Source organism: Paracoccus sp. (in: a-proteobacteria) (assembly GCF_030538495.1).
Classification (GTDB): domain Bacteria; phylum Pseudomonadota; class Alphaproteobacteria; order Rhodobacterales; family Rhodobacteraceae; genus Paracoccus.
Genome location: NZ_JAUNTW010000009.1, coordinates 1 through 57398, shown reverse-complemented (window position 1 = coordinate 57398; position 57398 = coordinate 1). Strand labels below are relative to the sequence as shown.

54 protein-coding genes (1 of these 54 running past the window's edge) are annotated in these 57398 nt (G+C 63.5%); 19 read left to right on the top strand and 35 right to left on the bottom strand.

Going from position 1 to position 57398, the window contains the following annotated elements:
- Positions 1-80 carry the 5' portion of an invasion associated locus B family protein gene (locus tag Q4G20_RS10055; RefSeq protein WP_303343311.1) on the bottom strand. Its footprint begins 442 nt before the window's first position, so only the first 80 of its 522 coding nucleotides appear in the window; it begins with the start codon at positions 78-80; its stop codon lies beyond the left edge, outside the window.
- A gap of 294 nt (positions 81-374) precedes the next feature.
- On the opposite strand from Q4G20_RS10055, the gene Q4G20_RS10050 reads away from it, so the two are divergent.
- Together Q4G20_RS10050 and Q4G20_RS10045 are read left to right on the top strand one after the other, a co-directional pair.
- Positions 375-2126 (top strand): type I secretion system permease/ATPase, encoded by a 1752-nt coding sequence (locus tag Q4G20_RS10050; protein ID WP_303343310.1) that lies wholly within the window; start codon positions 375-377, stop codon positions 2124-2126.
- A gap of 65 nt (positions 2127-2191) precedes the next feature.
- Positions 2192-3499: an HlyD family type I secretion periplasmic adaptor subunit gene (locus Q4G20_RS10045; protein ID WP_303343419.1), complete on the top strand. Its 1308-nt coding sequence runs from the start codon at positions 2192-2194 to the stop codon at positions 3497-3499.
- 37 nt (positions 3500-3536) lie between these two features.
- On the opposite strand, the gene dgoD is transcribed toward Q4G20_RS10045, so the two are convergent.
- Genes dgoD through Q4G20_RS10025 form a run of 4 tightly spaced genes read right to left on the bottom strand, consistent with a single transcriptional unit; the run spans position 3537 to position 7378 of the window.
- Entirely contained in the window at positions 3537-4685 is a 1149-nt protein-coding gene (gene dgoD / locus Q4G20_RS10040) for a galactonate dehydratase (RefSeq protein WP_303343309.1), read from the bottom strand.
- Positions 4682-5650, bottom strand: coding sequence for an aldose epimerase family protein (locus Q4G20_RS10035; protein ID WP_303343308.1), 969 nt, complete (start codon positions 5648-5650; stop codon positions 4682-4684). The genes dgoD and Q4G20_RS10035 overlap by 4 nt, the downstream gene beginning before the upstream one ends.
- Positions 5643-6572 (bottom strand): Gfo/Idh/MocA family protein, encoded by a 930-nt coding sequence (locus Q4G20_RS10030; RefSeq protein ID WP_303343307.1) that lies wholly within the window; start codon positions 6570-6572, stop codon positions 5643-5645. Before Q4G20_RS10030 ends, Q4G20_RS10035 begins: the two co-directional genes overlap by 8 nt.
- Entirely contained in the window at positions 6569-7378 is an 810-nt protein-coding gene (locus Q4G20_RS10025; RefSeq protein ID WP_303343306.1) for an IclR family transcriptional regulator, read from the bottom strand. The genes Q4G20_RS10030 and Q4G20_RS10025 overlap by 4 nt, the downstream gene beginning before the upstream one ends.
- 103 nt (positions 7379-7481) lie before the next feature.
- Between Q4G20_RS10025 and Q4G20_RS10020 the strand changes: the two genes are divergently transcribed.
- From Q4G20_RS10020 to Q4G20_RS10010, 3 genes are read left to right on the top strand one after another with little or no spacing between them, the layout of a single operon-like run.
- Positions 7482-8369 carry a 2-dehydro-3-deoxygalactonokinase gene (locus Q4G20_RS10020; protein WP_303343305.1) on the top strand — a complete coding sequence of 296 codons (888 nt, stop codon included), beginning with the start codon at positions 7482-7484 and terminating at the stop codon, positions 8367-8369.
- A complete protein-coding gene (locus Q4G20_RS10015; RefSeq protein ID WP_303343304.1) occupies positions 8366-8965 on the top strand; it encodes a 2-dehydro-3-deoxy-6-phosphogalactonate aldolase in 600 nt (199 codons plus the stop codon). Before Q4G20_RS10020 ends, Q4G20_RS10015 begins: the two co-directional genes overlap by 4 nt.
- Complete coding sequence (locus tag Q4G20_RS10010; protein ID WP_303343303.1) at positions 8947-9810, top strand: SMP-30/gluconolactonase/LRE family protein; 864 nt, start codon at positions 8947-8949, stop codon at positions 9808-9810. The genes Q4G20_RS10015 and Q4G20_RS10010 overlap by 19 nt, the downstream gene beginning before the upstream one ends.
- Here Q4G20_RS10010 and Q4G20_RS10005 read toward each other — a convergent pair.
- The 5 genes from Q4G20_RS10005 to Q4G20_RS09985 form a co-directional block, all read right to left on the bottom strand.
- Positions 9807-11429, bottom strand: coding sequence for a hypothetical protein (locus tag Q4G20_RS10005; RefSeq protein ID WP_303343302.1), 1623 nt, complete (start codon positions 11427-11429; stop codon positions 9807-9809). The genes Q4G20_RS10010 and Q4G20_RS10005 overlap by 4 nt on opposite strands.
- Positions 11426-12244, bottom strand: coding sequence for an alpha/beta fold hydrolase (locus tag Q4G20_RS10000; protein WP_303343301.1), 819 nt, complete (start codon positions 12242-12244; stop codon positions 11426-11428). The genes Q4G20_RS10005 and Q4G20_RS10000 overlap by 4 nt, the downstream gene beginning before the upstream one ends.
- A gap of 12 nt (positions 12245-12256) precedes the next feature.
- Positions 12257-13981 (bottom strand): alpha/beta hydrolase, encoded by a 1725-nt coding sequence (locus Q4G20_RS09995; protein WP_303343300.1) that lies wholly within the window; start codon positions 13979-13981, stop codon positions 12257-12259.
- A gap of 108 nt (positions 13982-14089) precedes the next feature.
- The gene (locus Q4G20_RS09990) at positions 14090-15076 is read right to left on the bottom strand and encodes a P1 family peptidase (RefSeq protein ID WP_303343299.1); all 987 of its coding nucleotides are present in this window, start codon (positions 15074-15076) and stop codon (positions 14090-14092) included.
- Positions 15073-16719, bottom strand: a complete 1647-nt coding sequence (locus tag Q4G20_RS09985) for a thiamine pyrophosphate-binding protein (protein WP_303343298.1) — start codon at positions 16717-16719, stop codon at positions 15073-15075. The genes Q4G20_RS09990 and Q4G20_RS09985 overlap by 4 nt, the downstream gene beginning before the upstream one ends.
- 79 nt (positions 16720-16798) lie before the next feature.
- Here Q4G20_RS09985 and Q4G20_RS09980 point away from each other — a divergent pair, with 79 nt between their 5' ends.
- The 6 genes from Q4G20_RS09980 (at position 16799) to Q4G20_RS09955 (ending at position 22482) form a co-directional block, all read left to right on the top strand.
- Positions 16799-17251 carry a low molecular weight protein-tyrosine-phosphatase gene (locus Q4G20_RS09980; RefSeq protein WP_303343297.1) on the top strand — a complete coding sequence of 151 codons (453 nt, stop codon included), beginning with the start codon at positions 16799-16801 and terminating at the stop codon, positions 17249-17251.
- Positions 17252-17285: 34 nt separating this feature from the next.
- Positions 17286-17756: an SsrA-binding protein SmpB gene (gene smpB, locus Q4G20_RS09975; protein ID WP_303343296.1), complete on the top strand. Its 471-nt coding sequence runs from the start codon at positions 17286-17288 to the stop codon at positions 17754-17756.
- 67 nt (positions 17757-17823) lie between these two features.
- Complete coding sequence (locus Q4G20_RS09970) at positions 17824-19020, top strand: multidrug effflux MFS transporter (RefSeq protein WP_303343295.1); 1197 nt, start codon at positions 17824-17826, stop codon at positions 19018-19020.
- Positions 19021-19158: 138 nt separating this feature from the next.
- Positions 19159-20556, top strand: coding sequence for a short-chain fatty acyl-CoA regulator family protein (locus Q4G20_RS09965; RefSeq protein ID WP_303343294.1), 1398 nt, complete (start codon positions 19159-19161; stop codon positions 20554-20556).
- Positions 20557-20738: 182 nt separating this feature from the next.
- Positions 20739-22016 (top strand): DUF5930 domain-containing protein, encoded by a 1278-nt coding sequence (locus Q4G20_RS09960; protein ID WP_368660789.1) that lies wholly within the window; start codon positions 20739-20741, stop codon positions 22014-22016.
- Complete coding sequence (locus Q4G20_RS09955; RefSeq protein ID WP_303343292.1) at positions 22006-22482, top strand: polymer-forming cytoskeletal protein; 477 nt, start codon at positions 22006-22008, stop codon at positions 22480-22482. The genes Q4G20_RS09960 and Q4G20_RS09955 overlap by 11 nt, the downstream gene beginning before the upstream one ends.
- 66 nt (positions 22483-22548) lie before the next feature.
- Here the strand turns inward: Q4G20_RS09955 and Q4G20_RS09950 are convergent, their stop codons facing one another.
- From Q4G20_RS09950 to Q4G20_RS09935, 4 genes are all read right to left on the bottom strand, one after another.
- Entirely contained in the window at positions 22549-23349 is an 801-nt protein-coding gene (locus Q4G20_RS09950; RefSeq protein ID WP_303343291.1) for a DUF2189 domain-containing protein, read from the bottom strand.
- Between the two features lie 63 nt (positions 23350-23412).
- Positions 23413-23904 carry a pantetheine-phosphate adenylyltransferase gene (gene coaD, locus Q4G20_RS09945; protein ID WP_303343290.1) on the bottom strand — a complete coding sequence of 164 codons (492 nt, stop codon included), beginning with the start codon at positions 23902-23904 and terminating at the stop codon, positions 23413-23415.
- 78 nt (positions 23905-23982) lie between these two features.
- The gene (locus Q4G20_RS09940; protein ID WP_303343289.1) at positions 23983-24444 is read right to left on the bottom strand and encodes a CBS domain-containing protein; all 462 of its coding nucleotides are present in this window, start codon (positions 24442-24444) and stop codon (positions 23983-23985) included.
- Between the two features lie 54 nt (positions 24445-24498).
- Positions 24499-25398 carry a LysR family transcriptional regulator gene (locus Q4G20_RS09935; RefSeq protein ID WP_303343288.1) on the bottom strand — a complete coding sequence of 300 codons (900 nt, stop codon included), beginning with the start codon at positions 25396-25398 and terminating at the stop codon, positions 24499-24501.
- Between the two features lie 102 nt (positions 25399-25500).
- Between Q4G20_RS09935 and Q4G20_RS09930 the strand changes: the two genes are divergently transcribed.
- Complete coding sequence (locus Q4G20_RS09930; protein ID WP_303343287.1) at positions 25501-27000, top strand: CoA-acylating methylmalonate-semialdehyde dehydrogenase; 1500 nt, start codon at positions 25501-25503, stop codon at positions 26998-27000.
- Between the two features lie 65 nt (positions 27001-27065).
- Here the strand turns inward: Q4G20_RS09930 and Q4G20_RS09925 are convergent, their stop codons facing one another.
- The gene (locus Q4G20_RS09925) at positions 27066-27659 is read right to left on the bottom strand and encodes a VPLPA-CTERM sorting domain-containing protein (RefSeq protein ID WP_303343286.1); all 594 of its coding nucleotides are present in this window, start codon (positions 27657-27659) and stop codon (positions 27066-27068) included.
- A 276-nt stretch (positions 27660-27935) separates the two neighbouring features.
- On the opposite strand from Q4G20_RS09925, the gene Q4G20_RS09920 reads away from it, so the two are divergent.
- From Q4G20_RS09920 to Q4G20_RS09905, 4 genes are all read left to right on the top strand, one after another.
- On the top strand, positions 27936-29081 hold the full coding sequence (locus Q4G20_RS09920) for an acyl-CoA dehydrogenase family protein (protein WP_303343285.1): 1146 nt from the start codon (positions 27936-27938) through the stop codon (positions 29079-29081).
- 3 nt (positions 29082-29084) lie between these two features.
- Positions 29085-30086, top strand: coding sequence for an enoyl-CoA hydratase/isomerase family protein (locus tag Q4G20_RS09915; protein ID WP_303343284.1), 1002 nt, complete (start codon positions 29085-29087; stop codon positions 30084-30086).
- Between the two features lies 1 nt (position 30087).
- The gene (gene mmsB, locus Q4G20_RS09910) at positions 30088-30963 is read left to right on the top strand and encodes a 3-hydroxyisobutyrate dehydrogenase (RefSeq protein ID WP_303343283.1); all 876 of its coding nucleotides are present in this window, start codon (positions 30088-30090) and stop codon (positions 30961-30963) included.
- 96 nt (positions 30964-31059) lie between these two features.
- Complete coding sequence (locus Q4G20_RS09905; RefSeq protein WP_303343282.1) at positions 31060-31350, top strand: hypothetical protein; 291 nt, start codon at positions 31060-31062, stop codon at positions 31348-31350.
- Here Q4G20_RS09905 and recN read toward each other — a convergent pair.
- The 17 genes from recN to Q4G20_RS09820 form a co-directional block, all read right to left on the bottom strand.
- Positions 31347-32993, bottom strand: coding sequence for a DNA repair protein RecN (recN, locus tag Q4G20_RS09900; RefSeq protein WP_303343281.1), 1647 nt, complete (start codon positions 32991-32993; stop codon positions 31347-31349). The genes Q4G20_RS09905 and recN overlap by 4 nt on opposite strands.
- A gap of 7 nt (positions 32994-33000) precedes the next feature.
- Positions 33001-33843 carry an outer membrane protein assembly factor BamD gene (locus Q4G20_RS09895; protein WP_303343280.1) on the bottom strand — a complete coding sequence of 281 codons (843 nt, stop codon included), beginning with the start codon at positions 33841-33843 and terminating at the stop codon, positions 33001-33003.
- A gap of 142 nt (positions 33844-33985) precedes the next feature.
- A complete protein-coding gene (gene lpxC / locus Q4G20_RS09890) occupies positions 33986-34930 on the bottom strand; it encodes a UDP-3-O-acyl-N-acetylglucosamine deacetylase (RefSeq protein WP_303343279.1) in 945 nt (314 codons plus the stop codon).
- Positions 34931-35158: 228 nt separating this feature from the next.
- Positions 35159-36703: a cell division protein FtsZ gene (gene ftsZ, locus Q4G20_RS09885; protein ID WP_303343278.1), complete on the bottom strand. Its 1545-nt coding sequence runs from the start codon at positions 36701-36703 to the stop codon at positions 35159-35161.
- A 200-nt stretch (positions 36704-36903) separates the two neighbouring features.
- Entirely contained in the window at positions 36904-38238 is a 1335-nt protein-coding gene (gene ftsA, locus Q4G20_RS09880; protein ID WP_303343277.1) for a cell division protein FtsA, read from the bottom strand.
- 15 nt (positions 38239-38253) lie between these two features.
- Positions 38254-39174: a cell division protein FtsQ/DivIB gene (locus tag Q4G20_RS09875; RefSeq protein ID WP_303343276.1), complete on the bottom strand. Its 921-nt coding sequence runs from the start codon at positions 39172-39174 to the stop codon at positions 38254-38256.
- Entirely contained in the window at positions 39165-40052 is an 888-nt protein-coding gene (locus Q4G20_RS09870) for a D-alanine--D-alanine ligase (protein ID WP_303343275.1), read from the bottom strand. The genes Q4G20_RS09875 and Q4G20_RS09870 overlap by 10 nt, the downstream gene beginning before the upstream one ends.
- 182 nt (positions 40053-40234) lie before the next feature.
- On the bottom strand, positions 40235-41167 hold the full coding sequence (gene murB / locus Q4G20_RS09865) for a UDP-N-acetylmuramate dehydrogenase (protein ID WP_303343274.1): 933 nt from the start codon (positions 41165-41167) through the stop codon (positions 40235-40237).
- Positions 41168-41214: 47 nt separating this feature from the next.
- The gene (locus tag Q4G20_RS09860; RefSeq protein ID WP_303343273.1) at positions 41215-41649 is read right to left on the bottom strand and encodes a hypothetical protein; all 435 of its coding nucleotides are present in this window, start codon (positions 41647-41649) and stop codon (positions 41215-41217) included.
- Between the two features lie 28 nt (positions 41650-41677).
- Positions 41678-42019 carry a hypothetical protein gene (locus Q4G20_RS09855; protein ID WP_303343272.1) on the bottom strand — a complete coding sequence of 114 codons (342 nt, stop codon included), beginning with the start codon at positions 42017-42019 and terminating at the stop codon, positions 41678-41680.
- The gene (locus Q4G20_RS09850) at positions 42016-42342 is read right to left on the bottom strand and encodes a hypothetical protein (RefSeq protein ID WP_303343271.1); all 327 of its coding nucleotides are present in this window, start codon (positions 42340-42342) and stop codon (positions 42016-42018) included. Before Q4G20_RS09850 ends, Q4G20_RS09855 begins: the two co-directional genes overlap by 4 nt.
- A complete protein-coding gene (locus Q4G20_RS09845) occupies positions 42342-42554 on the bottom strand; it encodes a DUF2484 family protein (protein ID WP_303343270.1) in 213 nt (70 codons plus the stop codon). Before Q4G20_RS09845 ends, Q4G20_RS09850 begins: the two co-directional genes overlap by 1 nt.
- A gap of 4 nt (positions 42555-42558) precedes the next feature.
- Positions 42559-43980, bottom strand: coding sequence for a UDP-N-acetylmuramate--L-alanine ligase (murC, locus tag Q4G20_RS09840; protein ID WP_303343269.1), 1422 nt, complete (start codon positions 43978-43980; stop codon positions 42559-42561).
- Positions 43977-45062, bottom strand: coding sequence for a glycosyltransferase (locus Q4G20_RS09835; protein ID WP_303343268.1), 1086 nt, complete (start codon positions 45060-45062; stop codon positions 43977-43979). Before Q4G20_RS09835 ends, murC begins: the two co-directional genes overlap by 4 nt.
- Entirely contained in the window at positions 45062-46225 is a 1164-nt protein-coding gene (locus tag Q4G20_RS09830; protein ID WP_303343267.1) for an FtsW/RodA/SpoVE family cell cycle protein, read from the bottom strand. The genes Q4G20_RS09835 and Q4G20_RS09830 overlap by 1 nt, the downstream gene beginning before the upstream one ends.
- 151 nt (positions 46226-46376) lie before the next feature.
- Positions 46377-47120 carry a cytochrome c biogenesis CcdA family protein gene (locus Q4G20_RS09825; RefSeq protein WP_303343266.1) on the bottom strand — a complete coding sequence of 248 codons (744 nt, stop codon included), beginning with the start codon at positions 47118-47120 and terminating at the stop codon, positions 46377-46379.
- Positions 47121-47224: 104 nt separating this feature from the next.
- A complete protein-coding gene (locus Q4G20_RS09820) occupies positions 47225-49699 on the bottom strand; it encodes a ribonuclease E/G (RefSeq protein ID WP_303343265.1) in 2475 nt (824 codons plus the stop codon).
- Positions 49700-50231: 532 nt separating this feature from the next.
- Here Q4G20_RS09820 and Q4G20_RS09815 point away from each other — a divergent pair.
- On the top strand, positions 50232-51131 hold the full coding sequence (locus tag Q4G20_RS09815; RefSeq protein ID WP_303343264.1) for an alpha/beta fold hydrolase: 900 nt from the start codon (positions 50232-50234) through the stop codon (positions 51129-51131).
- Positions 51132-51135: 4 nt separating this feature from the next.
- Here the strand turns inward: Q4G20_RS09815 and Q4G20_RS09810 are convergent, their stop codons facing one another.
- Together Q4G20_RS09810 and Q4G20_RS09805 are read right to left on the bottom strand one after the other, a co-directional pair.
- Positions 51136-51669, bottom strand: a complete 534-nt coding sequence (locus Q4G20_RS09810) for a hypothetical protein (RefSeq protein WP_303343263.1) — start codon at positions 51667-51669, stop codon at positions 51136-51138.
- 94 nt (positions 51670-51763) lie between these two features.
- On the bottom strand, positions 51764-52369 hold the full coding sequence (locus tag Q4G20_RS09805; RefSeq protein ID WP_303343262.1) for an inner membrane-spanning protein YciB: 606 nt from the start codon (positions 52367-52369) through the stop codon (positions 51764-51766).
- Between the two features lie 142 nt (positions 52370-52511).
- Here Q4G20_RS09805 and Q4G20_RS09800 point away from each other — a divergent pair, with 142 nt between their 5' ends.
- A complete protein-coding gene (locus tag Q4G20_RS09800; protein ID WP_303343261.1) occupies positions 52512-53417 on the top strand; it encodes a Hint domain-containing protein in 906 nt (301 codons plus the stop codon).
- On the opposite strand, the gene Q4G20_RS09795 is transcribed toward Q4G20_RS09800, so the two are convergent.
- Positions 53414-54286, bottom strand: coding sequence for a thioredoxin family protein (locus Q4G20_RS09795; protein WP_303343260.1), 873 nt, complete (start codon positions 54284-54286; stop codon positions 53414-53416). The two genes, Q4G20_RS09800 and Q4G20_RS09795, sit on opposite strands and share 4 nt — an antisense overlap.
- A 213-nt stretch (positions 54287-54499) precedes the next feature.
- On the opposite strand from Q4G20_RS09795, the gene acnA reads away from it, so the two are divergent.
- On the top strand, positions 54500-57271 hold the full coding sequence (acnA, locus tag Q4G20_RS09790; RefSeq protein WP_303343259.1) for an aconitate hydratase AcnA: 2772 nt from the start codon (positions 54500-54502) through the stop codon (positions 57269-57271).
- The last annotated feature ends 127 nt before the right edge of the window (positions 57272-57398 follow it).

Here is a 57398-nt window from a genome sequence, read left to right as displayed (position 1 = left end):
GATTCCTGCGCCATCGCCGTGCCGATCCCGGCGATCAGAACCAAACCCGCGCCCATGCCGCGCAGCGTGGTGGTAAACATGCTCTGGCCTCCTGCCATTCATTTCGCCGCTTTGCCCGGCGTTGTTCCCGATTGCTGTGGTCTTTTCAACCATCTGCCCGCAGGATAGCGAAAAATGCCGCGCGCAAAAGACCCAAGGGCCGAAAATCGCGCGATTGTCAGGGGAAAAACCGCAATTTTCGCGCAAACCACCCCAAACGGACCGCATAGCCACAGCGGAACTTTTTTTTGTCTGGGGTAAGGCTCTGATAACTTTTGCGTGCTAAGGCATGGTCCAGAACCGCAGACAGACCGACGACAAAACAGGGCAAAGGCATGACCAAGGGCAGATTTCCAAACGCAGGCGACGCCGAATTGCGACGGGCGCGCGCCACCGGATGGCGGTTATTCGCCGCCGTGGCGGTCTTTTCGGTCGCGGTGAACCTGCTGATGCTGACCGGCCCGCTGTTCATGTTACAGGTCTATGACCGCATTCTGGCGTCTCAGTCCGAAGAAACGCTGGCCGCGATGTTCGCTTTGGTCGTGTTTTTGTTTCTGCTGATGGGGATTGTCGATCTGGCCCGGTCGCGCGTGATGCAGCGCGTCGCCGCCCGTTTTCAGGACCAGATGGAGGGACGCGTCTTCACCGCCGCCTTGGCCGAAGGCGCGGTGCGCGGCGACGAATCAGCCGCCGCCGCCAGCGGGATGCGCGATCTGGACAGCGTGCAGCGGATGATCGGATCGCCGGTGATGCTGGCCTTCTTCGACCTGCCATGGGTGCCGATTTTTCTGGGCGCGGTGTTTATGTTCCACCCGTTACTGGGGGTCGTCGCGCTGATCGGCGGGATTATTCTGGTCTTTGCCACGCTGATCAACCGCTGGATGACCAAACAGCCGCTGCAACGCGCCGCGATGTCCTCGGCGCAGGCGCAGCGGATGGCCGACCTCTATCGCGACGAAGGCGAGGTGATCGGCGCCCTGGGCATGCGCGGCGCGACCTATACCCGCTGGCGCAAAGCACGCGAAGACGCGCAGGTCCACAGCGTGCGCGGCGCGGATGTGTCGCAGGGCTTTACCGTCTTTTCCAAAACCTTTCGCCTGTTTTTGCAAAGCGCGATGCTGGCCGCCGGCGCGTGGCTGGTGTTGCAGCATGAACTGACGCCGGGTGCGATGATTGCGGGGTCGATCCTGATGGGGCGCGCGCTTGCCCCTGTGGATCAGCTGGTGGGCGGCTGGCCCGCCGTGCAGGCCGCGCAAGACGGCTGGGCGCGTCTGGCGAACCTGCTGTCGCGGCACGCGCCGGATCAGGAACGCACCAACCTGCCCCGCCCCGATGCCCGGATCGAGGTGAACCAGCTATCCGTTGCCCCTCCGGGCAGCGCCTCGGCCACACTTCGCGGCCTGTCCTTTGCGGTGGGTCCGGGTCAGGCGGTCGGCGTCATCGGCCCGTCGGGTGCCGGGAAGTCCACGCTGGCGCGCGCGCTGATTGGCGCATGGCCTGCGGCTGCGGGTCACATCCGTCTGGGCGGGGCGACGCTGGACCAATACCACCCCGATGTTCTGGGAACGCTGATCGGCTATCTGCCGCAACAGGTCACGCTGTTCGACGGCACGATTGCCGAAAACATCGCCCGCCTGTCGCCCAGACCCGACCCCGCCCGCGTGGTCGCCGCCGCACAGGCCGCCGCTGCGCATCAGATGATTCTGGACCTGCCACAGGGCTATGACACCCATATCAGCCAGACCGGAGGCCGCCTCTCGGGCGGTCAGATTCAGCGCATCGGTCTGGCGCGGGCGCTCTATACCGATCCGGTCTTGCTGGTCCTGGACGAACCCAATTCCAACCTTGATAATCAGGGGTCCGAGGCGCTGAATCACGCCATCCGCCGCATCAAAGCGCAAGGCGGCGTCGTGGTGATCATGGCGCACCGCCCGGCGGCCATTGGCGAATGTGAATTGCTGCTGGTGATGGATCAGGGGATGCGTCGCGCCTTTGGCCCGCGCGATCAGGTGCTGCAGGGAACGGTGCAGAATTCAGCCCAGATCAAAAAGGCCCAGGAAACCGGTCGCAGCGGAGGCGTGGCATGACCCAAAACACCCCAAACCCGCAACCGACGCCCCAACATCATGCCGCGCCGATGGCCCCGACCCCGATCGCTCCGCCCGACCCGAATCGCTGGTCAGTGCGCGGCTCGCTGTTGCTGGGCGGGATCGGGATCGCGGTGCTGTTGGGCGGCTTTGGCGTCTGGTCCACGCAGGCCCGCATTCAGGGCGCCGTCGTCGCCAGCGGTCAGGTCGAAGTCGAACAGCATCGCCAGATCGTCCAGCATCCCGATGGCGGTGTCGTGCTGGACATCGCCGCCACCGAAGGTCAGGCGGTGCAGGCCGGTGATCTGCTGATCGCTTTGGATGGCACGCTTTTGCGCACCGAACACACCATCGTCGAAAGCCAGTATTTCGAAATTCTGGCCCGCCGCGGCCGGCTGGAGGCGGAACGCGCCGACAGCAGCTCGATTGATTTTCCCGACGAGCTGGACGCCGCCGCAGGCACATCGGTGGCGGTCGAAAATCTGGTCGCGGGCCAGCAAAGCCTGTTTGAAACCCGCCGCGACACGCTGCGGCAATCGCTGGAACAGCTGGGCAAGCAGCACGAACAGATCACCGCACAAATCAGCGGCATCGACGCGCAAACCGCCGCATTGGAAACGCAGCGCGGCCTGATCGCCGAAGAACTGCGCGACCAGCAAAGCCTGCGCGATCGCGGGTTGGCGCAGGCGTCGCGCGTGCTTAGCCTGCAACGCGAAGCCGCGCGTCTGGATGGCACGCTGGGCGAATTGCAGGCCAACCGCGCGGCGGCGGAAACGCGGCAAACCGAACTGGACATTCTGCGCCTGCGCTTAGCGTCGGAACGGCGCGAACAGGCGGAAACCGAATTGCGCGATCTGGGCTTTCGCGAACTGGAACTGGCCGAACGCCGCCGCAGTCTGATCGAACAGATCGACCGGCTGGACATCCGCGCGCCGGTGTCGGGGGTGGTGTATAACACGCAGGTCACAACGCCGCGTTCGGTCATTCGTCCCGCCGAACCGCTGTTGTATCTGATCCCGCAGGATCGCCCGCTGATTATCGGCGCGCGTCTGGCCACGATCAATATCGACGAAGTCCAGATCGGCCAGCGGGTCGCGCTGCGATTTTCGGCCTTTTCGTCGCGCACGACGCCGGAAATTTACGGCCAGATCGACCGCGTATCCGCCGATGCCCTGCTGGATGAGATGACGCGGATGCCCTATTACCGGACCGAAGTCACGATCTTGCCGGATGAATTGGAAAAGCTGGGCGATCTGGCCCTGATCCCCGGTATGCCGGTCGAGGTGTTCATCCAGACCGGCGAACGCAGCCCGATGGCCTATCTGGTCAAACCGCTGGCGGATTATTTCAACCGCGCCTTTCGCGAAGATTGACCGGGGATGGTGGCGCGCGCCACCACCCCCAACCGCGTTACCATTCGGCAAAACTGCCATCCGCGTGACGCCAGACCGGGTTGCGCCAACGGTGGCCTTCTTGGGCGGCGGCGCGAACGCGGTCTTCGTTGACGTCAATCCCCAGACCGGGGCCTTGGGGGATGGCCACAAACCCGTCGCGATATTCAAACACGCTGCGGTCGGTCAGGTAATCCAACAGATCGGACCCCTGATTATAGTGAATCCCCAGCGATTGTTCCTGAATGAACGCGTTGTAACACACCGCATCCAGTTGCAGATTCGCCGCCAGTGCAATCGGACCCAGCGGGCAATGCAGCGCCAGTGCCACGTCATGCGATTCGGCCATGGCGGCGATGCGATAGGTTTCGGTAATCCCGCCCGCATGGCTGGGGTCGGGCTGAATGATGTCCACATAGCCCCCTGTCAGAATGTCGCGGAAATCCCAGCGGGTATACAACCGTTCGCCCAGCGCAATCGGGGTCGAACAGTGGTTGGCGATTTCGCGCAACGCATCCGCATGTTCGGACAGCACCGGTTCTTCGATGAACATCAGGCGGAAGTGGTCCAGCTCGCGCGCCAGCACCTTGGCCATCGGGCGATGCACCCGCCCGTGAAAGTCGATGCCGATGCCGAAATCCGGCCCCATTTCATCGCGGATCGCCTGAACGCGCTCCAGAACCGCGTCCACCTTGGCGTGGCTGTCGATGAATTGCAGTTCCTCGGTCCCGTTCATTTTCACGGCAGTAAAGCCGCGATCGGCGCAGTCGCGGGCCATACGGGCGGTGTCGCCCGGACGGTCTCCGCCGATCCAGCTGTAAACGCGGATGCGGTCGCGTTGCTGCCCGCCCAGCAGGGAATGAACCGGCACGCCCAAAGCTTTGCCCTTGATGTCCCACAGCGCCTGATCAATGCCCGCAATCGCGGACATATGCACGCCGCCGCCGCGGTAAAACCCGCCGCGATACATCACCGTCCAGTGATCCTGGATCAGCCCCGGATCGCGGCCAATCAGGTAATCGGCCAGCTCATCGACCATGGCGGCGACGGTGGCGGCGCGGCCCTCCAGCACGGGTTCGCCCCAGCCGGAAATCCCTTCATCCGTGCTGATTTTGACGAAACACCAGCGAGGCGGGACGATAAAGGTTTCAACAGCGGTGATTTTCATGGGCGGATTCCAGTGAATGACAGGCGGGTCAGGTGGCGATATTCCGCGCCGGGGCGCAGGATCGAGTCGGGGAAATCAGGCCGGTTCGGCGCATTGGGCCACAGATGCGGTTCCAGACAGATGGCGCCGTGCGGGTCCAGCCGTCCGCCTTTGGGGCGGTTCGCGGTATAGACGTTCAGGATCGGCTGGTTCGTTTCCACCAGCATCGACCGCCCGCTGGCCGGGTCAGTCAGACGCGCGACGGGGCGCAGATCGGTGATCTGATCGGCCAGCCAGAATGCGTGATCCAAGCCCCCCAGAAACGCCAGATCGGGATGGGCAATCACCGGCCCCAATTCGCGCGGGCTGCGGAAATCCAGCGGGGTTCCCTCGACGGGTTCGGGGTTGGTCGAGGCGATGAAATCCGCATCCGGCGTCAGCGCGCGGTCGGTCATCACGGTCAACTGATGCCCGCCAATGGGACCGCCGCCCGCCAAGTTAAAAAAGGCGTGGTTGGTCAGCGACACCGGGCAGGGCCGCGTCACCGTCACGCGGTAATCCATAATCAGCGCGTCCGCTTTGATGGCATAACGCGCGGTGACCTCGGCCCGGCCCGGAAAGCCCTGATCGCCGTCATCGCTGATCAGCCGCAGGGTGACGGCATCGGCGGTCCTGTCCACCACATCCCAGACACGGCGGTCAAAGCCGTCCGGGCCGCCATGCTGGCTGTGACCCGTGGGGTTCGGGGTCAGCGCCACCGTTTCGCCGGTGTCGGGGTCGGGATAGGTCGCCCCCGGCAGCCGCCCGGCCCAGCGGCCCACAATCGTGCCGCGATAGCTGCGAATATCGGCATGATCGGCCGGATCAGGCAGCCCCGCCAGAACATCGGTGCCGTCCGGCAGATGCAGCGCGTGAACTGTCGCGCCAAAGGGCAGGATAACCGCCGACAGCCCGCCGGGTTGCGCGATTGCTATGGTCTCAGTCATAAAAAGCATCCGTTTCGTGGGTGGTGCCGGTCAGAAACGCATCCGCGACCAACCGCATCGGCGACAGGTCCACATCGCTGCGCCCCGCCGCAATCAAATCCCGGAACCGCGCGTAAAGTCGCGCATATTCGCGATTTTCGCCCGCCTGATCGACGCCGTCCGCGACAAACCGCGCCCCGCCCTGATCCAGTAACGCCGTGGACCCGTCCCGCGCGGTCAGGGCGATCTGCCAGAATTCGTCCCCGGTTTCGCGCCAGTCGAATTGCGCCGAAATCGCGGTATCGCCCGCCTGCATGTCCAGATCGGCGGCAATGGGGGTCGCGCGCCCCTGCGGCACGGTCAGATCGGCACGGCGCAGCACCACGCCGGGGACCAGATCGGTCAGGATCGACAGCGCGTTGATGCCCGGATCAAACACGCCCAATCCGCCCGGCTGCCAGATCCAGTCCTGGCCGGGATGCCATTTGCGGACATCTTCGCGCCATGTGATGCGGATCCCGGCCAGATCGCGCGCGGCGATCCAGTCGCGCGCCGCATCCACCCCCGCCGCCATGCGCGAATGCCATGTCGCAAAGACCGTCAGCCCGCGCGCCGCCGCCAGATCGGTCAGCGCGTCGATTTCGGACAGAGTCGCTCCGGGCGGTTTTTCCAGCATCAGATGCCGCCCCGCATCCAGCACCGCGCGCGCCTGATCGAACCGCCCCTGCGGCGGCGTGGCCAGCGACACGGCGGTCACATCGGGGCGCGCATCCAGCAACGCGGCGATGTTGGGATAGGACGCGACGCCGTCCAGCACCGCATTGCGGCTGGCAATCGCGGTCAGCGTGACCCCATCCGTCGCCTCAATCGCGGGCAGATGCTGGGCGCGCGCAATAACGCCCAACCCCACCAAGGCAAGGTTTATGTCGGGGGAGGGGTTCATCTCAGGCTCCTTGGGTCAGGTTGCGGCATTTCGGGAAACCGCCATGTCGCGGCAAGGTCGGCAATATCGCGGGCGGCGTCCATCACCACGGGCGCCAGCGGGATCAGCGCCGCGGCGTCATCGCCCTGCGCCGTCACGGACACCGCGCCAATCACCCGCCCCTGCCCCGACCGGATCGGCGCGGCCAGACAGATGATGCCGGGTTCATGTTCCTGCTGATCGACCGCAAACCCCCGCGCGCGCACCCGCGCCAGATCAGCGCGCAGCGCGTCAGGCGTGGTCAAAGTCTGCGGCGTGTGGGGAAAAAACGCCTGTTGCGCCATGGCCTGCGCCTGCGCATCATCGGGCAAAAAGGCCAGCATCGCCTTGCCCACTCCGGTGCAATAGGCCGGGCCGATCTTGCCCGATTGCGCAAACATATCAACGGGCTGCGCGGCGTTGCGTTTATCGACATAGATCACCGCGCCATAATCCAGCTGCGCCAGATGGACGGTGTGGCCCGTGTCCCATGCCAGTTGGTCCAGCACCCGGCACGCAATCGGCGCAAGGCTGGACTGCGCCCAAGCGGCATGGGCCAGACGCACCAGCCGCAGCCCCGGCGCATAGGTCTGGCGGTCCGCGTCAAAGGTCAGCATCCCCTGATTCGTCAGGCTGTGCAGAAAGCGGTGCAGCGTCGCCTTGGGCAAATCCGCGCGGGCCAGCAATTCGGAAAACCGCACGGGCCGGCCAAAATCGGCGACCAGATCCAGCACCGACAGCGCACGGCCGACGGTCCCATCCTGATTGTCGCGTCTGGCGATCGTCACGGCTGCCCCCTGCTGGTTGTGCTTGACACCTTACGCCCCGGCGCGCATTGTTTCAATAATCAAAACGCAGTTCCATTATGCGGAACTTTGAGAAGGGGCCATCATGACCACATCCGTTGATTGGATCGCCGCCGATTGGGGAACGTCGAATATGCGGCTGTGGGCCATGGCGGGCGACCAGATCATCGACATGCGCGCGTCCGATCGTGGCATGGCGGGGCTGGCTCCGGCTGATTTTCCGCGCGTGCTGGCGGAACTGACGGCGGGCTGGCCCGATGTGCCGGTCGTGGCCTGCGGCATGGTCGGCGCGCGTCAGGGATGGGTCGAGGCGCCCTATACCCTCGCCCCCTGCCCCGCGCTGCCGGCGCTGATCGCGGCCCCCGGCGACCGCGTGGTGCGGATCGCCTGCGGTGTCCGCCAGACCGCCCCCGCCGCCGATGTCATGCGCGGCGAAGAAACGCAGATCGCCGGATTTCTGGCGCAGAACCCCGGCTATGACGGCGTCCTGTGCCTGCCGGGAACCCATACGAAATGGGTGCATGTGTCGGCGGGCGAGATTTGCAGCTTTAAAACCGTGATGACGGGCGAAATATTCGCGCTGCTGGCCACGCAATCGGTGTTGCGTCATTCGATGACGGCGGACGGCATGGACGCCGCCGCGTTTGAGGCCGCCGTGGCCGATGCGCTGTCGAACCCCGCGCAGGCCATGGCGGGGCTGTTCGCCATCCGCGCCCAAAGCCTGACCCAAGACCTGCCCGCCCCCGCCGCCCGCGCGCGCCTGTCAGGCACGCTGATCGGGGTGGAGCTGGCGGCGGCGCGGCCATGGTGGCTGGGCCAGCAGGTCACGCTGATCGGGGCGGATTATGTGGCCGATCTCTATGCCAAAGCCTTGCAATTGCAGGGCGTTCAGGCCGACCGATACGACGTGGCGCGTGCGACCTTGGCCGGGTTGGCCGCCGCATGGGCCGCATATCAAAAGGAAGCATCATGACCACGCCCATCATCGCCATTCTGCGCGGCATCACTCCGGTTGAGGCCGCCTCCGTGGGCCGCGCCTTGGTTAACGCCGGCATCACCACGATCGAGGTGCCGCTGAATTCCCCCGACGCGCTGCGGTCAATCGCGAACCTGATCGAGGCGCTGCCGGATGCCGATATTGGCGCAGGCACCGTTCTGACCACCGAACAGGTGGCGCAGGTGGCGCAGGCGGGCGGGCGGCTGATCGTGTCGCCCAATTGCGACGCTGCGGTGATCGCCGCCACGCGCGCCGCCGGGCTGGCCAGCTGGCCCGGCATCATGACCCCGACCGAGGCCTTTGCCGCAATCGCCGCCGGCGCATCGGGGCTGAAGCTGTTTCCCGGCGATCTGGTCGGCACGGCGGGCCTGCGGGCGATGCGGGCAGTGCTGCCGCGCGACATGCCGTGTTATGCGGTCGGTGGCGTGTCGGTCGGCAATATGGCCGAATGGCGCGCGGCGGGGGCGAATGGCTGCGGGATTGGCACCTCGCTCTATCGTCCGGGCGACGACGCGGCGACGGTTGGCGACCGCGCGCGGGCTTTAGTGCAGGCATGGAACGCGGCCGGATGATCTTTGACCCGACCCCCTGCATGCTTGGCGAAGGGCCGCTGTGGCATGACGGCCGCGCCGAGCTGATCTGGTTCGACATCGTCAACCGCCGCATGTTCGCGCGCGGGTTGGACGCCGCGCAGGCGCAACGCTGGGACTTTGACAGCATGGTGTCGGCGGCGGGGATCGTTGATGACACCCGCCTGATCGTCGCGTCGGAAACCGCGCTGAGCGTCTTTGACCTGACCAGCGGCGCATCGGTGCGGCTGTGCGATCTGGAACCCGACCGGCCCGACATCCGGTCAAATGATGGCCGCGCCGACCGCCAAGGCGGGTTCTGGATTGGCACGATGGGCAAACAGGCGCAGCCCGGCGCGGGGTCGATCTGGCGGTGGTATCGCGGCGAATTGCGGCGTCTGTTCAGCGGCTTGACGATCACCAATGCGATCTGTTTTTCGCCCGATGGCCGGTTCGCGCAGTTCACCGACACCGTGGCGCGGGTGATCTGGCGGGTCGAACTGGACGCCGAGGGCTGGCCGCAGGGTCAACCCGCCGCCCTGATCGACCTGTCCGCAACCGACCTGAACCCGGACGGAGCGGTGACGGACGCGGGCGGTCATATCTGGGTGGCGCAATGGGGCGCGGGCCGCGTGGCGCGCTATGACGGGGCGGGGGCCTATGTGGGGCAGGTCGCTGTGCCGGTGGCGCAGCCGTCTTGTCCGGCCTTTGGCGGTGCCGATCTGACGACGCTGTTCGTGACCACGGCGCGACAGGATCTGGCCGATCCCCGCGCGGCGGATGGCGCTGTCTTTGCCCTGCCGAACACCGGCACGGGCCTGCCCGAAGGCCGCGTTCTGTTGCCCTAATCAAGCCCCGCAAAGACCCCCTGCGACAGCCGGTAAAACGACCCCGCCGGCACCTGCACCAAATCGCGCGCGCGCAGCAGATAGGTTGCGCCCGCCGGGGGCGCGGGGTCGATAAACCCATCGGCGACCGGCTGCCCATCGGCCAGCGGCTGCCACGCCGCGTCCGGGCCATCAGCGCGAAAGGCCAGCACCTGCGCGCCCGGCGGCGCGGTCCAATTCAGGCGCATGCCGTCCCCCGTCGCGGTCGCGCGGGCATCCGTCACGGGCTGCCCCGGAAACGCCCGCAGTGTCGGATCGCCCAGCAGGTTCACCCAGATCGAGCCGACCCAATCATAATTCCCCGTCGTCAGATAATCGCGCGTTTCCGACGCGCGCTGACTGGCGCGGCCGTTATTCACCGTGCGCAGATGCGCCTGACCGATGGTTTCGCCCATGGCCATGCCGTGCAATTGCCATGACGGCCGCCCGCCCCATCCGACCGCCAGAGGACCGGGCCGCGACAGCATCACCGTCATCGTGTTGTCGCGGGCGTCAAAGATTTGCTTGTAACTGCCGAAATTCAGGGCAAAAACCGGCGTCGGGCTGTTGTCGCGATAGGCCGCCGCGCGCGGGCTGCCAAAGTCGATGCCCCACAGAAATGGCCCATCCTGTGCGGTGTCGTGATGGGTGCCGGTGCGGATCGCGTCCGGCCCTACGATGTTGCGCAGAGCGTTGCGTTCCACGACCAAATGCCCCCGCCCCCCGGCATAGGCATGGCGCAGATCGCCCATCCGCCCGTGCCGCCACGCGTGATTGCGGTCGAAATAGGCGCGCAGCAAGGGGACTTCGTCGCCATAATCGGCGGTCAAATTGGCGAAATCAATGCGTCCGATCTGCGCCGCAATCCGATCGGCGGGCAGGACGGACGGGGCCAGTTGCACCACCCCATCCGGTCCCTGTGCGGGGCGCCACATCCCCACCGGGTCGGCATAGAACAGATCCGTGGGCATCGCGCGCGCGCCGTGACCATCGGGGTTCACCATCCCGCTGCGCACGACCGGGACGTGACCGACCAGAACCACCGTCCACGGCGCAAAGGGATCACCCTGCATCTGCGCCGCGATCCACGCGCGCAATTCAAACGCTCGGGTCAGGTTTTCGCGGCCATCGGCCACCCCGCGCGGGGCCAGATGGCGCGTGACGCGATAACCCGCGCCGGTCAGGTCGGCCTGAAACCGGGCCAATTCCGGGGCCAGTTCATCGGCCAGACTGTCGTCAATAACCAACAGCGCGCGGCCCTGATCCGCGCGGGCCGGAACGCCCTGCCCCGCCGTCCAGTAACCGGCATGGATGCGGTCGCGCCCGTGTATCAGAACCTGATATTCCCACGCCCGCCCCGGCGCGATGTCATCCAGCAGCCGATGCGTGGTCAGCACCGCGGGGTGATGGGCCTGCCATTCACCGCCGCCCAATTCGCGGCGAAACAGTTCCACCCGCCCCCGGACATCGGGCCATGACAGCCCCAACCGCGTGCGGTCATCCGACCATGTGGCGGTGATTTCCAACGACGCCGCTGGTTTGGCCGCCGCCCAAACGGGCAGCAAGCACAGCATAAGCGCCGCCAGAAACCGCGTGATCACGCAAGAAACCGTTTGATCAGTTCGCCCACCTCTTCGCGCAGCGAATACATCAGCAGATGCCCCGCCGGATAGACCTTAAGCTGAGCGTTCGGGATCATCTCGGCCAAGGCGATCTGGTTCGGCAACGGGATCAGCGCGTCAAAGGTGCCGCCGATGATCTGGGTCGGATGTTCAATTTCACGCAGGAACGGGATGCTGGTCCAACTGCACATCGCATTCACCTGCGCGATATAGCCGTAATAATTCGGCTTAATCGCCCGGCGCGAATATTCAGCGAACATCGACGGGGCCAGCAACGCTTCGCCCCCATACATCAGCGGGCCGATAAAGTTGCCATACAGTTTGTTGCTGTAGCGCATCGGAAACAGAATTTCCGAAATCGCAATCGGCGTCCCCCACCATGTCAGAATCCCACCGGGCGAGGTGATCGACAAAATCAGCCGCCGCACCCGTTCAGGATAGCTGTGAACGAATTGCTGCGACACCGCCCCACCCCAGCTGATGCCCAACAGGTCAACCTGTTCGATGCCCAACTGATCCAGCATATCGGCCACGGCATCCGCATGTTCGGGGATGGTCGTCTGATGCCCCTTTGGCACCGACGACCGCCCCACCCCAATCGCGTCAAAGGATATAATGGGCCGATCGCCCAATTCATCCATCAACGGAAACAGCATCTCGACCGCTTGGCCCAGACCGTTGCAGATCAACAGCGGGATCCCGTCGGCATCCATGTTGCGCGCATAGACCCGAACCCGGTTTTTGCCGATCTTAAGATAGCTGAAACCGTTCATGGAAACATTCACATCCTTCATCGACGTTCCTTATTACTTGCCGTCCTGGGCGCGTTCTTCCAGCACATAAGTGCCGGGGGCCGCATCCAGTTCCTTATATTTGCGGCTGCCCAGACTGCTGGGCTTGCTGCGGGTATCGCCGCCGCTGGCCTGTTCGACCCAGTTCAGCCAATGCGGCCACCAGCTGCCTTCGGTTTTTGTGGCGCTGTCTTTCCATTCCTGCGGATCGTCAATCGTGGTGTCGCCGGTCCAGAAACTGTGCCGCGTTTTGGCCGGGTGGTTAATCACCGTCCCCGACACATGGCCGCCGGTGGTCAGAATAAATTCCGGCTGCCCCGTCACCAAATGCGACGAAATATACGACGTCGTCCACGGCACAATATGATCGCCCGTTGCCGCAACGAAACAAACCGGCACGTCGATATTGCGCACATCCACCGACCGACCAAGGAACGTCAGACCGCCCGGTTCGCGCAATTTGTTTTTGACATACATATCTTCGGCGAATGTCGAATACCATTTCGCGGGCAGGTTCGACGTATCCGCGTTCCAATACAGAATATCGAACGGCGTCGGAGCTTTCCCCTTCAGGTAATTGCCGATGACAAATCCCCAGATGGATTCATTCACATGCAGCATCGCCATGGCGCGGGCAATATCACGCCCCGGTGCCAGTTTGACCGTTTTCAGCCGCGTGTTATAGGCATCAACCTGCGGCTGATCAAAGAACACCCCCAATTCGCCGGGATCGGTGAAATCAATCAGCGACGACATAAAGGTGGCCGAGCCGATCTTTTTCTTTTGCGCGTCGGTCATAATGGCCAAAGCGGCAACCGACATGCTGCCGCCATTGCACCATGACAGCAGATCGACCTTATCCGATTTCATAATATCGCCGGCGACGTCCAGAGCGGTGAAAATACCCTGTTCGATATATTCATCCCAGCCGTAATCGGTCATATCCGCGCCCGGATTGCGCCAGGACACGATAAACACCTGATTGCCCTGTTCCAGCAAATACCGGATCATCGACTTTTTTTCGTTGATGTCGAAGATATAGAATTTATTCACACAAGGCGGCACAATCACAATCGGGTTCGACCGGATTTGCGGCGTGACGGGCGTGTATTGGATCAGTTCGATCAGATCGTTGCGGAACACCACGGCGCCGGGGGTGGTGGCCAGATTTTCGCCCACCTTGAACGCGGTTTCGTCGGTGGTCGTGATATAACCTTTTTTCAGGTCGGCCAGCAGGTTCTGGAACCCTTCGACCAGCGATTGACCGTTGGTTTCTTGCGCCAGCTTCAACACTTCGGGGTTCAGATGCAGGAAATTCGACGGCGACATCGCGTCGGCGGCCAGCCGGGTATAGAAACTGAATTTGCGCTGTTCGTGATCGGGCAGGCCCGCATTATCCGCAATTTCCGCCATAGCGCGCGCGGTCAGTTCATAGGACTGACGCAGGAACGGATAAATGCCGCTGGCCCATTCATCGGCCTTGAACCGGACGTCGCGCGACGGTTCAATTCCGCTGACCGGCGTCATCCACAATTTGGCCATTTCGCGTTGATAGGCCAGCCAGCTATCGGTCCACGCCTTTACGGCGGCGGCACTGGGCATTGCAAAAGCCTGCAAGGATTTCTGGAAATTATCGGTCATCGCCTGCATTTGCTGGGCATCCATAGCCCGGAATGCCGGGTGCGTTTCGGCGGCATTTTTCATCATGCTGGAAACGGCTTCGGTCCATTTCGTGTCCATCGGGGCCTCTTGTCGCGGGAATCGGGAAAAATGGGCAGTCAACACCCAGCTTTACGCCCTTTCCCGCAGCATAACAATCACTGCATGTTATCAGCTAACACAGGTAATCTAAGATTCGGTTAACGCGGTCCAGCTCGGTTGCGGGTCATGGGGCTGTGACGTTGCGGCATAAACGCCGCGCGCAATCGCCCGCGCCAGCACACAGGACGCCGCGTGGCACAGCGCGAAAGCGTCGCCATCACCCACAGCCCGCGCGCCGGTCGAGGCGGCGAAAATCAGATCGCCGTCCAAGGGCGTGTGGCTGGGGACCAAGGCCCGCGCCATGCCGTCATGCGCCGCCGTGGCCAGCCGCGTTAACCCGGCCTTATCAAGGGCCGCATCGGTGGCGATAATCGCAATGGTCGTGGCCTGCCCCAGTTCTTTGACAGGCGCGGGTTCATGCGCGGCGTCAAACCGGGCGGGCAGGCCCAAGCCCCCGAATTCGCCGCCCAATTCCCACGGCGCCGCCCAGAAATGGCGCGACCGTCCCACCGTGGGCGAACCCAATGCGTTCACCACAACCAAGGCCCCCACCGTCGCGCCACAATCCAGCACGGCGGACGCCGACCCCAACCCGCCGCGCAGCCAGCCGGTCATCGCGCCATATCCCGCGCCCGCGGTGCCGATGGCAAAATCCGCCCCCGCCGCCCGCCACGCCGCCGCGCCCAAATCGGGATAGGGGTTCGCCGTCCACGCCTTGTCGCCGCCATTGGTCAGGTCGAACACAATCGCGCCCGGCACGATTGGCACGCGCGCGTCACCCACAGTAAAGCCCCGCCCCGCCGCGTGCAGCGCCGCCATCACGCCGTCGCACGCCGCCAGACCAAAGGCCGACCCGCCCGACAACACCAAGGCATCGACCGCAGGCACCAGCTTATCCGGGGCCAGCAGGTCGGTGTCGCGCGTTCCGGGCGCGCCACCCATGACATGCACCGCGGCGGGAAATGGCGCGTCGGCGGTCAGCACCGTGACCCCCGACCGCAGGCCCGCATCATCGGCATTGCCGACACGCAACCCCGCCACATCGGTGATCAGATTGCGAGGGCCGGGCTTCATTTCTGCGCCTTGGCCCGCACTTCGTCCAGCGTGGCAAAGGTTGTCAGCGCCTGCGGGTCCAGCCTCAGTTCAATCACCGCCAGCGTTCCGGCATCACGCGCCTGCGCAAACGCATCTGCGAAATCGGCATCGTCCTGGACCACCACACCAAACCCGCCATAAGCGCGGGCAAGCGCGGCAAAGTCCGGGTTCGCCAGATCGGTTCCCGACACCCGCCCCGGATAGTGCTTTTCCTGATGCATCCGGATCGTGCCATACCGCCCGTTATTGGCGACAATCACAATCGGTTTGGCCCCATATTGCGCGGCTGTGGATAATTCGTTCAGCGTCATCTGAAAACAGCCATCTCCGGCCAGACACACGACCACCCGGTCGGGCTGATCCAGACTGGCCGCGATCGCCGCAGGCAAGCCATAGCCCATCGTCCCCGAGGTCGGCGCAATCTGCGTTTTCGCGCGTTTGAACGTGAAATAGCGGTGCAGGAACGCGGCATAGTTGCCCGCTCCATTCGTGAGTATCGCGTCATCGGGCAGGTTGTCGGACAGCCAGCGGATCACACGCTCCATCTTGACCGCGCCGGGGGTTTCGATGGGCTGTTGCCATTCGGTGTAATGCGCACGCAGGCGGGCGGTCCAGTCGTCCCAGCGGCGCGGCGCGGGGGTGTCCGCAAGACAGCGCAGCGCCGCGCGGGGGCAGGCCGGAATACCGGGATCGGCGCGCCACAGATGCCCGATCTCGTCGGGGTCGGGGTGGATGTGGATAATGCGCCGCCCCTGCCCACGCGGATTCATCAGGTCGAACCCTTGGGTCAGCGTGTCCCCCAGCCGCGTTCCCAAAGCCAGAATGACATCACTTTCCCGCAGCGCATCGCCCATGCGGGTGTTCATGCCCACGCCCAAATCCCCGGCATAATTCGGCAGACGGTTGTCCATATAGTCCTGACGCCGGAACGGCACCGCCACGGGCAATCCCCACGCATCGGCAAAGCGCGCCAGATTGTCGGCATCATCCTGCGTCCAGCGAGACCCGCCGGGAATGACCAGAGGACGTTCCGCCCCCGCCAAAGCATCCGTGATCGCCGCCACCTGATCGGCGGACAGCCCCATCATCGGGCGCGGCGCGGGGGTCAGATTGGGGGCGTCGGTATCCGCGGCCAGCATGTCTTCGGGCAGGGACAGAACCACCGGGCCGGGACGCCCCGACTGCGCCAGATCAAAGGCCCGCGCCATATATTCCGGGATCCGGTCGGTGTCGTCGATTTCCGCCACCCATTTCGCCAGACCGGTGAACATCTGGCGATAATTGACCTCTTGGAACGCTTCCCGGTCGCGGTCGGGGCGGGCGATTTGCCCGACAAGCAGGATCATCGGCGTGCTGTCCTGTTTGGCGACATGCACGCCCGCACTGGCATTGGTCGCGCCGGGGCCGCGCGTCACCAGACAGACTCCGGGCCGGCCCGTCAGTTTGGCATAGGCTTCGGCCATCATCGCCGCCGCGCCTTCGTGACGGCAGACGATGTTCTGAATATCGCTGTCATGCAGCCCGTCCAGCACCGCCAGATAGCTTTCGCCCGGCACGCTGAACACGCGCGTAATGCCCTGCGCCTTCAGCGCGCTTACCAGAACCTGACCACCATGCCGCATCGACCCACCCTTTTCGTTGTTCGCATTTCCGATTAGCGTTTCATCAGTTGTCAACGCTGTCAAACGCCTGTGGGGTCCAATGCGCGCGGTTCTGTTCGTCTGTCTGGGCAATATCTGCCGTTCGCCGCTGGCCCAAGCCGCGCTTGAGGCGGAATCCGCCCGCCGCCGCATCCCCGTTCACGCCGACAGCGCCGGAACCGGAGGCTGGCACGCAGGCGATCCCCCCGATCCGCGTTCGGTGACCTGTGCGGCGTCGCATGGCATCGACATATCCCATCAACGCGCGCGACAGGTGACGCGCGATGATTTCGACCGTTTCGATATGATCGTGGCACTGGACCGCCAGAACCTGCGCGATGTGCGCAGGGTCCAACCGCCGAACAGCCGCGCGGAACTCTCGCTGCTGCTGGATCACGCCGGGCGTCCGGGTCAGGATGTGGCCGATCCGTATTATGGCGGCCCTGATGGCTTTGACGCAGCATGGCGTGACGCAACGGCAGCCGCGCGCGGGATCATGGATCAGCTTGCTTGATCTTTGACCCCGCCACGCCTATCTGTGGCCGATCATGGCAAAAGAACCTGAAAATTACAAAGTCATCGCGGAAAACCGCCGCGCGCGCTTCGATTATTTCATCGAAAGCGATCTGGAATGTGGCATCGTCCTGACCGGATCCGAAGTCAAATCTCTGCGCACAGGGCAAACCAACATTGCCGAAAGCTATGCCAGCATCGAAGACGGCGAATTATGGCTGATCAACGGCTATATCTCGGCGCTGACTCATGCGGGGGTGTTTGGCCATGACGAACGCCGCCGCCGCAAATTGCTGGTCAACCGGCGCGAGCTGGCCCGCATGTGGCAGGCCGTCGGGCGCGAAGGCATGACGCTGGTTCCGCTGGTCATGTATTTCAACCACCGTGGCCGGGTAAAACTGAAAATCGGCGTCGCCAAAGGGAAAAAGGTCGCCGATAAACGCGAAACCAGCGCAAAACGCGACTGGAACCGCCAGAAACAGCGTTTGCTGAAACAGGGCGGCTGACCGGCTTGTGTTCCGGGGCGGGGCGGGGTCTGATGGCACCGCAATCCCGCACGATACGGAACCTATGATGCGACCACCACGAACGCCTCCGCATATTCTGACGCTGGTCGTGCTGTCGGGGCTGGCGGCGCTGTCGATGAATGTGTTTTTGCCGTCTCTGCCGGGGATGGCGCGGTATTTTGGCGTTGATTACCGCGTGATGCAGTTGTCGGTGACGGCCTATCTGGGGGCCAGTGCGGCGCTGCAATTGCTGGTCGGCCCGCTGAGCGACCGATTCGGGCGCCGCCCCGTCACCATCGGCGCGCTGCTGATTTTTTTGGGCGCGACGCTGGGCAGCCTGCTGGCGCCGACGGCGGGCTGGTTTCTGGTCTTTCGCATCGCGCAGGCGGTTGTGGCCACCTGCATGGTTCTGTCGCGGGCGGCGGTGCGCGATATGGTGGCGGGTGATCGCGCGGCCAGCATGATCGGCTATGTCACCATGGGTATGTCGCTGGTGCCGATGATCGCCCCCAGCATCGGCGGAGCCCTGGACGAAGCCTTTGGCTGGAAAGCGAATTTTTCCATGCTGGGACTGGCGGGTGCGGCGGTTCTGGTGCTGGTCTGGTTCGATATGGGCGAAACCGCGCAGGCGGGCGGCACGCCGCTGCGGCAACAGTTTCGCAGCTATCCGTTGCTGGCGCGCTCGGTGCGGTTTTGGGGATACTGCCTGACGGCCACGCTGTCATCGGGGGCGTTTTTCGCCTATCTCGGCGGCGCGCCGTTTGTTGGCGAAGTCGTGTTTCACCTGACGCCCGCGCAGGTCGGATCTTGGTTTGCCGCGCCTTCGGTCGGGTATCTGGCGGGGAATTTCCTGTCGGGCCGCTGGGCCGCGCGGGTGGGCGTGAACCGCATGGTGTTTATGGGCGCGCTGATCACGGCGGGGGCGATGATCCCGGCGCTGCTGGCCGATCTGGCGGGGGTGCTGCGCCCGCTGATCTTTTTCGGCGCGGTCGCGGTGATGGGCTTGGGCAACGGGCTGGTGCTGCCCTCTGCCAATGCCGGGATGATGAGCGTGCGGCCCGAACTGGCCGGCACCGCCAGCGGTCTGGGCGGCGCGATGATTATTGGCGGCGGCGCGTTGCTGGCCGGCCTGACCGCGGCGCTGCTGACCGAAACCAGCGGGGCCACGCCGCTCTTGGCGATCATGTCGGGGTCGGGTCTGGGCGGAATCGCGGCGATTTGGTGGGTGATCCGCCGCGAAAGGCAGATTTTTCCGGGTCTGTGAACCGAAACTTAACCCTTCTGCCCCATGCTGGGCGGTATGAAGCTGTTGATTCTGATTCTGGCCCTGTGGCCGCTGCACGCCCTTGCGGGCTCGCCTTTGCAAAGGGTAGTTCCGGTTTTGCAAAGCGACGGGGGAATCATGGCAACGCAGAAAATCTATGCTGGCAGCGCGCTGCGGGATACACGGGCGCGGGCGGGGCTGACGCAACGGCGCTTTGCCGACACGCTGGGCGTGTCGCTGCCCTATCTGTCGCAGATGGAAAACAACCACCGGCCGATCTCTGCCGGGGTTTTGCTGCGTCTGGCGCAGGAATTTGGCGTTGATCTGGGAACGCTGGCGGCGGGTGATGCCGAACGCATGGTCATCGACATGCAAGAGGCATTGGCCGATCCCCTGTTCGACGGCGCGCCGCCGCTGGCCGATCTGCGGCTGGCCGCGACCAATGCGCCGGGGCTGGCGCGGGCGTTTCTGGATTTGTATCGCGCGCATCGTCAGGGTCAGGAACGGCTGGCGGCACTGGACCAAGCCATTGGTTCCGCAGGGCAAAGCAGCCTGATGACCCCCTGGGACGAAGTGCGCGATTTCTTTCATTACTGCGATAATTACATCGACGCCGTGGATCGCGCGGCAGAACGGTTCGCCTGCCCCGACGGCACCCGCGCCGATCCGTGGCAGGCGGCGGTTGCCGCGCTGCACAGCAGCGGCGCGCAGGTTGAATTAACCGAACTGCCCGCCAATTCCGTGTTCCGCCGCGACGGGTCGCGCCTGTTGGTCAATGCCGCCGCCGAAGAACCCACGCGCCTGTTTCAATTGCTGCATCTGGTGGCACTGGAACGATATGGCGACCTGCTGGGGGCCACGCTGGATCTGGCGCGGTTTCGCAGCGACACCGCCCGCGACATTGCCCGCGTGGGCTTGGCCAACTATTTCGCCGGTGCCGCGCTGATGCCCTATCGCGCGTTTCAGGCTGCGGCGCAGGCGGAACGGCACGATCTGCAACGCCTGTCACATCTGTTCGGCGCGTCACTGGAGCAGGTCGCGCATCGCCTGTCCACGCTGCAACGGCCCGGCGCCAAGGGCGTGCCGTTTTTCTTTGTCCGCGTGGATCAGGCCGGGACGATCACGAAACGCCATTCCGCCACGCGCCTGCAATTTGCGCGCTTTGGCGGGGCCTGTCCGTTGTGGAATGTGCATCGCGCCTTTGAACAGCCGGGGCGTTTTTTGCGGCAACTGGCGGAAACGCCGGACGGGATGCGGTATCTGCTGCTGTCGCGCGACGTGTCCAAACATGCGGGCGCGTTCAACGCCCCGGTGCGCCGTTTCGCCATCGGTCTGGGATGCGAGGTGACGCAGGCCGAGGGGATGGTTTACGCCGACGGGCTGGACCTGACGAAACCGCGCGCCTTTGAACCGATTGGGATTTCCTGCCGAATCTGTCCGCGCCCCGACTGCCATCAACGATCCGTGCCGCCCATTGACCGGCCGCTGTCCATTCCGACGGACCGCAACGGCCCCCTGCCCTATGAAATTGTATGAAGACGCACAGTTATCCACAGATTTTCGGCGGATTTTTGCGCGGACCGGCGGCTATCCGCGCAAGGACGGCGCGGGCCTATGCGGCGCGGTTGCACCACTCGGTCGAAAAAGCTTTACCAACGGCCAAATCCCATTCGTCGATGTAATCGAACGCCCAAGGACACCTGAACCACATGACCGTTATGAACCGCATCAACGCCTCGCTGGAAAAATGGTTCCCGGAAAAGCGTCTTTTTCTGCGATCCGATGACACAACGCGGTTTGTGCGGCTGCGTCCGGTGACGCAACTGGCGGGTCTGGGGGGTGGGGCCTTGGTCTTTGGCTGGACGCTGGCCGCCAGTTCGATCTTGCTGATTGATGCGGTCAGCGCGGGCGGGTCGCGCGATCAACTGACGCGCAGCCATCAGGCGTTTGAACAGCGTCTGGAACAACTGTCCGCCGAACGCGACGCCCGCACAGCCGAAGCGCAGGCCGCCCAAGCCCGCTTTGCCGTCGCCTTGGAACAGGTGTCGCAAATGCAGTCGCAACTGCTGGCATCCGAAGAACGCCGCCGCGAATTGGAAACCGGCCTGACGGTCGTGCAAACCAATCTGCGCGACGCCATCGCCGACCGGGACGAAGCGCAGCGCCTGACCGATGTCGACGCCGCCACGACCGACCGTTCCGAAGAATTCAACGTCGCCCTGGATATTCTGTCGGGCGAACTGAAACAGGCCAGCGCCCAGCGTGCGCAGGCGGTCGAGGACGCCGAACTGGCCCGCATCGCGGCTTTGGAACTGCGTGTCGAACGTGACCAGATCATCGCGCGCAACGACGAAATTCTGAACCAGCTGGAAAATGCGGTGACGGTGTCGGTCAAGCCGCTGGATAACGTGTTCCGGTCGGTTGGCATGAACCCCGATCAGGTTCTGCGCACCATCCGCAACGGTTATTCCGGTCAGGGTGGCCCGCTGACGCCGATGTCCTATTCCACGCGCGGCGATGCGGCGCTGACCGATGGCGAAACCAAGGCGCGCCAGATCATTGTGACGCTGGACCAGATGAACACCTATCGCATCGCCATGGAGAAACTGCCGCTGGCGATGCCGGTGAAGCAGAATTTCCGCTATACCTCGGGTTTTGGTCGCCGTTGGGGCCGGATGCACGAAGGTATGGACATGGCCGGCCCGGTCGGCACGCCCATCTATGCCACGGGTGACGGCGTGGTGGTCCATGCCGGGCGTCAGGGTGCCTATGGCAACCTGATTAAGATTCAGCACGAATTGGGGACCGAAACCCGTTACGCCCACCTGAACCGAATCAGCGTTCGTGTTGGTCAAAGGGTGTCGCAAGGCGAACGGATTGGTGATATGGGGAATACCGGACGCTCGACCGGGCCGCATCTTCATTACGAAGTTCGCATGAACGGTCGCGCCGTAGACCCGATGAGCTTCATCAAGGCAGCTGAAAATGTTTTCTAAGACCCGAGTGACTGAAAATCGCCCCCAAACCCCCGCAGAATCGGCGCCCACACCCGCGCCAGAACGTAACGAAATGCCTGCACCCGCTGCACCATCGCCGCGCGCGCGCACCGCGCCGTCGGTCCTGTCGGCGGATCTGACGGTTGTTGGCAACATCAAGACCCAAGGCGACATCCAGATCGAAGGCACCGTTGAAGGCGACATCCGCGCGCATCAACTGACCATCGGCGAATCAGCCACGATCAAGGGCGAAATCGTCGCCGATGATGTGGTCGTGCATGGTCGTGTGGTTGGCTGCGTTCGCGGGCTGAAGGTCCGGCTGAGCGCCTCGGCCCGCGTCGAAGGCGACATCATCCACAAAACCATCGCCATCGAATCGGGTGCCCATTTCGAGGGTTCGGTTCGTCGCGAAGAAGATCCGCTGAACAACGGCGGCACCAAAAAGCTGGCGCCTCCGACCGAATAATGCCGTCGGAATAATGCGGCACCCCAAAACAAAAGGCCCGCCGATCTGGCGGGCCTTTTCGTTTGCTTATTCGTCATCCGGCATCAGGCGGCGATACAGGTGCCAACTGGCGTGGCCCAGCACCGGCATCACGATGAACAGCCCCAAAAACGCCGGGATAAAGGACAAAAACAGCATCCCCGCGATCAGCGCCGCCCAGACCATCAGCACGCCGAAATTCTGACGCACGGCGTCCACGGATGCGATGATGGCGGTGATAAAGTCCACCTCTCGGTCCAGCAGGACGGGCAGGCCCACCACGGTAAAGGCGAACAGCACCGCCGCGAATCCCGCCCCCACCAGTGTGCCAAAACTCAGCATCATCAGGCCACGCCCCTGTAACAGCATCTCGGGCGAGGTGGTGATGTTGGTTAAGGACGCCGTTCCCATGAACAGCGCGAAGGTCGTATGCGCCACAAACACCCAGAACATGAACATCAGCAGAATCACCATCGCCATGGACGGCATCTGGCGGTCCTTTTGGCGAATCACCACGCGGATGATGTCGGGCCAGATCAGCGGTTCACCTGATTCGATGCGGCGGCTGACCTCATACAGGCCCACGGCGGCGAAGGGCGCGATCAGCGGAAAGCCCGCGATGAATGGCAGCAGCCACCAATCCTGACCGGACGCCACGGCAACCAGCGTCAGCACCATGCCGCCCGCGACGTAGAACGCCGAAAACAGCAGGCCAAAGGCTGGTGCGCGGCGGAAATCGCGCCAGCCCGCCGCCAGCGACGCCCAAATGTCGGACATAGCGATCTGCGCGGGTTCTGGCAGAATATCCGGTTCGGTCTGCGCGGCCTGCGGCATGTCGGAACGTGTCATCTATCCCCCCATGATTTTGCGATCAGATTAGGAGGGAAAAAACCGTGCCGCAACCGAAACGGGTCAGGTCAGGCGGCTGACCAAGGCATCGCGCACCGCAGGGCTGACGAATTTCGACACATCGCCGCCCAGCCGCGCGATTTCTTTGACCAATTTCGACGCAATCGCCTGACGCCGCGCATCGGCCATCATAAAAACGGTTTCCACGGATGAATCCAAGGCGCGGTTCATCCCAACCATCTGAAATTCATATTCAAAATCGGCAACCGCGCGCAGGCCGCGCACAATCACCCCGGCCCCCACATCGCGCGCGCAGTCGATCAGCAGGTTTTCAAACGGATGCACCAGAATCTCGCCGCCCGTGCGCGCGACAATCGCGTCACATTCGGCCTGCACCATGGCAACCCGTTCTTCCAGCGTGAACAGAGGCCCCTTGTCGCGGTTAATCGCCACGCCGATCACCAGACGATCGACCAAAGCCATGGCGCGTTCGATAATGTCGGTGTGACCCAAGGTGATGGGGTCAAACGTGCCGGGATAAAGGCCAATACGCATAATGAAGGCGTCCTGATGTCAGCGTTGCCACAGGGAAACCGCATTTGCCCGCCGAATGCAACCCGGCGGGCCACGCCGTTACGCGCCCATGATCATGCCGGTCAGGGCCTCTTTTTCCGCGGCCAGTTCGCGCAACCGGCCGCTGACCGCGTCCCCGATGGACACCACGCCCAGCATATGGCCGTCATCATCGACGACCGGCATGTGACGGAACCGGCCTTCGGTCATGCGTTCCAGAATGGTCAGGGCGTTTTCGCTGACCACGCAGGTTTGCACGGCGCGGGTCATGAAATCGCGGATGGGCTGGTCCAGCACCTCGGGGCCGCGGGTGCCAAGTTGTTTCACAATGTCACGTTCGGACAGGATGCCTTCGGGCTTTTTGCCGTCGGACGAGACCACGACCGCACCGATTCGCTGCGTCGCCAGCAGCGTGGCGGCGTCGTTCAGCGTGGCGTCGGGTTTGATGGTGATGATGCTTTCCGCCTCGATCCCCGGCTTGCTGGACGTGGTTTTCATCGACAACAGTTGGTTAACAAGCATGGGCGCCCTCCTCCGGCATGGTTGGGTTCATCATTTTCGCACAATCTCGCCGCGTCAAGTGCCACGATGCGCCTGCGCCTGTAATCGCGCCACCTCGGCCCGGATGCCGGTTGCCAGTTCGTCGGCCAGAACGGTCATGCGGCGGGATGCGCGGTCGTCGGCGTGGCGGATCAACCAAAAGCTGCGGGTCAGCGCGATGTCACCCGGCAGCACCACCCGCACGCCGGGGACAAAGGGCAACGCAAAATCATGCGCAATCGCCAGCCCCGCCCCGGCCCGGATCGCCTGCATCTGGACGGCCACGGAATTGGAACTGATCTGCGCCGCATCCACCCCGGTGGCCGACAGATAATCCAGTTCGCGGTCGAAAATCATGTCGGGGATATATCCGATCATCTGATGCCCGCGCAGGTCGGACAGCGCGCGGATGGGCGGATGCGCGGCCAGATAATCGTCATGCGCGGCCAGATGCAGGGTGTAATCGGTCAGCCGCTGCACCACCAGCCGCCCGGTATCGGGGGGAGATACGGCGATCGCCATGTCGGCTTCGCGTTTCGACAGGTTGACGACGCGCGGCAGGGCGACGATCTGAACCTCAAGCCCCGGATGATTGCGGCACAAATCGCGGGCGACTTGGGGCAGGATGAAATTCGCGCAGCCATCGGGCGCGCCGATGCGCAGCTGCCCGGTGATGCCGGTGTCGCGCGCCAGCCCGTCAATCGCCGCCGCCGCCGCCTGTTCGGCGGATTCCGCCGCCGGAACCAGACGCGCGCCCGCCGGGGTCAGGGCGTAACCCTGCGGCGTTTTCGCAAACAACCCCGCGCCGACCGCCTGTTCCAGCCGCGCAATCCGCCGCCCCACGGTGGATGCATCCATGCCCAGCCGCCGCCCCGCGCCCGACAGGCTTTCGGCGCGCGCGACCGCCAGAAAGATGCGCAAATCGTCCCAATCCATCGGCCCCACCTTTGCAAAAATGCAAAACGCTTTTGCCGGTATTCCCCTTTTCCCGGCGTTTTCGCAAGCCTATGCTGCGCCCAAATTTAGCAGGAGGATGCCATGAAAGAGATTCATCACTGGATCGACGGCAAAGAATACAAAGGCACGTCGGGTCGTTTTTCGGACGTGTTCAACCCCGCCACCGGCGAAGTTCAGGCCCGCGTGTCGCTGGCGACCAAAGATGAACTGAACATGGCCGTCGAGCGCGCGGCCGAAGCACAAAAGGCGTGGGGTGCCACCAACCCGCAGAAACGCGCCCGCGTGATGATGAAATTCGTGGACCTGATCAACCGCGATATGGACAAGCTGGCCGAAGCTCTGTCGTCCGAACACGGCAAGACCTTCCCCGACGCCAAAGGCGACGTTCAGCGCGGGCTTGAGGTGATCGAATTCTGCGTCGGCGCGCCGCATCTGCTGAAGGGTGAATTCACCGACGCCGCCGGTCCCGGCATTGACATGTATTCCATGCGTCAGCCGCTGGGCGTTGTTGCCGGCATCACGCCGTTCAACTTTCCGGCGATGATCCCGCTGTGGAAAATGGGTCCGGCCCTGTCCGCCGGCAACGCCATGATCCTGAAACCGTCCGAGCGTGACCCTTCGGTTCCGCTGATGCTGGCCAAACTGCTGCAAGAGGCAGGCCTGCCCGACGGCGTGTTGCAGGTGGTGAACGGCGACAAAGACAGCGTGGACGCCATTCTGGAAAGCCCGGTCATTCAGGCCGTGGGTTTCGTGGGTTCGACCCCGATTGCGCAATACATCTACGAAGGCTGCGCCCGCACCGGCAAGCGTTCGCAATGTTTCGGCGGCGCGAAAAACCACATGATCATCATGCCCGACGCCGATCTGGATCTGGCGGCTGATGCTCTGGTCGGGGCTGGCTTCGGCGCGGCGGGCGAACGCTGCATGGCGATCTCGGTCGCGGTTCCGGTCGGCAAAGAAACCGCCGACAAGCTGATCGAAAAGCTGGTTCCCAAGGTCGAAGCGCTGAAGGTCGGCCCCTATACTGCGGGCAATGACGTGGATTACGGCCCCGTCGTGACCAAAGCCGCCAAGGAAAACATCCTGCGTCTGGTGCAAACCGGCGTGGATCAGGGCGCGACTCTGGTTGTCGATGGCCGCGATTTCAGCCTGCAAGGCTATGAGGACGGATTCTTTGTCGGCCCGCATCTGTTCGACAATGTGACCACCGACATGGACATCTATAAGACCGAGATTTTCGGCCCCGTCCTGTCCACCGTCCGCGCCGACAGCTATGAAGAGGCACTGGATCTGGTCATGAACCACGAATACGGCAACGGCACCGCGATCTTTACCCGCGACGGCGACACCGCGCGCGATTTCGCCAGCCGCTGCAATATCGGCATGGTGGGCATCAACGTGCCGATCCCGGTTCCGCTGGCCTATCACACCTTTGGCGGCTGGAAAAAGTCGGGCTTCGGCGACCTGAACCAGCACGGCCCGGATTCGTTCCGGTTCTACACCCGCACGAAAACCGTGACGTCTCGCTGGCCCTCGGGCATCAAGGAAGGCGCGGCCTTTAACTTCAAGGCCATGGACTAAGCAAAAAGGCCCCGGTGATCCGGGGCCTTTCCTTTTGGGGCCGGGCGCATCAAACGCCCGGTTTTTTATGCGCTGCGGCGGCGGGTGGCGGCCAATGCGCCCATCCCGGCCAGCAACAGCAACGCCGATGCGGGCAGCGGAACCGGGGCGGGTTGCGGCAGCGGTTCCGACCACGGCCCGATCCGGATGTTGTCCAACCGCACTTCGCCCAACCCACCCATCACGCGCGCATGGTCGGTCATGCGCAAAAAGGTGATGTCCTGCAATTTGCGATCCTGCACGATGTGGCCAATGGACCGCACGACGTCGCCTTCGCCCGCGCGATAGGCCAAGGTGCCGTGATCGGTTTCAAAAGTCACATGAGTGTCGGGTTTCAGCAGGCGGAACCACAGGCTGGCAATGCCGAACACATCGCCCGCAAGGGACCGCATTTCCACCACGCCCGCGCCACTGGCCCCGCCGCAACGCCCTTCGCGGGCGTTCGGGACGACCGACCAGCATTGCCCTTTATGGAACTGCACCCGGTCAAAAATGAACCCATTTTCGACATAATTCGAGCTGCCGCGCACCTGCACATCGTCAAAGGTAATCATGGATGCCTGTGCCGAACCAGTCATCATGACGGCCGCCAGCACGGCGGAAAAAATCTTGAACTTCACCACACGTCCTCCGGTGCGAATCGTAAACACTTCGTTAATCTTTACATTGAAAAGTGACGCAGGTCACTTGCAACGTCAGTTTTTTTTTTGCTGCGCCTCGCTGTTGCACCGCCAAAGTAACGCGGTTGTTATGAAATGGCTGGCCGGAACGCTCTGACGCGTCCCCCTTGAAACCACCTGCGCGGCGTGATTTTGTACAAGAAATGCTTGAGTTTTGGCGCGTAAAACCGCTAATTTAACGCATGTTCAATTCAACCCACCGGGAGGATACGGTCGATGGATTTCGCGCTGAGTGAAGAACAACAAGCCATTTTCGAAATGGCTCAGGATTTCGGGCAGGCGCGCATCGCCCCCCATGCGCAGGAATGGGAAAAAGACGGCACCATCCCGCGCGATCTGTGGAAAGAAACCGCCGAACTGGGTCTGGGCGGGATCTATGTCAGCGAAGAATACGGCGGCACCGGCCTGTCGCGTCTGGATGCGACGCTGGTGTTCGAAGCCTTGGCCATGGCCTGCCCCTCGGTCGGGTCGCTGTTGTCGATCCACAATATGTGCGGCGGCATGATCGACAAATTCGGCAGCGAAGACGCAAAACAACGCTGGCTGCCCGATCTGTGCAGCATGGACAAAATCTTTAGCTATTGCCTGACCGAACCGGGCAGCGGGTCGGACGCCGCCGCCTTGCGCACCCGCGCCGACCGCACGAATGACGGGTTCCGCATGAACGGGTCCAAGGCGTTCATTTCCGGCGGCAGCTATTCTGACGCCTATATCGTGATGGCCCGCACCGGTCAGGACGGCCCCCGCGGCATCAGCGCCGTGATCGTCGAGGACGGCACCCCCGGCCTGTCCTTTGGCGCCTTGGAACACAAGATGGGGTGGAAAGCGCAGCCGACGACCACCGTTCAATTCGACGATTGCGACATCCCCGCCGATAACCTGCTGGGCGAAGAAGGGCGCGGCTTCAACTATGCCATGGCCGGTCTGGATGGCGGACGCCTGAACATCGCGGCCAGTGCCTTGGGCGGCGCGCAGGCGGCTTTGGATAAGACGCTGGTTTATATGGGTGAACGCAAGGCGTTTGGCAAATCCATCGACCAATTCCAGGCGCTGCAATTCCGGCTGGCCGATATGGAAACCGCGTTGCAATCGGCCCGCATTTTCCTGCGCCAAGCCGCATGGAAGCTGGACAACGGCACCCCGGACGCGACGAAATTCTGCGCTATGGCAAAGCTCTATGTCACCGACAAATCGTTCGAGGTCGCGAACCAGTGTCTGCAACTGCATGGCGGTTACGGCTATCTGGCGGATTACGGGATCGAGAAAATCGTCCGCGACCTGCGCGTTCACCAGATTCTGGAAGGCACGAACGAAATCATGCGCCTGATCGTGGGCCGTGCGCTGTTGGCCGAACGGGGCTGATCTGTGACAGACGTTAATATCCGCGCAGCAGGGCGGGCGGGGCGCATCACGCTGACCCGCCCCCATGCGATGAACGCGCTGACGCATGACATGGCGATTGCCATTCATCAGGCGCTGCGCGACTGGCGCGACGATGATGGGGTTGATCTGGTCATCATCGACGCGGCGGGCGAAGGCTTTTTCTGCGCCGGCGGCGATGTGGCCGCGCTGTATCACGCCGGAAAACGCGGCGATCATCATGTATCGCAGGCGTTTTTCCGCGACGAATACCCGATGAACGCGGAAATCGCGGATTATCCGAAACCCGTGGTCGCGTTCATGCACGGCTATACCATGGGCGGAGGCATTGGTCTGGGCGGCCATGCCAGCCACCGGATTGTCGGCAACACCACCCGCATGGCGATGCCGGAATCCATCATCGGGCTGATCCCGGATGTCGGTGGCACATGGCTGCTGGGCCGCGCGCCGGGACGGATCGGGGAATATCTGGCGCTGACCGGCGAACGGATGCGCGCGGGCGGGGCAATTCACGCGGGCTTTGCTGATGTGTTTCTGCCCGAACGCAAATGGCCCGCGCTGATCGCGAAACTGGAAGAGACCGGCGATGTCGGCGTGATTCAGGGGCAAACCCCGCCGCCATCCACGCTGGCCGAACGCGATTTGTCGGCCTTTGGCGGGCGCGATGTGGACGAAATTATCGCCAATCTGCGCCAGCAGGGCGACGACGCGACGGCGGCTAAAATCGCGCATAACTCGCCTCTGTCGCTGGCGGCGGGGTTGCAGATGGTGCGCGCCGCGCGCGGCGATGACCGCCTGCAAACCGCATTATCGCGCGAATTTCGCTTTACCTTCCGGGCGTCGGAGCAGTCCGACTTTATCGAAGGTGTGCGCGCGCAACTCATTGACAAGGATCGCAGCCCGAATTGGACTGTGGACGGATCGGACGCCTCAGTTCAGGCCATGCTGGCCCCGCTGGGCGACAACGAATTGACGTGGAGGGAATAACATGAAAATCGGCTTTATCGGTCTGGGCAATATGGGTGGCCCGATGGCCGCCAATCTGGCGCGCGAAGGGCATCAGGTCGCGGGCTTTGACATGGTGGCGCCCATGCCGGACGGCGTGAACCGCGCCGACAGCGCCGCTGCCGCTGCCACGGATGCGGATGTGGTCATCACCATGCTGCCGAATGGTCAGATCGTGCGCGCCGTCGCAAATGACGTGATCGCCGTGATGAAGCCCGGCGCGGTTCTGTGCGACTGTTCCACCGTGGACGTGGACAGCGCGCGCGCGGTTGCCGAACAGGCCCGCGAGGCGGGTCTGGGTGCCGTGGATGCGCCGGTCTCGGGCGGCATTGGCGGCGCGCAGGCCGGGACGCTGACCTTTATGGTCGGTGGATCGGATGCCGATTTCGCCACCGTCGCGCCTCTGTTAGAGATTATGGGCCAGAAATCGGTGCATTGCGGCGATTCCGGCGCGGGTCAGGCGGCCAAGATCTGCAACAACATGATTTTGGGCGTCACCATGATCGCCACCTGCGAAGCCTTTGCTTTGGCTGACAAATTGGGTCTGGACCGTCAGAAGATGTTCGACGTGGTGTCGACCAGCTCGGGCTATAGCTGGAGCCTGAACGCCTATTGCCCCGCGACCGGAGTCGGCCCGCAATCGCCGTCGGACAACGACTATAAGCCCGGTTTTGCGTCGGAATTGATGCTGAAAGACCTGAATCTGTCGCAACAGGCCGCCGAATCGGCCAGTGCGGATACGCCGATGGGGGCTTTGGCGCGTCAGCTGTATGAAGATTTCGTTGACCGCGAAGACGGTCGCGGGCGCGATTTCTCGGCCATGCTGCCGCGTTTCACCAAGCGCGAACGCAGCGCCTGACCGGTATCACCCGCGCGCAGGGCGGTTATGCTCTGCGCGCGGGAACTGAATTGGCGGCGGCGGGTTAAACCTACATCAGTTTCAGGAAACCTTACGATGTCAAGCCGCAGCCACCCGATCCTTATTGCCGCCATCGCGCTGTGTGTCAGCGCGGGGCTGTGGTCGGTGCAGGCGGATGAGCAAACCCCGGCGGATGTTCCTGCGCCCCGTTATCACATCGGCGATCTGGTGCCGCAGGGCGATCTGCGCATCATTCGCCACCCCGGACAATATGGGCTGTCGGTGCCGCCTGCGGGCAACAGCTATGCGATTGTGCAGGGCAAATTGGTGCGGGTGGACACCGAAACGGGCGCGATCCTGTCGATCCTGCGCCCGATCCGACCCTAACCGTTCAGCAAAGCGCGCGCCGCGTCGGTCGCGGCATCCGTGATCCGGTCGCCTGCCAACATCCGCGCGATTTCGTCCACGCGCTGCGCCGGTTCCAGCGGCGTGACGGTGGATTGAGTCACCCCATCCTGCACCGATTTCGCCACGCGGAAATGTGTGTTGCCCAATGCTGCGACCTGCGGCGAATGGGTCACAACCAGCACCTGCGCATCAGCCGACAGCGCGCGCAGCCGCCGCCCCACAGCGTCAGCGGTCGCCCCGCCAACGCCCCGGTCGATTTCGTCAAAAATCAGAACCAGCGCATCATTCCCGCGCGCCAGACACACCTTTAACGCCAGCAGAAACCGCGACAATTCCCCGCCCGATGCAATTTTATCCAGCGGCCCCGCCGGTGCGCCGGGGTTGGTCGCGACGGTAAAGGCCACCATGTCGCGCCCATCCGGCCCCGGATCGGCGGGGGTGACGCGGGTTTCAAACACCGCGCGTTCCATTTTCAACGGGGCCAGTTCCGCCATCACCGCCACATCCAACCGCGCCGCCGCATCGACGCGCGCCGCCGTCAGCGCCGCCGCCGCCCGGTCATAATCGGCATCCGCCGCCGCCATGGCCTGCCGCAGATCGGCCACGGCTTTGTCCCCCGATTCGATCCGGTCCAGACGCGCGCGCAGATCATCGGCCAGCCCGGCCAGATCATCGGCCAGAACGTCATGTTTCCGCGCCAAAGCACGCAGGGCAAACAGCCGTTCTTCGGCCTGTTCCAATTCGGCGGGATCAAAATCCAATTCGCGCAGCGCGTCCTGAACCCCGCTATGCGCATCGCCCAGTTCAATCAGCGCCCGCGACAGCGCAGCCAGAGGCGCATCCAGCCGCCCATCCGCACGATCCGCCGCGCCGTCCAGCCAGCGGGTCGCGTCCAGCATGGCGCCCTCGGCCCCTTCGGACCCCAGCATATGCAGGGCGCGGGCCACGTCGTCGCGGATGCGTTCGGCGGCCTGCATGGCGCGGCGGCTGATGTCCAAGGCGGCTTCTTCGCCGGGCTGAGGGTCCAGCTTGTCCAATTCCGCGACGGCGTGGCGCAGGAATTCCTCTTCGGCGCGGGCGGCGGTAATCTGAGCCTCGGCATCCGTCAGCGCGCGGGCAGCATCGCGGCGCGCGGCCCAGGCCTGACGCACCGCCCCCCCGTCAATCGCAGCAAAGGCATCCAACATCGCCCGATGACCGCGCGGGTTCAGCAACCCCCGGTCGTCATGCTGACCATGCAGTTCGACCAAGACCTCGGACAATTGCCGCAAGACCTCGCCCGACACGCGGCGGTCATTCACCCAGCCGGTTTTGCGCCCGTCCGCGCCATTCACGCGGCGCAAGATCAGTTCGTCATCATCGACCGTCACGCCCGCATCGGCCAAGATCGCCCGCGCGGGGTGGCCGTCGGGCAGGTCGAACACCGCCGTCACCTCGCCCTGCGCGGCGCCTTGGCGGACCAGATCGGCCCGACCGCGCCAGCCCAGCACAAAGCCCAGACAGTCCAGCAAGATCGACTTACCCGCGCCGGTTTCGCCGGTCAGCACGTTCAGACCGGCACCGAATTGCAATTCCAGCCGGTCGATCAACAGGATGTCGCGGATATCCAGACTGCGCAGCATCGGACCGTTACAGCCAGCGGCCTTCGATCATCTGGCGATAGACATTGGTTAACCAACTGTCGCCCTGCGGAGCAGCCTGCAAACCACGCCCCCGCAGCTGCGCATAGGCATCCTGATAGAAGGGCGAGGATTGGAAATTATGCCCCAGAATCGCGCCCGCCGTCTGCGCCTGATCGTTCAGGCCCAAGGCCAGATACGCTTCGACCAGACGCATCAGGGCTTCGGGGGTGTGGGTGGTGGTCTGGAATTCTTCGACCACGACGCGGAACCGGTTCACCGACGCGGCGTAGTGGCCGCGCTTCAGATAATACCGCCCGATTTCCATTTCCTTACCGGCCAGATGGTCAAAGGCCAGATCGAATTTCATCATCGAGCTGCGGGCGTATTCGCTGCCGGGATGCTGTTCAATCACATCACGCAGCGCACGCAGCGCCTGAAAGGTCAGGCCCTGATCGCGGCCCACATCGTCGATCTGGTCGTAATAGGACAGCGCCAGCAGATATTGGGCATAGGCCGCGTCTTCATCCCCCGGATAGGTGGTCAGGAAACGCTGCGCGGCAGAGCGCGCCTCTTCGTAATCGCGGGCGCGGTGATAGCCATAGGCCTGCATGATCAGCGCGCGCTTCGCCCATTCGGAATAGGGATACAGCCGTTCGACTTCGCCAAAGTAATGCACCGCATCGGCGGGGCGGCGGGTGTTTTCCAGTTCATATTCGCCGCGCTTATAGATTTCTTCGGCGGTGAAGTGTTCAAGGTTCTGCACCTTGCCGGATGAGCTGCCCGAACAGCCGGCCAATGCGCCCGCCATCACCACAGCCATCACCGTCCCCGAGATTTTCCAGCGCGACATACTGACCCTGCCCTGCAATTCCGTTCAAGGCGCCTTTGGGCTGCGCCGCCGACACCGATTAGCACAGAACATCACGGGGCGCAAAATGGCAATGCGTTGAATTAAGCGCGAATTGATATTCCGTGCGATTCTTGCGGCCCCGTTATTCGGCGGCCAATGCAATGGCGGACGCCGACCCCGCATAGGGGCCGTAACCCGCGACGCCTGCACCGGGCAGACGCCCCTCTAACGCGGGGGAACATTGCACCCATTCCCACGCGGTCGGGTCGGCAAACAGCGCGCGCAGCAGGCGGTTCGTCATCGCATGGCCCGCACGGTGGCCGGTATATTGCGCAAGCAGCGGCGCACCCGCCAATGCCAGATCGCCCACGGCGTCCAGCATTTTATGCCGCACCGCTTCGTCATGATGGCGCAGCCCGCCCGGCGACAGCACATTCGCGCCGTCCACGACAACCGCGTTCAGATAGGTGCCGCCCAAGGCCAGCCCGTTTTTGCGCATCATTTCCACATCCGCGGCACGGCAGAACGTGCGGCTGTCGGCCAATTCGCGCACAAACGCGCCATTCGCCATATCCAGATGCTTTTCCTGATGCCCAATCGCAGCGTCTACAAAGTCGATCTGGAAGTCGATTTCCAAATGGTCGCCGGGGGTCAGGCGGGCAAATGCCTCACCCTCGCGCACCTCGACGGGGCGCAGAACGCGGATGGCGCGCAAGGGGGCGCGTTGCGTTTTGATGCCCGCATCCATGATCGCGGCGACGAAGGGCGCGGCAGAGCCATCCAGAATCGGCACCTCGGGGCCGTCAACGGTGACGACGGCGTTGTGAATACCGGTGCCGGACAGCGCGGCCATGACATGTTCGACCGTGGACAGCGTGACCCCTGCCCCGTTATCCATCAGCGTGCAGAGTTTCGACGGCGTGACAAAATCCCAACGCGCGGGAATATCAACCGCCGGGGTCAGATCAACGCGGCGGAACACGATGCCATGATTGGCCGGTGCGGGGTGGATTTCCAGCGTCGCCGGTGCGCCTGAATGCAGGCCCACACCGTCGAAACGCACCATCTTTTTCACCGTCGCCTGCATCGTCGCCTGCCCATTGTTTTGTTCATCGCGGGAATCGTTGTTACCGCTGACTTTCAGCTAAGGCCTGCCCCGGCGCCGTTCAATTAACGTTTTGTAACCGGGTGAAACATTCCCCCAACCCCATGGGCGGACCGTCGCGCATTGTGGATCACGCGATTGATTTACAAACGAAAAAGAGGCGCAGAACGCGCCTCTTTCGTCAGCAATGCTGTCATTTTCGTGAACGGATCAATTCGCCTGACGACGCAGGAAGGCCGGAATTTCCGTGTTGTCGCCGGCGTTGTCCGGGCTGGCCAGATCGTCGAAATCGGCGTTCTGTTCGCGCGCACGCAGGGCGCCGCGTTCGCTCATCCGGCCCGACACACGTTCGGCAATGGACGACGCGGACGGTTTCGGCGCGGTGTGATCGGCGTCGTGGCCGGTGATGCGGTCGAACAGACCGGCCAGACCAGCGGCGCGGCGGCTTTCGCGGGCAGCGTCGTTTTGCTGCGGCGCGCGGGCCGGTTGCTGCTGCGACGCGCGATGTTCCACGGCGCGTTGCAGGCGTTCCTGCACGGCCTGCGACACGCTGCCTGCCGGAGTCGCGGCAGCGCGCGGCGCGGTCAGCATCCCGTCATCCAACGACGCCGGTTGCTGCGGCGCGCGGCTGGCATAGGCGGGGGCGGGCATGTCTTCGGGTTCAGCAGGCGCAGCGGCCACCGGCGCGGCGGGTTGCGGCGCAGGGGCGCGGCGCGGCGGCACAGGTGCCTCGGCCACGGGTTCCTTGGCGGCGGCGGGCGCAGGACGCGGGGCCGCGGCCCCCGCCGTGGCCGAGTCGATCCCTGTCGCCACGACCGACACGCGGATCGCGCCTTCCATATCCGGGTCCAGCGTCGAACCGACGATGATATTCGCGTCCGAATCGACCTTATCGCGCACGACATTGGCCGCTTCGTCCAGTTCGAACAGCGTCATGTCATAACCGCCGGTGATGTTGATCAGAACACCACGCGCGCCGTTCAGGCTGATTTCATCCAACAGCGGGTTGGCAATGGCGCGTTCCGCCGCCTCTTTCGCGCGGTTTTCGCCGGTGCCTTCGCCGGTCCCCATCATCGCTTTGCCCATTTCGTCCATCACGGCGCGCACATCGGCAAAGTCCAGATTGATCAGGCCGGGGCGGACCATCAGGTCGGTGACGCCCTTAACGCCCTGATACAGAACGTCATCAGCCATCGCAAAGGCTTCGGTAAAGGTGGTTTTTTCGTTCGCCAGACGGAACAGGTTCTGGTTCGGAATGATGATCAGCGTATCGACGACTTTTTGCAGCGCCTCGACCCCTTCATCGGCCTGACGCATCCGCTTGCTGCCTTCAAACTGGAACGGCTTGGTCACAACGCCAACGGTCAGGATGCCCATTTCACGGGCGGCCTGCGCGATGATCGGGGCCGCGCCGGTGCCAGTGCCGCCGCCCATACCGGCGGTGATAAAGCACATATGCGCGCCGTCCAGATGATCGACGATGTCTTCGATCGTTTCCTCGGCGGCACTTGCGCCGACGCTGGGTTTTGCGCCCGCGCCCAGACCCTGCGTGACCTTGGGGCCAATCTGGATACGGCTGGCGGCGCGCGATTGCGCCAATGCCTGCGCATCGGTGTTGGCCACCACGAATTCGACGCCGTCCAGCTGCTTTTCGATCATGTTGTTGATCGCGTTGCCGCCAGCACCGCCAACACCGAACACGGTGATGCGGGGCTTCAGCTCGTCATCGTCATTCATCGTCACATTGAGCTTCATTGTTTCCGCCTGTTTATCGCTGTTATGCTGTCCGGGCGCGTCTGTCCGCATCGAATCCCCGTCTTATCGCCAATCGTAGCGTTTCAGCCCGCCCACGTCACCCAAAAAACGTGGGGAAATCGCAAAATATGGCGGTCGAAAACGCCAATTAAGCGGCATCTTGCCCATGCCGCTTAATCTGGTGTCGATCCCCCGGCGCGTTACCAGTTGTTCGCAAACCACCGATACGCCTTGCGCAGGCCACGCCCGGCATAGGCATCGCTGGGCATGTCGAAATCCCACCATTCATCCTGAGGATGCGCGGCAAACAGCGCCAGCCCCACCGCGCTGCTGAACCCCGGCCCGGTGAATTGATGCGCCAGCCCGTCGATGCGCAGAGGACGCCCGCAGCGCACATTCGGCCCCAAAATCCGCGCGGCCAGCCCGTCCAGACCGGGGATTTGGCTGCCGCCGCCGGTCAGAACGATCTGCTGGCTGGGCATGTAGTCAAATCCTGCGGCGTCCAGAACTTCGCGCACGCCTTCCAGGATTTCTTCGACGCGGGGGCGCATGACGCCGATCACATCGGCGCGGCTGACGGCACGTCGGTCGGTTTCCCAGTCGCCGGTTTCGCCGCTGACATCGATCATGTCGCGGTCGTCGCGGCTGGTCGCTTCGACCCCGCCATTCAGCGTCTTGATCCGCTCCGCCACCGACAGAGGGATGCGCAGCCCCTGCGCCAGATCCTGCGTAATCAGGTTGCCGCCGATGGGAACATGTTCGGAAAAGATCATGTGTTTCTTGATAAAAATCGACACGGTTGTGCCGCCGCCGCCAAAGTCGATGCAGGCCGCGCCCAGTTCCTGTTCATCCTCGACCAGACTTGCGCGGCCCGAAGTATAGGCGGCCGACGCAATCCCCGCCAGTTCCAGATCGCAGCGACGGATGCACTGAATGATGTTGCCAATCGCATCACCATCTGCCGTTAAGACGTGCATATCGCAGAATAATTTGTTGCCGACGTGATCGCGCGGATCGGTCAGGCCCGACCGGTTGTCGATGGCAAAATTGACCGGCTGGGCGTGCAGCACTTCGCGCCCGCGGCCAAAATCGGGGACATCGCAGGCGGCCATGACCGATGCCACATCGTGATCGCGCACACGGCCCGATTCCAGCGAAATATCCCCCGCCAGACCATAGGACGCGGGCGCGCCGCCCGAAAAACACGCAATCGCGTGATCGACGCGCACGCCTGCGACCTTTTGCGCCGCGGTCACGACGGTGCGGATCGCGCGTTCGGTTTCGGCCATGGTTTCAATCACGCCGCGCCGCATTCCGCGCGCCCGCGTCGTGGCCGCGCCGATCACGCGGAAATTCGCCTGACCCGCCATCGGCCCCACGCCGTCGGTTTCGCGAAACGTCCCGGTGCCGTCAAAACTCAGCACAAAGCACGAAATCTGCGATGTGCCAATGTCCAGAATACCGACCACGCCGCGTTGCAGGGCGGCCTTGCGGATTTTGCGCATCGCGCGCTGTTTTTGATACAAATCCGTCATCGCGTTACCCCCTGCTTAGCTTTCGGACGGCAGAACCGCCCCGTTTGGTCCCAATAACGGCAATCCCCGCGCCGCCCGGATCGTATTGCGCGCATCAATGCCCAACCGCAACACCGGACGCGACGGATCGCGCAAATCAAGGTTCGTCACATCGCGCCCGAACAAATCCTGCGCCCGGTTCAGGGCAATCGCGGCCTCAAGCGCCACCACAGCGCCCTGTTCCGGCAACATGATGCGTTGCCCGTGATCCAGAACCAGATCCCAGCGGCGTTCTCCGCGCCAGACCAGCCCCCGCACGCGCGGCAAAATCGGCCCCGCCGCGTCGAACAGCGCCATGGCCTGATCGGTGACGCGATCCGCGCCTTCGCCGGAAATCAGCGGCAGGTCGCGGCGCACATCGCGGCTGGTGACGCTGGCGACGCGATGCCCGCCTTTGTCCAGAATCTCGATCCCGCGCGCGTGACGCCAGAGCAGCGCCGGTTCGCGTTCCTTGACCACAGCCGCCAGAACACCGCCCGGTTTGATGCGCAGATCAATGCTTTCGATCGCGTCCAGCTGCATCACCTGCAACCGCAACGCCGACAGGTCGATGTCAAAGCTGGACGCCGGCAATTCCACCGGCAGCATCCCCCGCAGCGCGCGATCCACCACGGGCGACGCACCTTCGACCGTCATCATGCGCACCTGAAATTCATCGCGCGCCTGCACCTGCGCGACAGCACCGGTGACGCCATCACGCAGCAACGCGCGGCGGTCCTCATCGGCCAGCCACAGCCCCGCAATCATTGTGATCACAAAAACCGGCGCGCCGATGCGGAAAATACGGCGATACAGAGGCGTCAGCCACATGCGTTCCAGACGGTATTTCAACCGCGACGGCGCGGGGTCGCGGCGGCGCTGTTTGCCGGGGCGGTGATCGTTAATGATTAACGACACAGCGCGTCCTCCACCATCCACCGCATCAGATCGGGAAAGCTGATGCCCGCATGCGCCGCCTGTTCCGGGGCCAGCGATGTGGGGGTCATGCCGGGCTGGGTGTTCACTTCAAGGATAATCAGCCCGTCGATGCCGCGTGTGTCGTCCCAGCGGAAATCGGTGCGCGTCAGCCCGGTGCAGCCCAGCGCGTTATGCGCGCGCAGGGCCATATCCAGACAGGCGGCGGTGATGTCAGCAGGAATATCGGCGGGGATCACATGCCGCGACCCGCCGGTGGTGTATTTCGCCGCGTAATCATACCAGCCCGTCGTCACAATTTCCGTCACGCCCAGCGCGCGGTCGCCCATAACCGCGGTCGTCAATTCACGCCCCGGCGCATAGGTTTCCACCATCACCCGGGCGGGCATGGTGTCGGCCAGTTGCGGCGGCTGGTTCGCGCCGTCATGCACGATGTAAACGCCGACCGACGACCCTTCGTCATTGGGCTTCACGACATAAGGGGGCGCGATGACGTGTCGCGCGCGCACATCAGAGGCGTCGGCAATCACGCTTTGCACCACGGGCAGACCGGCGGCGCGGAACGCATCCTTTGCCCGCGTTTTGTCCATGGCCAAGGCAGATGCCAGCACCCCCGAATGGGTATAGGGCAGGCCCAGCCATTCCAGCACGCCCTGCACGCAGCCATCTTCGCCCCAACGGCCATGCAGGGCGTTGAACACCACATCCGGCGCAATGTCGGTCAGGCGGCGGATGATGTCATCCCCGCGTTCGTTGCCCAAGACAACCTCGGTTACGTTAAATCCTGCCACCCGCAGCGCAGCCGCGCATTCGCGCCCTGTGGACAACGACACCTCGCGTTCAGCCGAGGGGCCACCCATCAGAACCGCGACCGAGTGGGCTGTCCTGCTCGACCTGCCCGCCACTTTTCGCCTTTCACGCCCGGTTGATCCGGGCAATTTTCGATGCGCGGGGTTTTCCCCGTCGCCTGTTTTCAGACGATACAGCCAAAGCCCGAATCACAAAAGCGTAAATTCGTTCATTTCGGCAAAATCTGGCGGCGTTAATCGGCGTCCGGCAAGGGGTCGCCGATGCGGATGACCTCCCACTGCAGATCGTGGCCGCTATCTTCGAACACGCGGCGGCGGACCAGTTCGCCCAGCGCCTCAAGCTCCGCCGCTGTGGCGCCGCCGGTGTTGATCAGGAAATTCGGGTGTTTGTCCGACATTTGCGCCCCGCCCCAGCTGTGGCCGCGAAGGCCCGCGCGGTCGATCAGCGCCCATGCCTTCAGATCATGCACATCATCGGCCTGTCCGGTGCTGCTGAACCCCGCCGGGTTGCGGAAGGTCGATCCGGCGCTGCGATCCTTGGTCGGTTGGGTTTCGTCGCGTTTCGCCAGTTGGTCGGCCATTTTCTGATGCAGCGCGTCGGGGTCCGCCGCCTGCGCCCGAAACCGCGCCTGCGTCACCACCCAGCCATCAGGAATATCGGCGTGGCGATAGGCAAACCGCAGATCATCCGGCGTCAGCGTGACCACGCGCCCGTCGCGCGTCACCGCCTGCGCGTCGATCAGGTGATCGGCAACATAGCTGCCGTAACATCCCGCATTCATCCGCACCGCGCCGCCGATGCTGCCCGGAATGGTGCGCAGAAAGGTCAGGTCCAGCCCCGCTTCTGCCGCGCGCCGCGCGACATGCGCGTCAAGCGCCGCCGCGCCTGCGGTGATAATGTCGCCGTCAATGTCGATGCTGTTAAAGGCGCGGCCCAGACGGATCACGACGCCGCGGATGCCTCCGTCACGCACAATCAGGTTGCTGCCCACGCCCATCGGGAACACCGCGATGCCCGCATCCAGATCGCGCAGAAACGCGGCCAGATCCTCCACATCGGCGGGCTGAAACAGCCAATCCGCCGCCCCCCCCACGCGCAGCCAGGTCAGGCTGTCAAGATTGCGGTTCGCGGTCAGTGGCCCGCGCGGCTCTGGCAGGGTGGTCATGATGTGGTCCTTTCGGGGGGTGGTGATACCCGCGACCGGCGCGGGGATCAACGCTGGTTCTGCAACCACCGCCATGTCAGGCCGCAGGTCAGCCCGACCAGCGCCGGGATAACGCCGATCCACAGGCCGATGATGTAGCCCAGATTGCGTAGGAACCCGCCGCTGGAATAAGAGGTCGTCAGCCACGGATACAGCACCAGCATCAGCGCAGCAAAGCCCAGCACGGCATAGCTGGCGCGCCGCCAATGCCAGCCCATCCGGCCAAAGGACAGCAAAGGCAACCCGACAAAAGCCACGGCCAATAGTTCAGTATTTTCATAGGGATCCGTTGCGATAATCGCGACGCAGCCCGCGACCACCACCCCGATCAGCGCCAGCATCCATAGGGGCGGACGGTTCAGAAACACACTGACCAGCGCGGCGATCATCGCGCCCGCCGCCATCATCATGCAAACCAATGCGTAATAGCTTTCAACATCCATAGGGTCAGATTACCGCGCGGCGCGGCGTTTACAACCGGATCGTTGCGATGACCGCGGCCACGGCGACCAGAAACCCCGCACCCGTCAGCCGCGCGGGCCAGCCCCGCCAATCGGGACGCTGCCCGTGAATGGCGGCGGCGATGAACGCCAAGGCTCCGCCCAGAACCGCCGGGGCGGCGGTCGCGATTGCGGCCATCCGCGCGGCCAGATCGCCAAAACCATCCACCCCGCGCGCGGCAAAGAACAGCTGCACCGCAATCAACGCGATCAGCCCCCACAACGCGGCCAAGACCCAACGCAGCCGCAGATACACCGCCGCGCCCGTCATCGCCCCCGCCCCAAGCGCGCAGATAATGGCCAGTGCGGTCATAACAGTGACACCCAAGCGCCCAACAGGGTGATGACCGACAGCCCCCATCCCGCGCCCGCGACGACATGCAGCGCGGACCGGCGCGGGCCATGCCCGGCATAGCTGGACAGCAGGAACCCGACCACTCCGCCACTTAGGACCGCGCCCAGGAAAATAGCCGCGCCCAGCCCGTCCAGATTGTCCAAGCCCGCGATCATCGACGACAGCCACGCCATGACGCACCAAAACGCCGCCAGCACCCAATCCCATGACCGGCGCAGCGCCGCCATCGTGACCCATGCCGCGCCCAGAGAGCAGGCCAGCAGCAGGATCACCACACCCATCAGCGCACCCGCCGCGCGGGTTGATACAGCAGCGCCGCCCCGGCGGCAAAGGCCAGCACCCCCGCTCCGGGGCCATAGCGCAGCGTCAGCCAGCCCAGGATCGGCACGCCCACCGCGACCAGCCCCCAGACCGCGCGCAAACGCCAGCGGATCGGCAGAAAACGCACCGCGCAGGCCAGCACCAGCCAGCCCACCGCCAACACAACCGGCATAGCGTTACGCCGCCTGCCCCATCAGCCGCGCAGGCAGGCCATTGGCCCATGCGCTGATCGTGCCAGCGCCCAGACAGACGACCATATCGCCGGGCCGCGCCTGTTCGCGCACCAGCCGTTCCAGATCCTGTTCGGACAGGATCGCGCGGGCATGGCGGTGACCATGGGCGATCAGCCCCGCGACCAGATCATCGCGGCCTGCGCCGGGGATCGGGTCTTCGCCCGCCGCGTAAACATCAGCGATTGCGACGACATCGGCTTCGTTAAAACAGGTGCAAAAATCGTCGAACAGGTTCGACAGGCGGGAATAGCGATGCGGCTGATGCACGGCGATCACGCGGCCTTCGGATGCCTGACGGGCGGCGCGCAGCACGGCGGCGATTTCCACCGGGTGATGGCCGTAATCGTCGATGATGGTGACTCCGTTCACCTCACCCACGCGGGTAAAGCGGCGACCGACACCGCCGAATTTCGCCAGAGCATCGCGGATTTCCGCGCGCTTGATGCCCAGATGACGCGCCACGGCCACGGCGGCCAGTGCGTTCGACACGTTGTGATCGCCCGGCATGGGCAGGGTGCAGCCCTCAATCATCGGGGTTTCGCCGTCAACGGTTTCACCCTGCAAGGCAATGTCGAAATGCGCAACGCCGCGTTCGTAACGCAGGTTCACCGCGCGCACATCGGCCTGCGCGTTGAACCCAAACGTCACCACGCGGCGATCGGTCAGCTTGCCGACCAAGGCCTGAACCTCGGCATGGTCGGTGCAGAGAACCGCCAGACCGTAAAACGGAATCCCCGACACAAAGTTGTAAAACCCCTGACGCAGCGCGTCAAAGCTGCCCCAATGTTCCATATGTTCGGGGTCGATATTCGTCACAATCGCAATATCGGCGGGCAGGCGGTTGAAGCTGCCGTCGGATTCGTCGGCCTCGACCACCATCCATTCGCCGGCCCCGGCGCGCGCGTTCGACCCATAGGCATGGATGACGCCGCCATTAATCACGGTCGGGTCCACGCCGCCCGCATCCAGCAGCGTGGCAACCATGGTCGTGGTGGTGGTTTTGCCATGCGTCCCGGCAATCGCGATATTCGATTTCAGGCGCATCAGTTCGGCCAGCATTTCGGCGCGGCGCACCACGGGCAGGCCACGGCGGCGGGCTTCCTCTAATTCCGGGTTGCCCTTTTTAATCGCCGTGGAAATAACGATCACGGCGGCCTCGCCGATGTTTTCGGCGCGCTGTCCTTCGAAGATCTGGGCGCCCAGCGTTTCCAGACGGTCGGTGATTTTCGACCGCTTCAGGTCGCTGCCCTGCACCTGATAGCCCAGCGTCAGCAGCACTTCGGCAATGCCCGACATGCCGATGCCGCCAATGCCGACGAAATGAATGGGGCCTAATTCGCCGGGCAATTTCGTGGCTGCGTTCATCGGGCAATCTCCGTCACAATATCGAAAAGCTGTTGCGCCGCGTCCGGGCGGGCAAGGGTCAGCGCAGAGGCCGCCATGCGGTCCGCCTGCGCGGGGTCTGTCAGAATTGCGCGGATGTCGCGCGTCAGGCTGTCGGCGTCAAGCACCGATTCAGGATGCACATGCGCCGCGCCCGCATCGGCCAAAACCTGCGCATTTGCGGTTTGATGATCGCCCGCCGCCGCGGCATAGGGGATCAGAATGGCAGGCCGCCCGATCACGGTTATATCGGCCAGCGACGACGCGCCCGACCGGCTGATGACCAGTTGCGCACGCGCCAGACGTTCGGGAACATCGGTGAAGAACGGCTGAATATCGGCGTCCACACCCGCGGCGGCATAGGCAGAGGCGACGCGGTCGCCATCCTCGGCCCGGGCCTGATGGCTGACGCGCAGGCGCGCGCGCAGATCATCCGGCAGCGCCGCAATGGCCGCAGGCACCACATCCGACAAGACGCGCGCGCCCTGACTGCCGCCGATGACCAGCAAGTTCACATCACCCGGACCCGGCGCGACATAGGGCGCACCCGCCTGATCCAGAACCGCCTGACGCACCGGGTTGCCGGTCGGCGTGCCGGTGACTCCGTCCGGCAGAACCGTGGGCCATGTTCCGCAGGCCACCCGATCCACCTGCGGCGCAAAGATGCGGTTCACCCGCCCCATCACGCCGTTCTGTTCATGGATCATGCGCGGCAGGCCCATCATCCGCGCCGCCGACAGCGCCGGAATGGTCGGATAGCCGCCAAAGCCGATCACCACCGCCGGACGGTCGCGCCGCATCGCCGCGCGGGCGGCCAGGACTCCGGCAGCGATCTTGAACGGCGCGGTCAGTTTGCCGACAACGCCCCCCCGCGCGGTTGTGGCCGCCGGAACGATGCTGCGTTCGACCGCCTGCGGAAAGCCCCCCGCGTAACGCGCGCCGCGTTCGTCGGTGGACAGCTTGACCCGCCAGCCATGTGCCAGCAGCAATTCGGCCAAAGCCTGCGCCGGGAACATATGCCCGCCGGTCCCCCCGGCGGCGATTAAAGCCAGTTTACCAGACATCACCGCCCCTGCCGAAAGATTTCAGCCATCTGCGCCTGCGGACGGGTGCGCGTCAGCGCAAGCAGCATCCCCAGCGCAATGCCCGACGCCACCACCGACGACCCGCCATAGCTGATAAAGGGCAGCGTCATCCCCTTGGCCGGCAGCAATTGCACCGCCACGCCCATATTGATGAACGCCTGCACTCCGAACGCACAGGCCAGACCCGTGCCAGCAATTCGGGCAAAGGCATCCCGTTCGCGCAACAGCCGCAGCAGCGACCGAACCACAATCGTGCAGAACAGCGCGATGATGAACAGGACCATGACAAGGCCGTATTCCTCGGCGGCGACGGCGATAATGAAATCGGTATGCGCGTCAGGCAGAGACCATTTCACCGTCCCCTCACCCACGCCGACGCCGAAAAATCCGCCTTCCTGAATCGCGTTCGTGGCGAAATACATCTGGCTGTTCGCCTCGGTCTCGGCCGACCAATAAGCGTTGATCCGGCGGGCAAAGTGTTCCGACGCACCATAGGCGAACAGCCCGCCCAAGCCCGCGATACCGGCCACGATCAACAACACCGCAATCGGTGCGCCTGCGACGAAATACATCACCAGCCATGAAAACAGCACCAGCGACGCCTGACCGAAATCGGGTTGCAGCGCCAGAATGACCACCATCACGGCGGCCACGATGAAGGAATAGAGGCGACCGGGGGGGCCTCCGACCTCTTGCCCGGCGGCGATGAACCACGCGCAGATCGCGACGAAACCGGGCTTCAAAAACTCGGACGGTTGCATCGACACACCGGCAAAGCTGATCCAGCGGACCGCCCCCTTGCCGAAATCCGTGCCGATCAGCGGCAGCGACGCAACCAACAGGAATGACAAACCGAACCCCAGCACCCCGATGCGGCGGATTTGGCGCGGGTCCATCATCGACAGCACCAGCATGACGACCAGCGCCACCCCACCAAAGATCGCCTGACGCTGCACATAATAAAATCGCGGCAGGTGGTTTTTTTCCGCCAACGGGACCGACGCGGCCAGCCCCAACAGCAGGCCCGTGGCAAACAGGCCCAGCACGCAGACAAGGGACCATTTGTCCAACGTCCGCCACCAGCGGGGAAGAATCGGATCGACCGCGCGCGCGGGGGCGGCGCCAAAGACCATCTCGGTCATGGGAAACCTGCTGTCACTGCCTCAAGAAATGTCCGGTTTTCCCGGATCTGGGGGACAGGATAGCGCGGATTTGCGCCCCGCGCCACATTCGATTGCCGTGACGCTGCGAAAAGTGATCTGACGCGCGGGGTTTTGCCGTTAGCCCAGCCCCCTAGCCCAGCGTCGCCAGCGCCGGGAATGTTTCCAACAACCAAAAACTGAATTCGGTAAACGCGCCGGTAATCAACGCAACGCCCACCACGATCAGCAACGCGCCCATGACGCGTTCGATGGTTTTCATCCACGGCTTGATCCGGTTCATCAGCCCGATGGCGCGGTTAATGAAAATCGCGGCCAGCAGGAACGGAATCCCCAGACCCAGCGCATAGACGGCCAGCAACGCCGTGCCGCGCGACAATTCCCCCCCCATCGCGGCCAGCGACAGGATCATCCCCAGCTGCGGCCCGATGCAGGGCGTCCAGCCAAAGGCAAAGGCCAGCCCCAGAACATAGGCCCCAAACGCGCCCCCGCCCTGTTGGCCGGTATTCATGCGCGCCTCTTGGTCCAGAATGGGGATGCGGATAATGTGCAGGAAATGCAGGCCCATGATGATGACCATGACCCCCGCCGCCTGCGCCAGCCGGTCCTGATAGGCCAGAAACGCCCGCCCGAATGCCGACGCGGCAAAGCCCATGACCAGAAACACCGTGGACAGGCCCATGACGAAAAACAGCGCCGGCAGCACCGCGCTGCGTTCCCCGGTTTTCAGCCCGTTCACGCCCACCCCGGTCATATAAGCCAGATATGGCGGCACGATCGGCAGCACGCAGGGCGACAGAAACGACAAAAATCCGGCCAGCAACGCGACAAAGGCGGCCAGCGGAAACGCAGCGGTGGCAAGTTCAATCCCAAACATGGCGGCACCCTAACGATTAACCGGGGTTTTGACAGGGGTCAGAATGTCACGCCTGCGTGTAGAACGGGCGCGGGATCGACCCGCGCCCTGATGCTGTGTGCCGGTTAGCGAGACCACCAGCCGCTGCGTTTCGGACGCGGCGCGGCGTCCGGTTCGTTGGCGGGTTCGGGTTGCGGTTCCGGTTCCGGGGTGACCTCGGGTTCGGCCTCGGCCTCGGCGGCGGGTTCCGCAGCGGCTTCGGCAACCTGCGCAGGTTCCGGGGCGACCTCGGGTTCGGCATCCTGTGCGGGGTCGGCGGCGGGTTCCGGCGCGGGCATGTCCTCAGCGACGGCTTCGGGTTCCGCGACAGGTTCCGGCGCCGCTTCCGCGACCGCTTCGGGCGCGGGTGCCGCGTCAAATTCGCTGATGACCACGGGGTGCGCGACCTCAACCGGCGCAGCATCCGCTACATCTTCGCGCGGCAGAGGCGCAGCATTCAGACCCGGCAGCCCCTCGGCCCGGCCATCATCGCCCGCAACGTCATCGCGCAGATCCACCACTTCGGGCAGCGCGCTGTCATCGCGTTTGCGCGACCGGGACCGGCTGCGCGACCGGCTGCGGCGGGGCTGTTCATCGGCGACGTCATCCGACGCTTCACCCGACGCATCCGCCGACGTTTCCGGCGTGTCGGTATCCGCATCATCGCCATTGCGGCGACGACGGCGACGACGGCGGCGGCTGCGCGACGGGGTGTCGTCGTCATCGCCCGTCGCAACCGGCGTTTCAGCAGCATCATCGGACGCATCCGCGACATCCGCGCCAGCATCCGCCAGCGTCAGATCGTCGTCATCAATCGCCGCCATCAGACTGGCATCAACCCCCAGAACCGGCGCGGCATCCGCCACAATCCGGGTCGCGGTTTTGAACTTTTCCACCGCGAAATCGGGCGAGATCAGCGTCGGGTCCGCCTCGATCCGGATGGCCATGCCGTAACGCGTTTCCATGCCCGCGATATGTTCGCGTTTGTTATTGATCAGGAAATTGACCACGGCAATCGGCGCTTTAACCAGAACTTCGGCGCTGCGTTTGCGGGTGCCTTCTTCCTCGATCGCGCGCAGGATGGTCAGGGCCAGGCTGTCATCGCTGCGGATCAGGCCGGTGCCGTGGCAATGCGCGCAGGGCTGCGTCGTCGATTCCAACATGCCGGGGCGCAGGCGCTGACGGCTCATTTCCATCAGGCCAAAGCCCGAAATGCGGCCCACCTGAATACGCGCGCGGTCGGATTTCAGCCGTTCCTTCATCCGCTTTTCGACGGCGGCGTTGTTTTTACGCTCGTCCATGTCGATAAAGTCGATGACGATCAGCCCGGCCAGATCGCGCAGGCGCAACTGGCGCGCCACCTCATCCGCGGCCTCAAGGTTGGTTTTCAGCGCGGTTTCTTCGATGCTGCCTTCTTTGGTGGCGCGGCCGCTGTTGACGTCCACGGCAACCAGCGCCTCGGTCACGCCGATGACGATGTAACCACCTGATTTCAGTTGAACAACCGGGTTGAACATGCCGCCCAGATAGCTTTCGACCTGATAGCGGGCGAACAGCGGCATGGGGTCGCGGTAATGCTTCACGCAGCCCGTGTGACCCGGCATGATCATCGCCATAAAGTCGCGGGCGACGCGGAAACCGCGTTCGCCTTCGACCAGCACTTCGTCGATGTCTTTGCTGAACAGATCGCGGATGTTGCGTTTGATCAGGTCGCCTTCCTCATAAATCGGAGCGGGCGCCACCGATTTAAAGGTCAGGTCGCGGATCTGTTCCCACAGGCGCAACAGATATTCGTAATCGCGGCGGATTTCGGTTTTGGTGCGCTGACTGCCCGCCGTGCGGATAATCAGACCGGCGCCGCGCGGCACCTCGAGTTCGGTCGCGATTTCTTTCAGCTTTTTGCGGTCGGCCACATTGGTGATTTTGCGGCTGATCCCGCCGCCGCGCGCGGTGTTGGGCATCAGGACGCAATACCGCCCCGGCAGCGACAGATAAGTGGTCAGCGCCGCGCCTTTGTTGCCGCGTTCTTCCTTGACCACCTGCACCAGCATGATCTGGCGGACCTTGACAACCTCTTGAATCTTATAGCGCCGCGCGCGCGGTTTTTTCGGCGCGCTGATTTCTTCGGTCACGTCATCTTCGGCAACCGATTCAATCGCATCATCGCCGTTTTCGTCATCATCCGCGACGGTTTCATCGCCGTTTTCAGCGGTTTCGGCGACGGGGGCTTTGCGACGGGCGCGGGCGGCCTCTTCGGCCTCTTGCGCCTCGGCATAGGCGCGTTCTTCGTCGATCAGGGCCTGACGGTCGGCGGCGGGGATTTGGTAATAATCCGGGTGAATTTCGGCAAAGGCCAGAAATCCATGGCGATTCCCGCCGTAATCGACAAAGGCCGCCTGCAACGAGGGTTCAACCCGCGTCACCTTGGCCAGATAGATATTCCCGGAAAGCTGCCGCTTATTTACCGTTTCAAAGTCAAATTCTTCGACCTTGGTTCCGTCCACCACCACGACCCGAGTTTCCTCGGCATGGGTGGCGTCGATCAGCATTTTTTTTGCCATTGGTGTATCTTTCGCGCGGGCATGAACCGGGCGGCGCCAGTGGCACCCCCGGATTATGGCCGCGGTTTGTGGTGGGGGACGCGGGCGCTGCACCGGCACGAATGCGGGCATGAGGTTGGCTGTCCGCCCCCCGCTGCCTGTTCCATCGTTGTGCCGCGCGCGTCATCGCGTCTGTTCCTTACGAATGGCACGGTGCCGCAAAGGGCCGGCCGTGCCGCTGTCTGTCGTCACCCGGTCGCGCCATCATTGGCCTTGGGGTGCGGGCTTTTCCGCGCGGCACATATCGCCTGCCCGTGGGTCAAGGGGTCAGAGGTGCCGCGCTGCGAAACTGTCGGCGCAAAGCATCGCTTTCTGCGCATGTGGCCAACATAGGGGCGGATGGGGGGATAATACAATGGCGAAAAAGGTCGCATGATTATGTGCGCTGTTTTTCCGCGCATTTCATTTCACCGGACCGACACGCGCCCGTCATGCCAATGTCGCAGGACGGCGCTAACAGCGCGGCAAAGGCGGTCGGTCGTAAGAGGTTGAAATGCCAGTCATCTGCATCAATGCGGGGCATAATCCGCCGTCCCGGTTGTGGGACAGCGTGGCCGCCCTGCCCCCCGGTGCGCCCCTTGTGGTGATGACCCATGGCTACCGATATTCGCCGTCGCATCCATCCACCGACCCGCACCGGTTTATCCTGTCGCTGAACCCCAACCCACGCCTGCGCCGCGCGCACAGCTGGCCGCGCGCCTTGGGCTTTGGTCAGGGGCGCCCCGACGAAGGGCTGGCCATCGGGCTGGGGTGGGAGGCCTGCGGCAGCCTGCGCGATGCCTATGACCGGGCGGCGGAGGTGGGGGCGGAGCTGGGCGCGACGATCACGCGCCTGTCGCAGATCAGCAACCGCCCCGTGGCGATCATCGGTCATTCGATGGGCGGGCGCGTGGCCTTGCAGGCGCTGCGCCACACCGAACCGGGCTGCGTCCGCCGGGTCGTGCTGCTGACGGGGGCCGAATTTCGCGACACCGCCGCCCATGCCATGACCAGCCCCGCCGCCGCGCGGGCCGAGGTCATCAACATCACCGCCCGCGAAAACGACCTGTTCGATTTTGGGTTCGAAACGATCCTGACCGGCGGGCGCAGGCAATCGCTGGGCTTTGGCCTGGAACGCCCCCTGCGCAACTGGCTGGATGTGCAGATTGACGATGGAGCCACGTTGAAATCGCTGCAATTGCTGGGCTTTCCGACGGAATGTGGCGCGCTGCATCGGTTGTCGCATTGGACGCCCTATTTGCGGCGGGGCTTGTTTGATTTTTACCGCGCGGCGTTGTTTCAGCCGCGCGCGCTGCCTTTGGGGTTGATCCGCAGCCATCTGCCACGCCGGGGCGAACCCCGCTGGTCGCGCCTGCTGGCCCGCCCTGCCGGATGGGGTGCGGCGCGGGCCTGAGCGGTCAGAACCGGAATCCGCCGATCATCTGCGCGCTTTGCCCCGTGGCGCGCAGGCCGATGACCGCGCGGTCATAGGATACCGTCAGCAGCGCCCCGGCATTGGGTTTGTATTCCACGCGCGGAGACCGGTCGGCATAGCATTGATGGCCCAGATAAGATTGCCGGTCGCAGTCCTGTGTCGCCTGTCGAATCCCGACCAGCAGGGCGGCGTCAACCTTGGTCCGGGTGCCGTTCACAACATTGCCGCCGACGACCAGATTCATCGACATGGCGCGGCGCGGATCGGCATTGCGGTGATAGGTGGAATCGTAAACCACCCCTTCCCCCGCGAAATCAAAGCCATAGACCACCCCGCCACCCGGCGCATGATGGGTCATCCCGATGGAAAACGGCACCTGATTATTTTCGTCTTTGCGGTCGCTGTGGGACGCACCGGCCCCGACATAAAACACATTGCGCGGGGCGGCATCATCGGCATAGGCAAAGACAGGGGCGATCACGGCCAGAAAGGCCGCGACAAAACGGTGAAGCATCATGGGGTTATCTTTCGTCGGTGTGGCGTTCAGTTGCCACCACGCCTAACCCATTCCGTCCAAAATTTCACGCACAAAGCATGAACAATTTTATCTATTAACCTTTTTCGTCGTCATTCTGCGGCAAGGCGTGGGCTTTATACAGCCCCGCATTGCCCATCAGAAACACGAAAATCAGCACCGTCAGGCCAAAGGTTTTGAACCACACCCACGTCGTTTCCGACATCGTGCGCCAAACAAATTCATTCGCAACCGCCAGAAAAACAAAGAAAATCGTCATGCGCAGGGTCAGTTTGCGCCAGCCTTCGGCGTCCATGGGCAGGGCTTCGGACATGACGGCGCCCAGCCAGTTTTTGCGCAAGCCCAGCCCCACCCCCAGGATCGCGGCGAACAGCAGATAAATAATCGTCGGTTTAATCTTAAAGAATCTCGGGTCGTTCAGCCAGACCGAGATCCCCCCGAACACGACCACCAGAACCAGCGTTGCGACCTGCATCGGGGCCAGTTTGCCCGTCAGCCACCACTGAACCGCGGTCGTCACCATCAGCGCCGGGATAAACACCAGCGTCGCAAAGATAAATCCGCTGTAGCTGTGACCGAACACCGTCACATCCTGCCCGCGATACATCATGAACACGGCGAAAAACAGGATCAGAGGGCCGAATTCCAGTGCGGGTTTGACCCATGCGGGGGGCTGTTTCATGCGACATTCCTTATTCTGCCCCCGCCTTTTCGCGCAAACGGGCCAGCCCCACAAGGGCCTCACGCGGCGTCACGGCTTGAGCGGGGGCGTCCGTCTTTGTAAAAATGGTTAACGATGTTCATTCACCAGCGACAGTCCCCCGATGGCTATTATTGAAATTACGGTTTGGCGCAGTCGGGTGGTGAACAATGTCGTTGAAGGGCCGTCCGAACAGATCACTCTGCGCGTAAATGACACCAATAACAACGGCTTAATTGATCGGCGCGAATGGACTGATGCCGTGGGCGGCGTCTTGGGCCATAACGGCGGCAACGGCGAGGCGGGCGCGCTGTGGCGGGGCGATTCCGCCGGCAACCGGACGGCGGGGTATCTGTATCGACCGATCCGCTATTCCGGTGGCGAAGATGTCAGCGCGATCATGGATCAGCTGGGCAGCAACTTTGACGCGATCGACCCCGACGCCGTGACCATCTGCTTTCTGGCCGGCACGCGGATTGCGGTTCCGGCTGGTGAACGGCTGGTTCAGGACCTGCGCGCGGGCGATCTGGTGATGACGCTGGATGCGGGGCCTCAGCCGCTGGTCTGGGTGTCGTCCGAGCGGGTGGATGCGGCGCGGTTGGACCTGTTCCCCAATCTGCGCCCGGTGAAATTCGCGCGCGGGGCCTTGGGTCCGAATATCCCGCGCAGGCCGGTTTTTGTGTCGCCCCAGCATCGCGTCCTGATCGACACGGCGCAGGGTCCGGCGCTTGCCTCGGCCCGCCATTTGGTGACCGAAGGTATGCCCCGCACCCGCATCATCAAACGCCACGGCGATGTCACGCTGGTTCATCTGGCACTGGCGCAGCATCACATTCTGTTGGCCGAAGGCGCGCCGATGGAGTCGTTCTTTCCCGGCCCCGTGGCCCTGCGCGCCCTGCCCGGCCCCTGTCGCGACCGGTTGAAACAGGCCATTCCCGGCCTGACAGACCGCCACAATCCGATGACGCCCGCGCGCCCCTTTCTGACGCGCAAACAGGTGCGCGCGGCGCTGTCGCGGATGCCCGCCTAATCCAGCCGCAGCGCGCCCAGAATCGCCCCCGGCAGGCCACGCGCGCCGACGCTGCGCTGAATCAAGATGACATGCCGGGTATCGGCGGGAAAGCGGTCGGTTGACACATCGTCAGGCCGCACCGTCAGGCGCAGCGGCTGCGATCCGTCCCAGCGGGCCAGCACCTGCACCCCCAGCACGACATTCACATAACGCACGGATTTACCACGATTTTCGCCCGTGGCGATCGTCACATCGCGTTCGGGGGCATAGCGGACCAGCACGACATCCGCAGACCCGCCCAGATCGGACAGGGGGGCGATGTCCAACAATTCGGCCCCGTCAGATTTTTGACGCTGCACGGTGATCATCGCAGGCGCGGCCCGATGCGCGTCGATCAGCCCCATCAACTGCGTTGGTCCCATCGACAGCGCCGTATCGCGCCCGTCCAGGATCAATTGCGGCGTATAAACCGAGCGTTCACCGGCGGCGCGGGCGTAATCCTCTTGCCGCTGGGTGAATTCGGGTTGGGCGAAACTGTCGGCCCAGCCCAGATAATCCCAGTAATCCACATGAAACGACAGCGGCAGAACATCGGGCTGCGCCGCCAATGCGCCCACCATGGCATCCACCGGCGGACAGGATGAACAGCCCTGCGAGGTGAACAATTCCACCACAACCGGCGCCATATCCGAATCAAAGCGCCGCATCGGCGGCACCGGCGCGCTGCCCAGAAAGCCGTTGGACTGCCCCGCCATGGTATCGCGCACCACCCCCGACACCCGCCCCGGCGAATCCGGTGCGGAAATCACCGGCGTTTGCTGGGCAAAGACGGGGGCCGCGCAAAACAGGGCGCAGATCAGGGCGATATGTCGGGTCAGATGGGTCACGCCGCCTGAATAACGCCTTTGCCCGCGCCGCGCCAAATCAACGCTTTGTCAGCCGAACGCAACATTTGTCACAGTGCTACTTGAGCAACACCTGCTTTTCTGGTATGCGATTGCATACAATTTGATGCGTCCCCTTGCGGCGTCTGGTTCAATCAGGCAAACCAAGGGCGCGACATGCCCGACCCATCCATTGTTTCAGACAGGGAGGCTCTGATGCCCATCCAGACCGGAACCGATACCGCCAAAACCCGCCGCACGCTCAGCGCCGGGAACCAAACGGTTGATTTCTATTCGATCCAAGCCGCGACCGATGCCGGTCTGGGCGATTTTTCAAAACTGCCCGCCAGCCTGAAAGTCGTGCTGGAAAACATGCTGCGCTTCGAAGACGGTGGCCGCACCGTGTCCGTGGACGATATTAAGGCCTTTGCCGAATGGGCCGCCAAGGGTGGTCAGAACCCCCGCGAAATCGCCTATCGCCCCGCCCGCGTTCTGATGCAGGACTTTACCGGCGTTCCGGCCGTGGTCGATCTGGCCGCCATGCGCGACGGGATCAAGGCACTGGGCGGCGACGCGCAGAAAATCAACCCGCTGAACCCCGTTGATCTGGTCATCGACCATTCGGTCATGATCGACGAATTCGGCACTCCGCGCGCGTTTCAACGCAATGTGGAACTGGAATACGAACGGAATATGGAACGCTATACCTTCCTGAAATGGGGGCAAAAAGCGTTCAACAATTTCCGCGTTGTTCCGCCCGGAACCGGCATCTGCCATCAGGTGAACCTGGAATATCTGGCGCAAACCGTCTGGACCGACACCGACCAGACCGGCGCGACCGTCGCCTATCCTGACACGCTGGTCGGCACCGACAGCCACACCACCATGGTGAACGGTCTGGCCGTTCTGGGCTGGGGCGTCGGCGGGATCGAGGCCGAGGCCGCGATGCTGGGCCAGCCCATTTCCATGCTGATCCCCGAGGTTGTCGGCTTCAAAATCACCGGCGCGCTGCGCGAAGGTGTGACCGCCACCGATCTGGTGCTGAAGGTCGTGAAAATGCTGCGCGATCATAAGGTTGTCGGTAAATTCGTCGAATTCTATGGCGAAGGTCTGGACAATATGCCGCTGGCCGACCGCGCGACGATCGCCAACATGGCACCCGAATATGGCGCGACCTGTGGCTTCTTCCCGATCGACGATGAAACCCTGCGTTACCTGCGCCAGACCGGCCGGGACGAAGACCGGATCGCACTGGTCGAAGCCTATGCCAAGGAAAACGGCTTCTGGCGGACCGCGGATTATGCGCCGGTCTACACCAGCACGCTGGAGCTGGATCAGGGCGATGTCGTCCCCGCGATTTCCGGCCCGAAACGCCCGCAGGATCACGTTGCCCTGACCGATTCGGCATACGAGTTCAGCAAATACATCAGCGGCACCCGTTCGCTGGCCGAACCCGCCCGCCGCGAGATCAAAGAATGGGCCGACGAAGGCGGCGCACCCGCCCCCGATGACCTGCCGGGCCATCTGGACGGGTTCCAATCCGGTGCCGTCGAAGGCGCGGATTACAAACTGCATGACGGTTCGGTCGTGATCGCGTCGATCACGTCCTGCACCAACACCTCGAACCCGTATGTGCTGATGGCCGCCGGTCTGGTGGCGCGTAAGGCGCGCGCATTGGGCCTGACCCGCAAACCATGGGTGAAAACCTCGCTGGCGCCGGGCTCGCAGGTGGTCGAAGAATATCTGAAGGCCGCAAATCTTCAGGACGATCTGGACGCACTGGGCTTTAACCTTGTCGGGTTTGGCTGCACGACCTGCATCGGCAACAGCGGTCCGCTGGAACCCGCGATTTCCAAGTCGATCAACGACAATGATCTGGTCGCCGTGTCGGTCCTGTCGGGCAACCGCAACTTTGAAGGGCGCATCAGCCCGGATGTGCGCGCCAACTATCTGGCCTCGCCGCCGCTGGTTGTGGCCTATGCCATTGCGGGCGATATGAATATCGACCTGACCAGCGAACCGCTGGCCCATACCCCCGAAGGTAAGCCGGTCTTCCTGAAAGACATCTGGCCGACCAGCAAAGAGGTGGCGGATCTGGTCGATACGATCGTGACCCGCGAAATGTTCCAGGCGAAATATGCCGACGTGTTCAAAGGCGACGAACGCTGGCAGGGCGTGGAAATCACCGACAGCGAAACCTATGACTGGCCGGCATCTTCGACCTATATCCAGAACCCGCCCTATTTCCAGGGCATGGCCAAAGAACCGGGCGTCATCAGCGACATCACCGGCGCGCGTATTCTGGCGCTGCTGGGCGATATGATCACGACCGACCATATCAGCCCCGCCGGTTCGTTCAAAGCGACGACCCCCGCCGGTCAGTATCTGACCGAACGTCAGGTCGCGCCGAAGGATTTCAACAGCTATGGTTCGCGCCGTGGCAACCACGAAATCATGATGCGCGGCACCTTTGCCAATATCCGCATTAAGAACGAAATGCTGGATGGCGTCGAAGGCGGCTATTCCAAGGACGCACAGGGCAATCAGGCGGCAATCTATGACGCGGCTATGTCCTATGCCGACCAAGGCACGCCGCTGATCGTGATTGGCGGTCAGGAATACGGTGCCGGTTCGTCGCGCGACTGGGCGGCCAAAGGCACCAACCTCTTGGGCGTCAAAGCCGTGATCGCGGAATCGTTCGAACGCATCCACCGGTCAAATCTGGTGGGCATGGGCGTTGTTCCGTTCGAATTCACCGGCGGCGACACCCGCAAATCGTTGAACCTGACCGGCGACGAAGTGATCAGCATCACCGGTCTGGCGGGCGATTTCAAACCGCTGTCGAACGTCCCGGCAACGATCACCTATGCCGACGGCACGGTGAAAGAGATCCAGCTGAAAGCCCGCGTCGATACCGAAGTCGAAATCGACTATTTGAAAAACGGCGGCGTGCTGCACTACGTTCTGCGCAATCTGGCCGCGTCGTAATCAGCGCCTGTGACAATGAAGGCCCCCGGTTTACGCCGGGGGCTTTTTGCTGCGCGGTTGCTATGAGTATTTTTACACAGAAGAAGCGGCAGGCGCGGCGCTTTATCTTCTGTGTGGAAATATCCCA

Coding starts and splice junctions, on each gene's coding strand:
- Q4G20_RS10050 (WP_303343310.1), top strand. CDS start 375: ATGACCAAGGGCAGATTTCCAAACGCAGGCGACGCCGAATTGCGACGG.
- dgoD (WP_303343309.1), bottom strand. CDS start 4,685: ATGAAAATCACCGCTGTTGAAACCTTTATCGTCCCGCCTCGCTGGTGT.
- Q4G20_RS10035 (WP_303343308.1), bottom strand. CDS start 5,650: ATGACTGAGACCATAGCAATCGCGCAACCCGGCGGGCTGTCGGCGGTT.
- Q4G20_RS10030 (WP_303343307.1), bottom strand. CDS start 6,572: ATGAACCCCTCCCCCGACATAAACCTTGCCTTGGTGGGGTTGGGCGTT.
- Q4G20_RS10020 (WP_303343305.1), top strand. CDS start 7,482: ATGACCACATCCGTTGATTGGATCGCCGCCGATTGGGGAACGTCGAAT.
- Q4G20_RS10015 (WP_303343304.1), top strand. CDS start 8,366: ATGACCACGCCCATCATCGCCATTCTGCGCGGCATCACTCCGGTTGAG.
- Q4G20_RS10010 (WP_303343303.1), top strand. CDS start 8,947: ATGGAACGCGGCCGGATGATCTTTGACCCGACCCCCTGCATGCTTGGC.
- Q4G20_RS10000 (WP_303343301.1), bottom strand. CDS start 12,244: ATGAAGGATGTGAATGTTTCCATGAACGGTTTCAGCTATCTTAAGATC.
- Q4G20_RS09995 (WP_303343300.1), bottom strand. CDS start 13,981: ATGGACACGAAATGGACCGAAGCCGTTTCCAGCATGATGAAAAATGCC.
- Q4G20_RS09990 (WP_303343299.1), bottom strand. CDS start 15,076: ATGAAGCCCGGCCCTCGCAATCTGATCACCGATGTGGCGGGGTTGCGT.
- Q4G20_RS09985 (WP_303343298.1), bottom strand. CDS start 16,719: ATGCGGCATGGTGGTCAGGTTCTGGTAAGCGCGCTGAAGGCGCAGGGC.
- Q4G20_RS09980 (WP_303343297.1), top strand. CDS start 16,799: ATGCGCGCGGTTCTGTTCGTCTGTCTGGGCAATATCTGCCGTTCGCCG.
- smpB (WP_303343296.1), top strand. CDS start 17,286: ATGGCAAAAGAACCTGAAAATTACAAAGTCATCGCGGAAAACCGCCGC.
- Q4G20_RS09970 (WP_303343295.1), top strand. CDS start 17,824: ATGCGACCACCACGAACGCCTCCGCATATTCTGACGCTGGTCGTGCTG.
- Q4G20_RS09965 (WP_303343294.1), top strand. CDS start 19,159: ATGGCAACGCAGAAAATCTATGCTGGCAGCGCGCTGCGGGATACACGG.
- Q4G20_RS09960 (WP_368660789.1), top strand. CDS start 20,739: ATGAACCGCATCAACGCCTCGCTGGAAAAATGGTTCCCGGAAAAGCGT.
- Q4G20_RS09955 (WP_303343292.1), top strand. CDS start 22,006: ATGTTTTCTAAGACCCGAGTGACTGAAAATCGCCCCCAAACCCCCGCA.
- Q4G20_RS09950 (WP_303343291.1), bottom strand. CDS start 23,349: ATGACACGTTCCGACATGCCGCAGGCCGCGCAGACCGAACCGGATATT.
- coaD (WP_303343290.1), bottom strand. CDS start 23,904: ATGCGTATTGGCCTTTATCCCGGCACGTTTGACCCCATCACCTTGGGT.
- Q4G20_RS09940 (WP_303343289.1), bottom strand. CDS start 24,444: ATGCTTGTTAACCAACTGTTGTCGATGAAAACCACGTCCAGCAAGCCG.
- Q4G20_RS09935 (WP_303343288.1), bottom strand. CDS start 25,398: ATGGATTGGGACGATTTGCGCATCTTTCTGGCGGTCGCGCGCGCCGAA.
- Q4G20_RS09930 (WP_303343287.1), top strand. CDS start 25,501: ATGAAAGAGATTCATCACTGGATCGACGGCAAAGAATACAAAGGCACG.
- Q4G20_RS09920 (WP_303343285.1), top strand. CDS start 27,936: ATGGATTTCGCGCTGAGTGAAGAACAACAAGCCATTTTCGAAATGGCT.
- mmsB (WP_303343283.1), top strand. CDS start 30,088: ATGAAAATCGGCTTTATCGGTCTGGGCAATATGGGTGGCCCGATGGCC.
- Q4G20_RS09905 (WP_303343282.1), top strand. CDS start 31,060: ATGTCAAGCCGCAGCCACCCGATCCTTATTGCCGCCATCGCGCTGTGT.
- recN (WP_303343281.1), bottom strand. CDS start 32,993: ATGCTGCGCAGTCTGGATATCCGCGACATCCTGTTGATCGACCGGCTG.
- Q4G20_RS09895 (WP_303343280.1), bottom strand. CDS start 33,843: ATGTCGCGCTGGAAAATCTCGGGGACGGTGATGGCTGTGGTGATGGCG.
- lpxC (WP_303343279.1), bottom strand. CDS start 34,930: ATGCAGGCGACGGTGAAAAAGATGGTGCGTTTCGACGGTGTGGGCCTG.
- ftsZ (WP_303343278.1), bottom strand. CDS start 36,703: ATGAAGCTCAATGTGACGATGAATGACGATGACGAGCTGAAGCCCCGC.
- ftsA (WP_303343277.1), bottom strand. CDS start 38,238: ATGACGGATTTGTATCAAAAACAGCGCGCGATGCGCAAAATCCGCAAG.
- Q4G20_RS09870 (WP_303343275.1), bottom strand. CDS start 40,052: ATGGGTGGCCCCTCGGCTGAACGCGAGGTGTCGTTGTCCACAGGGCGC.
- murB (WP_303343274.1), bottom strand. CDS start 41,167: ATGACCACCCTGCCAGAGCCGCGCGGGCCACTGACCGCGAACCGCAAT.
- Q4G20_RS09860 (WP_303343273.1), bottom strand. CDS start 41,649: ATGGATGTTGAAAGCTATTACGCATTGGTTTGCATGATGATGGCGGCG.
- Q4G20_RS09855 (WP_303343272.1), bottom strand. CDS start 42,019: ATGACCGCACTGGCCATTATCTGCGCGCTTGGGGCGGGGGCGATGACG.
- Q4G20_RS09850 (WP_303343271.1), bottom strand. CDS start 42,342: ATGGGTGTGGTGATCCTGCTGCTGGCCTGCTCTCTGGGCGCGGCATGG.
- Q4G20_RS09845 (WP_303343270.1), bottom strand. CDS start 42,554: ATGCCGGTTGTGTTGGCGGTGGGCTGGCTGGTGCTGGCCTGCGCGGTG.
- murC (WP_303343269.1), bottom strand. CDS start 43,980: ATGAACGCAGCCACGAAATTGCCCGGCGAATTAGGCCCCATTCATTTC.
- Q4G20_RS09835 (WP_303343268.1), bottom strand. CDS start 45,062: ATGTCTGGTAAACTGGCTTTAATCGCCGCCGGGGGGACCGGCGGGCAT.
- Q4G20_RS09830 (WP_303343267.1), bottom strand. CDS start 46,225: ATGACCGAGATGGTCTTTGGCGCCGCCCCCGCGCGCGCGGTCGATCCG.
- Q4G20_RS09825 (WP_303343266.1), bottom strand. CDS start 47,120: ATGTTTGGGATTGAACTTGCCACCGCTGCGTTTCCGCTGGCCGCCTTT.
- Q4G20_RS09820 (WP_303343265.1), bottom strand. CDS start 49,699: ATGGCAAAAAAAATGCTGATCGACGCCACCCATGCCGAGGAAACTCGG.
- Q4G20_RS09815 (WP_303343264.1), top strand. CDS start 50,232: ATGCCAGTCATCTGCATCAATGCGGGGCATAATCCGCCGTCCCGGTTG.
- Q4G20_RS09810 (WP_303343263.1), bottom strand. CDS start 51,669: ATGATGCTTCACCGTTTTGTCGCGGCCTTTCTGGCCGTGATCGCCCCT.
- Q4G20_RS09805 (WP_303343262.1), bottom strand. CDS start 52,369: ATGAAACAGCCCCCCGCATGGGTCAAACCCGCACTGGAATTCGGCCCT.
- Q4G20_RS09800 (WP_303343261.1), top strand. CDS start 52,512: ATGGCTATTATTGAAATTACGGTTTGGCGCAGTCGGGTGGTGAACAAT.
- acnA (WP_303343259.1), top strand. CDS start 54,500: ATGCCCATCCAGACCGGAACCGATACCGCCAAAACCCGCCGCACGCTC.